The sequence below is a fragment of the Rhodococcus opacus genome, assembly GCF_012396235.1.
GTDB classification, from domain to species: Bacteria; Actinomycetota; Actinomycetes; order Mycobacteriales; family Mycobacteriaceae; genus Rhodococcus_F; species Rhodococcus_F opacus.
Window position 1 is genome coordinate 340,250 of record NZ_JAAXPA010000003.1, and the last position, 57,513, is coordinate 397,762.

The 57,513-nt window shown below is 67.4% G+C and carries 54 protein-coding genes and 1 tRNA gene (1 of these 55 running past the window's edge); 33 read left to right on the top strand and 22 right to left on the bottom strand.

The window, feature by feature from the left end; translation table 11 throughout:
• Positions 1–414: the beginning of an ABC transporter ATP-binding protein gene (locus HGB39_RS05640; RefSeq protein WP_064080909.1), read on the bottom strand. 669 nt of this gene lie to the left of the window's left edge; the window shows 414 of its 1,083 coding nt (coding positions 1–414); the start codon lies at positions 412–414; its stop codon lies off the left edge, out of view.
• A gap of 229 nt (positions 415–643) precedes the next feature.
• Here HGB39_RS05640 and HGB39_RS05645 point away from each other — a divergent pair, with 229 nt between their 5' ends.
• Both HGB39_RS05645 and HGB39_RS05650 read left to right on the top strand, forming a co-directional pair.
• Entirely contained in the window at positions 644–1,648 is a 1,005-nt protein-coding gene (locus HGB39_RS05645) for an ROK family glucokinase (RefSeq protein ID WP_005562100.1), read from the top strand.
• Positions 1,633–1,968 (top strand): WhiB family transcriptional regulator, encoded by a 336-nt coding sequence (locus tag HGB39_RS05650; protein WP_005562098.1) that lies wholly within the window; start codon positions 1,633–1,635, stop codon positions 1,966–1,968. Before HGB39_RS05645 ends, HGB39_RS05650 begins: the two co-directional genes overlap by 16 nt.
• 10 nt (positions 1,969–1,978) lie before the next feature.
• On the opposite strand, the gene HGB39_RS05655 is transcribed toward HGB39_RS05650, so the two are convergent.
• The 3 genes from HGB39_RS05655 to HGB39_RS05665 all read right to left on the bottom strand — a co-directional run bounded on the left by HGB39_RS05655 (position 1,979) and on the right by HGB39_RS05665 (position 6,728).
• Positions 1,979–3,784: a serine/threonine-protein kinase PknD gene (locus HGB39_RS05655; protein ID WP_005562096.1), complete on the bottom strand. Its 1,806-nt coding sequence runs from the start codon at positions 3,782–3,784 to the stop codon at positions 1,979–1,981.
• 52 nt (positions 3,785–3,836) lie between these two features.
• A complete protein-coding gene (locus tag HGB39_RS05660; RefSeq protein WP_005253439.1) occupies positions 3,837–4,085 on the bottom strand; it encodes a DUF8691 family protein in 249 nt (82 codons plus the stop codon).
• Between the two features lie 90 nt (positions 4,086–4,175).
• Positions 4,176–6,728, bottom strand: coding sequence for a winged helix-turn-helix domain-containing protein (locus tag HGB39_RS05665; RefSeq protein ID WP_005562094.1), 2,553 nt, complete (start codon positions 6,726–6,728; stop codon positions 4,176–4,178).
• A gap of 399 nt (positions 6,729–7,127) precedes the next feature.
• Between HGB39_RS05665 and HGB39_RS05670 the strand changes: the two genes are divergently transcribed.
• The 3 genes from HGB39_RS05670 (at position 7,128) to HGB39_RS38455 (ending at position 8,928) form a co-directional block, all read left to right on the top strand.
• Positions 7,128–8,144 (top strand): acyl-CoA dehydrogenase family protein, encoded by a 1,017-nt coding sequence (locus HGB39_RS05670; protein WP_043787523.1) that lies wholly within the window; start codon positions 7,128–7,130, stop codon positions 8,142–8,144.
• A gap of 311 nt (positions 8,145–8,455) precedes the next feature.
• Positions 8,456–8,692, top strand: a complete 237-nt coding sequence (locus HGB39_RS38450) for a hypothetical protein (protein WP_052023910.1) — start codon at positions 8,456–8,458, stop codon at positions 8,690–8,692.
• Between the two features lie 41 nt (positions 8,693–8,733).
• Positions 8,734–8,928 (top strand): hypothetical protein, encoded by a 195-nt coding sequence (locus HGB39_RS38455; RefSeq protein WP_247607372.1) that lies wholly within the window; start codon positions 8,734–8,736, stop codon positions 8,926–8,928.
• Here the strand turns inward: HGB39_RS38455 and HGB39_RS05680 are convergent.
• Positions 8,918–10,726 (bottom strand): alkyl/aryl-sulfatase, encoded by a 1,809-nt coding sequence (locus tag HGB39_RS05680; RefSeq protein ID WP_005562091.1) that lies wholly within the window; start codon positions 10,724–10,726, stop codon positions 8,918–8,920. The genes HGB39_RS38455 and HGB39_RS05680 overlap by 11 nt on opposite strands.
• Positions 10,723–11,853 (bottom strand): AI-2E family transporter, encoded by a 1,131-nt coding sequence (locus HGB39_RS05685; RefSeq protein ID WP_005562089.1) that lies wholly within the window; start codon positions 11,851–11,853, stop codon positions 10,723–10,725. The genes HGB39_RS05680 and HGB39_RS05685 overlap by 4 nt, the downstream gene beginning before the upstream one ends.
• A 176-nt stretch (positions 11,854–12,029) precedes the next feature.
• Here HGB39_RS05685 and HGB39_RS05690 point away from each other — a divergent pair, with 176 nt between their 5' ends.
• The 8 genes from HGB39_RS05690 to HGB39_RS05725 all read left to right on the top strand — a co-directional run bounded on the left by HGB39_RS05690 (position 12,030) and on the right by HGB39_RS05725 (position 20,898).
• Positions 12,030–12,452: a DUF7144 family membrane protein gene (locus tag HGB39_RS05690; protein ID WP_005253445.1), complete on the top strand. Its 423-nt coding sequence runs from the start codon at positions 12,030–12,032 to the stop codon at positions 12,450–12,452.
• Between the two features lie 12 nt (positions 12,453–12,464).
• Positions 12,465–14,159 (top strand): SulP family inorganic anion transporter, encoded by a 1,695-nt coding sequence (locus HGB39_RS05695; RefSeq protein ID WP_005562087.1) that lies wholly within the window; start codon positions 12,465–12,467, stop codon positions 14,157–14,159.
• An 86-nt stretch (positions 14,160–14,245) separates the two neighbouring features.
• Entirely contained in the window at positions 14,246–15,583 is a 1,338-nt protein-coding gene (locus tag HGB39_RS05700; protein ID WP_043787519.1) for a DUF1254 domain-containing protein, read from the top strand.
• Positions 15,584–15,716: 133 nt separating this feature from the next.
• Complete coding sequence (locus HGB39_RS05705) at positions 15,717–16,682, top strand: hypothetical protein (RefSeq protein WP_064080934.1); 966 nt, start codon at positions 15,717–15,719, stop codon at positions 16,680–16,682.
• 95 nt (positions 16,683–16,777) lie between these two features.
• Complete coding sequence (locus HGB39_RS05710) at positions 16,778–18,043, top strand: aspartate kinase (RefSeq protein ID WP_005248517.1); 1,266 nt, start codon at positions 16,778–16,780, stop codon at positions 18,041–18,043.
• 3 nt (positions 18,044–18,046) lie between these two features.
• Positions 18,047–19,078: an aspartate-semialdehyde dehydrogenase gene (locus HGB39_RS05715; protein WP_005564633.1), complete on the top strand. Its 1,032-nt coding sequence runs from the start codon at positions 18,047–18,049 to the stop codon at positions 19,076–19,078.
• A gap of 81 nt (positions 19,079–19,159) precedes the next feature.
• On the top strand, positions 19,160–20,272 hold the full coding sequence (locus HGB39_RS05720) for an alpha/beta hydrolase (protein WP_005564631.1): 1,113 nt from the start codon (positions 19,160–19,162) through the stop codon (positions 20,270–20,272).
• Positions 20,233–20,898, top strand: a complete 666-nt coding sequence (locus HGB39_RS05725) for a GAP family protein (protein ID WP_007298496.1) — start codon at positions 20,233–20,235, stop codon at positions 20,896–20,898. Before HGB39_RS05720 ends, HGB39_RS05725 begins: the two co-directional genes overlap by 40 nt.
• Here the strand turns inward: HGB39_RS05725 and HGB39_RS05730 are convergent.
• Together HGB39_RS05730 and HGB39_RS05735 are read right to left on the bottom strand one after the other, a co-directional pair.
• A complete protein-coding gene (locus HGB39_RS05730) occupies positions 20,845–21,771 on the bottom strand; it encodes a hypothetical protein (protein WP_005564627.1) in 927 nt (308 codons plus the stop codon). The two genes, HGB39_RS05725 and HGB39_RS05730, sit on opposite strands and share 54 nt — an antisense overlap.
• A 60-nt stretch (positions 21,772–21,831) precedes the next feature.
• Positions 21,832–22,770 (bottom strand): formylglycine-generating enzyme family protein, encoded by a 939-nt coding sequence (locus HGB39_RS05735; protein ID WP_043788739.1) that lies wholly within the window; start codon positions 22,768–22,770, stop codon positions 21,832–21,834.
• A gap of 100 nt (positions 22,771–22,870) precedes the next feature.
• Here HGB39_RS05735 and HGB39_RS05740 point away from each other — a divergent pair, with 100 nt between their 5' ends.
• The 5 genes from HGB39_RS05740 to HGB39_RS05760 all read left to right on the top strand — a co-directional run bounded on the left by HGB39_RS05740 (position 22,871) and on the right by HGB39_RS05760 (position 29,215).
• On the top strand, positions 22,871–24,697 hold the full coding sequence (locus tag HGB39_RS05740) for a multicopper oxidase family protein (protein WP_005564625.1): 1,827 nt from the start codon (positions 22,871–22,873) through the stop codon (positions 24,695–24,697).
• A 100-nt stretch (positions 24,698–24,797) separates the two neighbouring features.
• Positions 24,798–25,391, top strand: coding sequence for a TetR/AcrR family transcriptional regulator (locus HGB39_RS05745; RefSeq protein WP_005564624.1), 594 nt, complete (start codon positions 24,798–24,800; stop codon positions 25,389–25,391).
• Positions 25,388–26,878: a flavin-containing monooxygenase gene (locus HGB39_RS05750; RefSeq protein ID WP_005564623.1), complete on the top strand. Its 1,491-nt coding sequence runs from the start codon at positions 25,388–25,390 to the stop codon at positions 26,876–26,878. The genes HGB39_RS05745 and HGB39_RS05750 overlap by 4 nt, the downstream gene beginning before the upstream one ends.
• Complete coding sequence (locus HGB39_RS05755; RefSeq protein ID WP_005564622.1) at positions 26,875–28,587, top strand: FAD-dependent oxidoreductase; 1,713 nt, start codon at positions 26,875–26,877, stop codon at positions 28,585–28,587. Before HGB39_RS05750 ends, HGB39_RS05755 begins: the two co-directional genes overlap by 4 nt.
• Entirely contained in the window at positions 28,571–29,215 is a 645-nt protein-coding gene (locus tag HGB39_RS05760; protein WP_043788737.1) for an acetoacetate decarboxylase family protein, read from the top strand. Before HGB39_RS05755 ends, HGB39_RS05760 begins: the two co-directional genes overlap by 17 nt.
• A 5-nt stretch (positions 29,216–29,220) precedes the next feature.
• On the opposite strand, the gene HGB39_RS05765 is transcribed toward HGB39_RS05760, so the two are convergent.
• Positions 29,221–29,643: an SRPBCC family protein gene (locus HGB39_RS05765; RefSeq protein ID WP_005564620.1), complete on the bottom strand. Its 423-nt coding sequence runs from the start codon at positions 29,641–29,643 to the stop codon at positions 29,221–29,223.
• Positions 29,640–29,951: an ArsR/SmtB family transcription factor gene (locus tag HGB39_RS05770; RefSeq protein ID WP_005256073.1), complete on the bottom strand. Its 312-nt coding sequence runs from the start codon at positions 29,949–29,951 to the stop codon at positions 29,640–29,642. The genes HGB39_RS05765 and HGB39_RS05770 overlap by 4 nt, the downstream gene beginning before the upstream one ends.
• Positions 29,952–30,044: 93 nt before the next feature.
• Between HGB39_RS05770 and HGB39_RS05775 the strand changes: the two genes are divergently transcribed.
• The 3 genes from HGB39_RS05775 (at position 30,045) to HGB39_RS05785 (ending at position 33,137) form a co-directional block, all read left to right on the top strand.
• Positions 30,045–30,503, top strand: coding sequence for a Fur family transcriptional regulator (locus HGB39_RS05775; RefSeq protein WP_005256074.1), 459 nt, complete (start codon positions 30,045–30,047; stop codon positions 30,501–30,503).
• 53 nt (positions 30,504–30,556) lie between these two features.
• Complete coding sequence (locus HGB39_RS05780) at positions 30,557–32,026, top strand: catalase (RefSeq protein ID WP_005570572.1); 1,470 nt, start codon at positions 30,557–30,559, stop codon at positions 32,024–32,026.
• Positions 32,027–32,333: 307 nt separating this feature from the next.
• Entirely contained in the window at positions 32,334–33,137 is an 804-nt protein-coding gene (locus HGB39_RS05785) for a metal-dependent hydrolase (protein ID WP_005256076.1), read from the top strand.
• Between the two features lies 1 nt (position 33,138).
• On the opposite strand, the gene HGB39_RS05790 is transcribed toward HGB39_RS05785, so the two are convergent.
• The 3 genes from HGB39_RS05790 to HGB39_RS05800 all read right to left on the bottom strand — a co-directional run bounded on the left by HGB39_RS05790 (position 33,139) and on the right by HGB39_RS05800 (position 35,373).
• The gene (locus HGB39_RS05790) at positions 33,139–34,146 is read right to left on the bottom strand and encodes an ABC transporter substrate-binding protein (RefSeq protein WP_005570574.1); all 1,008 of its coding nucleotides are present in this window, start codon (positions 34,144–34,146) and stop codon (positions 33,139–33,141) included.
• 127 nt (positions 34,147–34,273) lie between these two features.
• A tRNA-Pro gene (locus HGB39_RS05795) sits at positions 34,274–34,347 on the bottom strand.
• 54 nt (positions 34,348–34,401) lie between these two features.
• Positions 34,402–35,373 (bottom strand): metallophosphoesterase, encoded by a 972-nt coding sequence (locus HGB39_RS05800; protein ID WP_005256078.1) that lies wholly within the window; start codon positions 35,371–35,373, stop codon positions 34,402–34,404.
• 67 nt (positions 35,374–35,440) lie between these two features.
• Between HGB39_RS05800 and HGB39_RS05805 the strand changes: the two genes are divergently transcribed.
• A complete protein-coding gene (locus HGB39_RS05805; RefSeq protein WP_043791948.1) occupies positions 35,441–35,908 on the top strand; it encodes a GatB/YqeY domain-containing protein in 468 nt (155 codons plus the stop codon).
• Positions 35,909–35,963: 55 nt separating this feature from the next.
• Here the strand turns inward: HGB39_RS05805 and HGB39_RS05810 are convergent, their stop codons facing one another.
• Positions 35,964–38,309, bottom strand: a complete 2,346-nt coding sequence (locus tag HGB39_RS05810) for a penicillin-binding protein (protein ID WP_005570579.1) — start codon at positions 38,307–38,309, stop codon at positions 35,964–35,966.
• A gap of 258 nt (positions 38,310–38,567) precedes the next feature.
• Between HGB39_RS05810 and HGB39_RS05815 the strand changes: the two genes are divergently transcribed.
• On the top strand, positions 38,568–38,891 hold the full coding sequence (locus HGB39_RS05815; protein ID WP_005248496.1) for a WhiB family transcriptional regulator: 324 nt from the start codon (positions 38,568–38,570) through the stop codon (positions 38,889–38,891).
• Between the two features lie 63 nt (positions 38,892–38,954).
• On the opposite strand, the gene bagB is transcribed toward HGB39_RS05815, so the two are convergent.
• Together bagB and bagA are read right to left on the bottom strand one after the other, a co-directional pair.
• Positions 38,955–40,094: an ATPase BagB gene (gene bagB, locus HGB39_RS05820; protein WP_005570581.1), complete on the bottom strand. Its 1,140-nt coding sequence runs from the start codon at positions 40,092–40,094 to the stop codon at positions 38,955–38,957.
• The gene (gene bagA / locus HGB39_RS05825) at positions 40,091–41,107 is read right to left on the bottom strand and encodes an ATPase BagA (protein ID WP_054245902.1); all 1,017 of its coding nucleotides are present in this window, start codon (positions 41,105–41,107) and stop codon (positions 40,091–40,093) included. The genes bagB and bagA overlap by 4 nt, the downstream gene beginning before the upstream one ends.
• 54 nt (positions 41,108–41,161) lie before the next feature.
• Between bagA and sp36 the strand changes: the two genes are divergently transcribed.
• Genes sp36 through HGB39_RS05840 form a run of 3 tightly spaced genes read left to right on the top strand, consistent with a single transcriptional unit; the run spans position 41,162 to position 42,604 of the window.
• Positions 41,162–41,326, top strand: a complete 165-nt coding sequence (gene sp36, locus HGB39_RS05830) for a Sp36 family protein (protein WP_005248493.1) — start codon at positions 41,162–41,164, stop codon at positions 41,324–41,326.
• Positions 41,327–41,331: 5 nt separating this feature from the next.
• Positions 41,332–41,808 carry a RidA family protein gene (locus HGB39_RS05835; RefSeq protein ID WP_005256087.1) on the top strand — a complete coding sequence of 159 codons (477 nt, stop codon included), beginning with the start codon at positions 41,332–41,334 and terminating at the stop codon, positions 41,806–41,808.
• Positions 41,809–41,812: 4 nt separating this feature from the next.
• Entirely contained in the window at positions 41,813–42,604 is a 792-nt protein-coding gene (locus HGB39_RS05840) for an MBL fold metallo-hydrolase (RefSeq protein ID WP_005256088.1), read from the top strand.
• A gap of 64 nt (positions 42,605–42,668) precedes the next feature.
• On the opposite strand, the gene HGB39_RS05845 is transcribed toward HGB39_RS05840, so the two are convergent.
• Both HGB39_RS05845 and HGB39_RS05850 read right to left on the bottom strand, forming a co-directional pair.
• Complete coding sequence (locus tag HGB39_RS05845; protein ID WP_005256089.1) at positions 42,669–43,343, bottom strand: Crp/Fnr family transcriptional regulator; 675 nt, start codon at positions 43,341–43,343, stop codon at positions 42,669–42,671.
• Between the two features lie 219 nt (positions 43,344–43,562).
• Positions 43,563–43,835: a hypothetical protein gene (locus HGB39_RS05850; RefSeq protein WP_005248489.1), complete on the bottom strand. Its 273-nt coding sequence runs from the start codon at positions 43,833–43,835 to the stop codon at positions 43,563–43,565.
• Between the two features lie 21 nt (positions 43,836–43,856).
• Between HGB39_RS05850 and nth the strand changes: the two genes are divergently transcribed.
• From nth to marP, 4 genes are read left to right on the top strand one after another with little or no spacing between them, the layout of a single operon-like run.
• The gene (gene nth / locus HGB39_RS05855) at positions 43,857–44,702 is read left to right on the top strand and encodes an endonuclease III (RefSeq protein ID WP_051055261.1); all 846 of its coding nucleotides are present in this window, start codon (positions 43,857–43,859) and stop codon (positions 44,700–44,702) included.
• Positions 44,703–44,714: 12 nt separating this feature from the next.
• Positions 44,715–45,377 carry a TlpA family protein disulfide reductase gene (locus HGB39_RS05860; RefSeq protein ID WP_043787391.1) on the top strand — a complete coding sequence of 221 codons (663 nt, stop codon included), beginning with the start codon at positions 44,715–44,717 and terminating at the stop codon, positions 45,375–45,377.
• Positions 45,374–46,135 (top strand): NUDIX hydrolase, encoded by a 762-nt coding sequence (locus HGB39_RS05865; protein WP_005561770.1) that lies wholly within the window; start codon positions 45,374–45,376, stop codon positions 46,133–46,135. Before HGB39_RS05860 ends, HGB39_RS05865 begins: the two co-directional genes overlap by 4 nt.
• A complete protein-coding gene (gene marP / locus HGB39_RS05870; RefSeq protein WP_005256096.1) occupies positions 46,132–47,322 on the top strand; it encodes an acid resistance serine protease MarP in 1,191 nt (396 codons plus the stop codon). The genes HGB39_RS05865 and marP overlap by 4 nt, the downstream gene beginning before the upstream one ends.
• Before the next feature lie 7 nt (positions 47,323–47,329).
• Here the strand turns inward: marP and HGB39_RS05875 are convergent, their stop codons facing one another.
• Genes HGB39_RS05875 through nhaA form a run of 3 tightly spaced genes read right to left on the bottom strand, consistent with a single transcriptional unit; the run spans position 47,330 to position 50,034 of the window.
• Positions 47,330–48,268: an alpha/beta fold hydrolase gene (locus HGB39_RS05875; protein ID WP_005256097.1), complete on the bottom strand. Its 939-nt coding sequence runs from the start codon at positions 48,266–48,268 to the stop codon at positions 47,330–47,332.
• 9 nt (positions 48,269–48,277) lie between these two features.
• A complete protein-coding gene (locus HGB39_RS05880; protein WP_005256099.1) occupies positions 48,278–48,802 on the bottom strand; it encodes a phage holin family protein in 525 nt (174 codons plus the stop codon).
• Entirely contained in the window at positions 48,799–50,034 is a 1,236-nt protein-coding gene (gene nhaA, locus HGB39_RS05885) for a Na+/H+ antiporter NhaA (protein WP_005561768.1), read from the bottom strand. Before nhaA ends, HGB39_RS05880 begins: the two co-directional genes overlap by 4 nt.
• 176 nt (positions 50,035–50,210) lie before the next feature.
• On the opposite strand from nhaA, the gene HGB39_RS05890 reads away from it, so the two are divergent.
• Together HGB39_RS05890 and HGB39_RS05895 are read left to right on the top strand one after the other, a co-directional pair.
• Entirely contained in the window at positions 50,211–51,596 is a 1,386-nt protein-coding gene (locus HGB39_RS05890) for an MFS transporter (RefSeq protein WP_005256102.1), read from the top strand.
• Positions 51,597–51,663: 67 nt separating this feature from the next.
• Positions 51,664–53,481 (top strand): adenylate/guanylate cyclase domain-containing protein, encoded by a 1,818-nt coding sequence (locus tag HGB39_RS05895; RefSeq protein ID WP_005561767.1) that lies wholly within the window; start codon positions 51,664–51,666, stop codon positions 53,479–53,481.
• Between the two features lie 51 nt (positions 53,482–53,532).
• On the opposite strand, the gene acs is transcribed toward HGB39_RS05895, so the two are convergent.
• A complete protein-coding gene (gene acs / locus HGB39_RS05900) occupies positions 53,533–55,497 on the bottom strand; it encodes an acetate--CoA ligase (RefSeq protein ID WP_005561765.1) in 1,965 nt (654 codons plus the stop codon).
• 316 nt (positions 55,498–55,813) lie between these two features.
• Between acs and HGB39_RS05905 the strand changes: the two genes are divergently transcribed.
• Positions 55,814–57,430 (top strand): peptide ABC transporter substrate-binding protein, encoded by a 1,617-nt coding sequence (locus tag HGB39_RS05905; RefSeq protein ID WP_043787390.1) that lies wholly within the window; start codon positions 55,814–55,816, stop codon positions 57,428–57,430.
• Positions 57,431–57,513: the final 83 nt, after the last annotated feature.

Here is a 57,513-nt window from a genome sequence, read left to right on the forward strand (position 1 = left end):
GCCGGAGAGGGCCTTGGGTTTGCGGTCCAGGTAGTCACGGAGGTCGAGCATGTCGGCGGCTTCCCCCACGCGCCTGCGGATTTCGGACTTGTCCGTACCCGCGAGTTTGAGGGCGAAGCCCATGTTCTCCGCGACGGTCATGTGGGGATACAGCGCGTAATTCTGGAAGACCATCGCGATGTCGCGGTCCTTGGGTTCGGAATGCGTGACGTCGCGGCCGCCGATCAGGATCTGCCCGCCGTCGACGTCCTCGAGTCCGGCGAGCATGCGCAGCGAGGTGGATTTGCCGCAGCCGGACGGGCCGACGAGGACGAGGAACTCGCCGTCCTCGATGTGCAGGTCGAGTTGATCGACCGCCGGGACGTCCGAGCCGGGAAAGAGCCTGGTCGCGCCGTCATAGGTGATTGTTGCCATGAGAAATGAATCCCTCCACCGGCAGGAACGTGCCGGACGATCCGAGTGTTAGGGGTGTGTCGGCAGACGCCGACGAGGAAGAACTATGGCCTAGATCACAGTGCTTGTCCACTTGGGGATGACCGGGCTTTGTTCTCGAAAAGACGGAAGTGTGTATTGATGAAAATCCAAAGGTCCTCTACTGTCAGCGTGACACCCCTCACTCGCAGATTTGAAGAGGACACGAGACATGGCTCTGACAATTGGCATCGACGTGGGTGGCACGAAGATCGCAGCCGGCGTGGTCGACACCGACGGAGTCATCCACCGGATGGTGCGTCGTGACACCCCGTCCCACGATGCGCGGGGGGTCGAGAACGCGATCGCCGAACTCGTTCGCGAACTGGCGGACACGCACCCCGTGCAAGCGGTCGGTATCGGCGCGGCCGGCTTCGTGGCCGCCGATCTCAGCACCGTGCTCTTCGCCCCGAACCTGGCCTGGCGCAACGAGCCCCTGGGCGAGGTCGTCCAGGCCTCCTGCGGACTGCCGACGGTGGTCGAGAACGACGCCAACGCCGCGGCATGGGGCGAGGCGCGCTTCGGGGCCGGACGGACGGGGCAGACCGTCGTCGTGCTCACGGTCGGAACCGGCATCGGCGGCGGCATCGTCGTCGACGGCGTTCTCCATCGCGGCAAGTTCGGTGTGGCAGCGGAATTCGGGCATCTCAACGTCGAACCGCACGGTCGCCGCTGCGGTTGCGGTAACCACGGCTGCTGGGAGCGTTACGCCAGTGGGCGGGCACTGGTCCGCGAAGCGCAGGATCTCGCGAACGTCTCGCCCGGTTTCGCCGCCGATCTCCTCGCCCGCGCCGGCGGAAGGGCGGACGCCATCACCGGCCTGCACATCACCGCGGCCGCGCAGGAGGGCGACCCCGCCGCACTCGAGTGTTTTCGGGTGATCGGTTCCTGGCTGGGGCACGGCATGGCGGACATCGCCGCGTTCTTCGACCCCGACCTGTTCATCATCGGCGGGGGCGTGTGCGAGGCGGGCGAACTGCTGCGCGGTCCCGCCGCCGCCGCGTTCGAGAACCGTCTCACCGGACGCGCACACCGACCGGTCGCCGAGGTGCGACTGGCTGAACTCGGCGCGAACGTCGGCATCGTCGGCGCCGCCGATCTGGCCCGGGAACGAGTTCTCGGGCTCGCACACAACGGCTCACGAGTATCTGGAGGAGTGCAATGTCCAATCGGTTGAGTCTTCCCATTCCGGTCGCCGAGGTGTGGGACTGGCAGAGGGACGCCGCATGCCGCGGCTACGAGTCGTCCACATTCTTCCACCCCGACCGCGAACGTGGCCGGGCACGCGAGATGCGGGACTTCCGCGCCAAGATGATCTGCCGCGGATGCCCCGTGCTGGTGCAGTGCCGCGAGCACGCGCTCAGTGTCGGTGAACCGTACGGCATCTGGGGTGGACTCTCCGCGAACGAGCGCGAAGAACTCCTCGCCAATCACCAGGGCCGGGTGGACGAGGCCGTGGCGGAATCCTTCGGCTTCGATCTGGCGCGCCAGGCCTGAGCACTTGCGGTCAGCTGCCCGCCGGCAGCATGACCACTCTGCTGTTGTCGGTGTCCGCGACGTACACGTCGCCTCGGCTCGACACGGCGATCCCCTCCGGCTGATCCAGCCCGGAGAACGGGAGAACCTCCTGCTCGTCCGAACCGGCGGCCAGCCGCAGAATGCGATTGTGGTTCTGATCGATGGCGTACACGGTTCCCTCGTCGTCGACCGCGACACCCCCGACGCTCTGGAGGTCGGTGAAGGGCAGAAAGCTCTGGGCATGGGTGGCGGCGTTCCACGTGAGAACCTTGTTGGGCGTGCCGACGTAGAGATCCCCGTGTTCATTGACGGCGACGGCGAACGGGCCGATCACCGTCAGCGGCACCGCGACGGGAGCCGCGGTGACGTCGCGCAGGGCCATCACCCGATTGTTCAGCGTATCGGCGACATACAGCGTGGCGTCCGGTCCGAGTGCGATTCCGAACGGCTGGTTCAGGCCGCCGAACGGCATCGGTACCTGGGTGCTGCCGTGCAGCATCGTCACGGTATTGGTCACGAGGTCGGAGACGTACACAACGCCGGACGTACTGACCGCCACTCCCTGCGGAACCTCGAGTCCGGTGAAGGGAAGAGCTGTCTGCGCATACGTCCCGGCGCTCACTTTCAGGACCTGTTTGGCCGCGCTGTCCGCGATGTACAGGTCCCCGGTGCCCGAGACCGCGAGCCCGGCGGGTCCCTGCAGATCGGTCAGCGGGAGCACGACCTGCGCGCTCGTCGACTCCTCGCCCGGCCAGGCGACGTAGGCGACAGCGGCGACGACGAGGACGCCCAGAAGCGCGGCGAGCAGCCAGCGTTTCCGTCGGCGCGAGCCCCCGACCGTTGTCGGTTTCGTGGGCGCCGCACCCCGTTCGGTGTCGGGGCGGGTCACGTCCGGACCGCTCGCGCGGGTGGTCGCGGCGGGGTCGACCAGGGCAGCAGGCCGGGTCACGTGGCCGGGCCCGGCCCACTCGATCGCCCGGATGGCATCGCTGAACTCACGACAGGTCGAGTAGCGCGCTTCGCGGTTCTTGGCCATGGCGCGCGCGACGACCGCATCGACACCGGCGGGCAGCCCGGGGCGAACCACGCTCGGCTGGGGAATCGGTCCGTTCAGATGGCCGTGCATCACCGAGGACGCGGTGTTGCCGGGGTACGGCGGTTCGTTGGTGAGCAGGTGGAAGAAGGTGCAGCCCAACGCGTAGATGTCGACGCGGTGGTCGAGTTTCTCACCCTCGATCTGCTCGGGCGCGGCGTAGTGCAGGGTCGCCACCAACACCCCGGTGCGGGTCAGCTGATGTGTTTCGTCGAGGGCCTTGGCGGTGCCGAAGTCGGTGAGCAGTACACGTTCGGGATCACCCGGCGCGAGCAGGATGTTCGCCGGCTTCACGTCGCGGTGCAGAATCCCGGCCTCGTGGGCGTGGTCGAGTGCTCTCCCCGTCTCGCTGACGATGTGCACGGCGCGCTCGACGTCCAGGGCGCCGGAACCGAGGGCTTTCCTGGCGTCGGTGCCGGGAACGTACTGCATCGCGATCCACAACCTGCCGCCTTCACGGCCACGGTCGTGGACGGTGACGATGTTGGGATGGTCGAGATGCGCGGCGTGGTCTGCTTCCGACTCGAAACGTGACCGGACGTAGTCGTCGTTCGTCCACGACGTGTCGAGCAGCTTGAGCGCGATCTTGCGCGGCAGGTTGGGATGCTGGGCGAGGTAGACGGTGCCCATGCCGCCTCGTCCCAGAACCCGTTCGATCACGTAGCCGGCAAACACCGTGCCCGGTTCGAACTCGCCGCTCACATCGGCTTCACCGCCTCCCGGGACCCTCCAATCATTGAACCCCGACGCCGGGTCAGTCCGGTAGCCGCCGCATCTCGATGACGGTCAGTCCCAGCGCGTCGAAGCGCGCCAGCATGCCACGGAGATCTGTCGGGCTGTCGACCGGACCGTAGAGCGTGGTGTCGCCGGTCGTGACGTCCGAGACGTCCAACTCGGGGAACGCGGCCAGCACCCGATCGGACAGGGCGCCGCTGATCAGGAAGGCGTACCTGACCTTGCCGGGCCAGTTCGATTCAGGACGCACCACGGCGGGCTCCTTCATTCGCATCGTCGTTCCAGAACTCGGTCAGCCGTAGATTTCAGGGTGACCGACAGAACGGCAACGCGCCTCACCCGCAAGTGGTGAACCGGCTCAGAGAAGGCCGTTGTGTTGCGCGGCCGCGATGGCGTCGCGGCGGGAGGTGACGCCGAGTTTGCGGTAGATCCCGCGCAGATGGGTCTTCACGGTGTTCACCGACACGCACAGATCTGCCGCGATCTGCTCGGCGGTCCGCCACGACGGAAGCTCCACGAGGAGTTCCAGTTCGCGGGGAGTCAACATGTCGGACGCAGCGCTCTCCGACCGCGGGAACGACGCCCGGAGCCTCTCGGCGAAGGGTTCGAGGACACCGAACCGGCCGGTGCTCCGCACCAGAAGTTCTCGGATCTGCGGTCCGCAGTCGTGGAACGGGCGCAACGCCGACTGCGGCTCCGCGAGACGCAACGCCTCGGTGAGTGCGCTGTGGGCTCGTGAATCATGTTTGCGGGCAAGCGCGATCGATGCGTCCACGAGCCACGCCGCAATCAGATTGGTTCCCGCCGCGCACTCCAGTTCACCGTCCACGACGGGTTGGAGCGTCTTGCGGGCCAGGTCGAGTCGGTGGAGATGCAGATGGATGATCGCCTCGACGAGGGCTGTGTCGCCGGTGGGCCCGAGGAGAGCGTGCGTCTCGGTCGCCAGTTCGTGCGCCCACCCGGTCTCGCCGGCGGACAGATACGCGTACTGAATGGCAGGCAGCAACACCGCCCGGACCCCCGGCGGAACCGGCAACGAGGACGACACGGGGCTCTCCGCGTGCAGCGTTGTCACCGAATTGTGCCGGTATCCGGAATCGTCGAGACCGAACAGGGTGGCGGCACCGTCGGCGAAGCCCGCGATCCCGGTGTTCGCCCGACGCAGCGCCTCGGCGGATTCGGCGGCAAGGCGGGCGGCATCGGGATCCATCCGGAGGTAGCGGCACCAGGAGTCGATGAGCTTGGTCAAGTGGAATGTCGGATCGCTCGTTGCCGAATGCGTCCGACCGATCGCGAGTGCCTCGTCCGCCAGTGCGGACGCTCGCACGACGTCCCCCCGCGACATCGCGACAGCGCCGAGAGACCCCAGGCAGTACATGACGCCCAGCGACGCACCGCCGAGGCGAGCGTGAGCCAACGACTTCTCGAGGACGACCTCCGACTCGTCGTTCCGCCCGAGGAACAGCAGCGCACGCCCTTCCTGGAGCAGGACGAACGCGTCGAGATCGGGATCGCCGCTCGATCCGACACCCACGCTGCGCAGCCGGTTCAGGGCGGTCTCGATGTCGCCGGTGCCGATCGCGGTCTGCACCCGGAGCGATTCGCGGAGCAGCAGATGTAACCGGGACTCGGCGGCACCGTCCACCAGCAACCCCGACCGTCTGCGGTCGAGAAGTTCGAGGGTGGACGTGGCCACCGGGATGTTGCCCGACGCGAGCGCCGCGGCGGCGCGGATGAGCCGCGCAGACGGGTGGTCCTGCGAAGATCGGGGTGCCCGCGTGAGAAGCCGGCCGACGGCCTCACCATGACCTCCGACGATCAGGGACAGTGAAGTCCGGGCGAGCAGCGCCACGATCTCGTCGTGATCACCGGAGTTCACCGCGTGTTCGAGCGCGAGCAACGCGTCCCCGAATTCATCGTGCCAGTGGGCGGCCGTCAATTCGAGGTGCTCGACTTCGACGTGGCCGATCCGGCTGATCTCCGCCCGCAGATAACTCCGCAGCAGCGGGTGGTAGCGGTAGTGCGTGGGACTGTCGGTGATGCGGCTGATCAGAAAATTGTGGTGCTCGAGCCAGTCGATGTTGCCGTGCGCATCCGTGCAGCCCGTGAGCTTCTCCGCGAGTTCGACGGTGAACGAGGCCGGGACGGACGTGCGCAGGAGGAACTCGCGCATTTCGTCGGTCTGGCCGGCGAGGACCTCCTCGATGAGATAGTCGGCAACGGCCCGGCGGTCGCCCGTGAACTCGGCGATCAGTCGGCTCGGATCCGGGTGTCCTTCCAAAGACATGCCCGCCAAGCGGATTCCGGCCGCCCAACCCTCCGTGCGATCCATCAGCGCGTCGAGATCGGCCGGACTCAGCACGACGTCGTGCTCGTCGAGCATCTCGGCCGCCTCGGCGGACGTGAACGCGAGAGCCTTCGCCGTGAGTGTGAACAGCTTGCCGTCCAGGCGAAGTCGCTGCAGAGCGAGCGGCGGCTCGAATCGCCCGATGATGACCGTCCGCAACATCGGAGGTTGCCAGCGCATGAACGACTCGAGGTCGGTGAGTACGTCGGTGTCGCGGAGGAGGTGGGCGTCGTCGATGACCATCCAGATGTTCTCGCCGAGTTCGTGCAACGCGGCCGACAAGTGCGCGCCGACGTCCGGCGCCTCGGAATCGAGCCCGGCGCAAGCCTTCTGCAGGCGAGGATTTCCGGTGTCGCTGAGTGAGCGGAGGATGGCACGGTGGACTACGTCGAGGTCGTTGTGCCGCTCCTCGATCGTGAGCCAGGCAATGGTCGGAGCGTCGGCGGCGGCGAGCACCTCCCGTGCCCAGTCGGCCACGGCCCGCGTCTTGCCCGACCCGGCCGGTGCACAGACGAGCGCAACCGGGCAGGGGTGGGCGTCGTCGGTGAGCGCTTCGGTGAGCATGGTGTGCAGGCGGGTCCGGGTAACCGTCCGACCCCCTGCACTCGAAGGTATTCGAGTACTCAGATGAAATTCCCCGAGAGGTGCTGCCGTCACGCCGACCCCCAATTCTCGCTGCACCGAGAAACGATCTTCGACAAACGCCAATCCCCGACGCCGTAGGCCGGTGCGACGATTTTAGCGAGAATGCGTTGTTTTGTGTGGGTGAACGTGTTTTACCGAACGGCAACGCCACGCTTTCGTGATGTCGTTCGGACTACTTCGTCATCGCGATCGTGCACCCGATTCGGAGTCCGTCACTTCGCGGTGACCTGAGAAAATTGGCCAAAGCCGCGTTGCAGGCGTGAGCCTGCGGAAGCATCCGCCACACGTCAACGAAAGTGGACAGCATGCACACAGGTGGTGCCGGCCGCGGACCCACCCGATCACCACCTCGACACGTTGCGGGCCGAGGTGCGAGCGTTCCTGCGCGAGCAGATCGACGCAAGCGTGTTCACACCCGGTGTGGACACGTGGCTCACCCGGTGGAACCCGGACTTCACGAAGGCCCTCGCGGCCCGCGGCTGGCTGGGCATGACGATCCCGGCGGAGTACGGCGGGCAGGGCCGCACGTTCATGGAGCGGTTCGTCGTCACCGAAGAATTGCTGGCCGTCGGCGCGCCCGTTGCCGCACAGTGGGTCGCGGACCGGCAGGCCGCACCGTCGCTGCTCGCCTACGGCACCGAGGAACAGAAGCAGCGTTTCCTCCCCGGAATCGCCACCGGCGAGATCAGCTGGGCGATCGGAATGAACGAACCGGAATCGGGCTCCGACCTCGCGAGTGTCCGCACGAAAGCGGTCCGGGTGGACGGCGGCTGGCGGATCACCGGGACCAAATTGTGGACGTCCGGCGCCCACCGGGCCGACGCCTTTTTCGCGCTCGCGCGGTCGGCTCCGCTCGACCAGGCGCAGCGCCACGCCGGGCTCAGCCAATTCATCGTTCTGCTCGACTCCCCGGGGGTGCAGATCAGGCCGATCCTCTCGATGTCGGGCGACCACCATTTCAACGAGGTGATCCTCGACGAGGTGTTCGTGCCCGACGAGTTGGTGCTCGGCCGCATCGGCGAAGGCTGGAAGCAGGTTACGTCCGAGCTCGGGTTCGAACGCAGTGGTCCGGAACGTTTCATGTCCACGTTCTCGATCCTCGCCGCAATGGCCGAGGAAATCCGGGAGGGACGGCAACCGGCCGATGCCCGCATCGGAGCGCTCGTCGCCCGGACCTTCGGCCTCCATCACATGTCCCGCGCGGTGTCGGTGGCACTGGGGCGTGGTGACGACGCCGAGCTCGGCGCCTCGGTGGTGAAGGTCCTCGGCACCCTGCGAGGCGGTACGAGTGAGATTCTGCGCGGCGTCATCGCGCGGGGATTGGGGATGCGCTGATGACCGGACCGGCAACCGACACCGAGATGCGGGAGTTCGCACGCATGCTCGGCCAGGTCTTCGCCACAGATCGGCGGGCCCCGGGCGAGGCTCGGGAATTCGATCGAGAGTTGTGATCGACGCTCGCCGAACTCGGCCTCACGAGGCTCACCGGCCCCGAATCCGAGGGAGGCAGCGACGCCGGGTGGACGGAGTCGGCGTACCTGCTCGCGGCCGCCGGCGCCGTTGATCTCCCGATCGCCGAGAACGATCTGCTCGCGGGTTGGCTGCTCGGCAGGTCCGGTTGCCCGACCGCGACTTCCGGCCCCGCCGTGGTCCGCACCGCAGCCGTGCTGGATGCCGACGGCACCGCGCGGCACGTCCCGTGGGCGCGTTCGGTGGATGCGCTGGTGGCCGTGTGGGAGGCGGACGTCACGTGGCGGGTCGCCGAATTCGCCCGCGCGGATGTCGAGGTGACGGAGGCGGCCAACCTCGCGTCGATGCCCCGGGACCACGTCCGGGTCGACGTTCCGCGCAGCAGGGCACGCCGGTGCCCGCCGACGTCGTGACGGAGTTCCTCCGGCGCGGCGCACTGGCTCGGGCGCTCGCGATGGCCGGGACCATGGAACGCGTCCTGGCCCTCGTCGTCGAGCACACCTCGGCGCGCACGCAGTTCGGTCGCGCGGTGGGCAAATTCCAGGCGGTGCAGCCGGGGAACGTGGTTAGGCGGCTCCGCCGCCCGTGCGCCTTTCTGGTTGTCCCAGCTACCAAAAAGGTGCACGGGCGCGGAGCGCCTACGGAGTGACGATCGGGAACGCGCTGTCGGGTGGGTCGACGAGTTCCGTGAGGACCAAGAGCTTCGACGGGTCACCCGTCACCTCTACGCCCTCGAGTCCCTTGCCGGCGAACAGTCCGACCAACTGCATTTTCGTCAGGGTCAGCGAGACGTCCGGTTGCGTCGCGGTCCTCGGCGACAGCGTCTGGATGAGTGCACCGTTGGACAGGGTCGTCCGGTAGTGCGCTTCGGGTTCGGTGAAGTGCCACTCCGCGACGAGGGTCTTGTCCCAGGCTCGTGGGCCGTTGATGCGGAGGGCGACGGAGTCGAAGATCTGCTCGATCGTCAGGGCGCTCAGCATGTCCGCGCCGAGTTCGGCAATTGGAGGCGGAACGATGCCGCCGCGCAATTCGAGTGCGCCGGTGAGGTAGAAGTTGCGCCACGTCGCGTTCTCCGAGCCGAACCCGAGTTGCTCGTAGGTGCGAGCGAGTAGTTCTTTCGCGTCGCTGTCCGACGAGTCGGCGAACACCGCATGCTTGAGGAGTTCGGCGGCGAACCGGAAGTCGCCGTCGTCGAAATACCGTTGCGCCTTTGCCCGGACCTCGTCCTGACCGCCCATGCATTCGACGTACCGTGTCGCGACGTTCTCCGGCGTGTGCTGCCACAGCGACGTCGGGTTGCCGTCGAACCAGCCCATGTAGCGCTGGTAGATCGCTTTGACGTTGTGGCTGACGGAGCCGTAGTAACCACGTGTGTGCCAGGCTGATTCGAGGGCGGGAGGCATCGGGAAATTCTCCGCGATCTCGAGCCCCGTCAGCCCGGAGTTGAGCATCCGCAGGGTCTGATCGTGCAGATACTGGTACAGGTCGCGCTGCTCCGACAGGTATTTCACCACCCGGTCGCGACCCCACGTCGGCCAGTGGTGGGAGGCGAACGCGACGTCGTAGCCGCCGTCGAACATCTCGATCGCCTGATCGAGGTACCGTGACCAGGCGCGGGGGTCCCGGACCAGCGCGCCCCGCAGCGTGAGGAGATTGTGCAGATTGTGGGTGGCGTTCTCCGCCATGCACAGTGCCCGGTGGTCCGGGAACAGGAAGTTCATCTCGGCGGGCGCCTCCGTTCCCGGCGTCACCTGGAAGATGATCCGGATGCCGTCGACGGTCTCCTCCTGACCGGTGTGGGTGATGTCGACGGTCGGTGGGATCAGTCCGGGGACACCCGACGACACGTTGGTGCCGAGGCCGGCGCCGACGTGACCGCGCGGCCCCTTGGGGAGCAACGCGCCATACATGTAGGTGGCGCGGCGTCCCATAGCGGTTCCGGCGTAGACGTTTTCGGCCACCGCGTGTTCGAGGAACCCTTCGGGGGCGAGGATCGGGACGTCGCCGCGACCGTCCGGGAGAACGCCGACGACGCCGCCGAAGTGATCGATGTGGGAGTGCGTGTAGATCACTCCGGTGACGGGCCGATCGCCACGGTTCTTCCGGTACAGCGCGAGCGCGGCGGCCGCGGTTTCCTGCGAGATCAGCGGGTCGATCACCAGGATGCCCGTCTCGCCCTCGACGATCGTCATGTTGGACAGATCGATACCGCGAAGCTGGTAGATGCCCTCGGTGACCTCGTACAGGCCGTCCTTCGCGCACAGTTGCGACTGACGCCAGAGGCTCGGGTCGGCGGTGTCCGGGCAGTCGCCGTTCAGGAACGAATACTCCTGCATGTCCCACACCACGCGACCGTCCCCATCCGTGACGGTGCGGGGGTCGAGACGGTCGACGAAGCCGCGGTCGGCGTCCTCGAAATCGGTGGTGTCCGAGAAATCGGGTGTCATGATTCTTCCTTCTCGTGTCGCGGTCGGGCGGGGGCAGGGGCAGGGACCGGGGCAGGGGGAGCGGGAGCACTGCTGAGGATCGTGTTGACCCACCGCGTGGACGGGTCGATGTCGATCAGCAGCGCCTTCGCCATCAGTGTCAGCGGGATGGCCAGAATCGCGCCGAGAGGCCCGAGGATCCACGTCCAGAGCACCAGTGACAGGAACGTGAACGTCACGGACAGGCCCACCGCGTCGCCGACGAACTTCGGCTGGATCACGGACTGGATGATGACGTTGATGACGCTGTACAGGACGATGACGACGAGCATCAGTTCCGGACCACCCTGCAGCAGCGCCAGCAGTGCCGGTGGAACGAGCCCGAGGACGAAACCGACGTTCGGGATGTAGTTGGTGATGAACGACAGCAGTCCCCACAGGATCGGCAACGGAATCCCCAGCGCCCACAGTGCCCCGGTGTCGATGACGGCGACGATCAGCCCGAAGACGGTGGACACGATCAGGTACTTGCGGGTGCCGACCGAGAACGCGGAGAGGGCGGTGGCGATGTCGGGGCGCATCCGCGTCACGATGCGCATCCGCGAACCGTAGGTGCTTCCGTCGACCGCCATGAACAGCAGGAGGGCGAGGATGAACAGCAGATTCGAGAAGATGCCCAGCATGGCCTGCAGGATCCCCTCCACGAGACCGAACACCTTGCTGTAATCCACCTGGGAGAGCAAGGTCTGGGCGTCGGCGGAGTTCACGCCGTTACTGTTCAGAAAGCTCTGGGCGCTGTCGATGAGGGCCGTGAAGTCGTCCGCGTACTCCGGTAGAAGCGTGGCGAGCTGGGCGACCGACAGGGCCAGCGACAGCACGAGGACGAGGATGATGCCGTTGACGACCAGGATCGCCGCGATCGTCGCGAGCCATCCCGGGACACGCTTCCGGTGAAGCCATTCGGGCAGCGGGTGAACCGCGACGGTCAGCATGAGAGCAAGGAAGATCGGCCCGACGATCGACGCAGCCACCTGGATTCCCGCCACGGTGACGACGAGCGCGGCCAGCCCGAGAATCACGATCAGCCCCCGCGGCATCGACCACTGAGAAGCCGGCGCCGTGCCGGATACGTCCTGCGGATCGGTCATCGCGTGTCCCTTCGCAACAATCGGCCGGCCAACCGGGATGCCCCGAATCGACTCTTGCACCCGGCCGACGACGACACATCATCCGTTGCAGATGAGGATCACCCGGTGCGGATGATGCCGATGCCATCGCGAAGTCGCACGATTCCACTGTTCGAGCACATCCTTTCGAGAAGGGCATGGACATGACGACACATCCGGAGTCCAGGACCAACAGCCCTGTCAAACAGGGTTTTGCCGCGGGAACGTCGCTGGCAGCGGCGATATTGCTGCTGACCGTCGGCGTGATCTCCTTCTTCCAGGGCATCGCCGCAGTCGCCTCCGACGACCTGCTGGTCATCGGCGTCGAGTACACCTACCAGTTCGACACCACCGCGTGGGGATGGATCCACATCGTTCTCGGCGTCGTTCTGGTCATCAGCGCGATCGGCCTCATGACGGGCGCCACCTGGGCCCGTGTCGTGGCCGTCTGCATCGCCGCGCTGTCGATCCTCGCGAACTTCCTCTGGCTGCCCTACTACCCGCTGTGGTCGATTCTGATCATCGCGCTCGACGTCGTCGTGATCTGGGCGGTCACCACCTGGGACACCGCCAGGGACTAGGACGATGACGACGTGGTGAGCTCCGCGACCGGCACCTGGCCGGTATTCGGCTCGCTGCAGGAGTATCGGAAAGGATGGGTCAGGCCCGACGTGATCGCGGGCCTGACCGTGTGGGCCGTGCTGGTCCCGGAGGCCCTGGCCTACGCGACCATCGCGGGAGTTCCCCCTGTCGTCGGTCTGTACGCGGCGATACCCGCCCTAATTCTTTACGCGGCGGCCGGCAGTTCCCGGCATCTGGTGGTCGGGCCGATGTCGGCGACGGCCGCCCTGTCGGCTGCCATCGTCGCGCCGCTCGCCGGGGCGGACGGCGGCAAGTACGCCGCCCTGACAGCAGTGCTGGCGATTGCCACCGGCATCGCCGGGCTGCTGGCGGGGCTCCTCCGTCTGGGCTTCATCGCGTCGTTCATCTCGGAGCCGGTGCTGAAGGGCTTCATCGTCGGGCTGGCTCTGACCATCATCATCGGGCAGGTTCCTGCCCTCTTCGGCGTGGAGAAGGAGCACGGCAACTTCTTCGAACAGGCCTGGGGAGTCGTCACCCACCTGGGCGACATCGACTGGGGCACACTCGCCGTCGGTGTCCTCAGTCTCGTCGTGGTTCTCGGATTCAAGCGGTGGCTGCCGCTCGTCCCCGGTTCGCTGCTGGCCGTCCTCCTCGGGATCGCCGCGGTCGCCGTGTTCGGTTTGGACGGTCGAGGTGTCGACATCGTCGGTCACATCGACTCCGGTCTGCCGTCGGTGGGACTGCCGGACGGTGTCGGATTCGACGACTACATCGACCTTCTCGGCCCCGCAGTGGGCGTGCTGCTCATCGGGTTCGCGGAAGGGCTCGGTGCCGCGAAGACGTACGCCGCGAAAGAGGGCTACGAGGTGGACGCCAACCGGGAACTCCTCGGCCTCGGCACAGCCAATCTCGGCTCCGGGCTGTGCTCGGGAATGGTGGTGAACGGGAGCCTCTCCAAGACGGCGGTCAACGGTGGGGCCGGTGCCAAATCGCAGGTCAGCGGTCTCGTCGTCGCGGTCCTCACCGTGGTGACCCTGCTGTTCCTCACCGGACTGTTCGAGAAACTCCCCGAGGCGACGCTCGCCGCGGTGGTCATCGCCGCCGTCATCGAACTCGTGGACATCTCCGCGCTGCGCCGTCTCTACGGGGTGTGGACCGAAAGGCTCGGCAGCATCTACGGATACGCCGCGCGTGCCGATTTCGCGGCCGCCCTCGCCGCGATGGTTGGCGTGCTCCTGTTCGACACCCTGCCCGGACTCGTCATCGGCATCGGCGTGTCGATGCTGTTGCTGCTCTACCGGGCGTCGCGTCCCCACGTCGCGGCGCTCGCGAAGGAAGGGTCGCTGTGGGTGGACGCCGAGCGTCACCCCGACCTCCCGACCACACCGCACGTGGTCGTGGTGCGCGTCGAGGCGGGACTGTTCTTCGCGAACGCCGATCACGTCAAGGACCGCATCGAGGACCTGTGCACCGACGACACGCGAGTGGTGGTCCTCGACGCCGAGACGTCGCCGTTCATCGACGTCAGTGCCGCGCAGATGCTCGTGCAGTTGCGGGATGTGCTCGCGCGCCGGGGAATCGAGCTACGCGTGGCGCGGGACATCGGGCAGTTCCGGGACGCGATTCGACACTCGGGTTCGGACTCGACCCCCGTCGACCTCTATCCGACCGTGCGTGAGGCACTCGCGGAACCGGACCGACAGTAGGCGCTGCGCGCCCGTGAGTGGTTGACGAGTCTCTGGACTCGCAGACCACGCACGGGCGGCGGAGCCGCCCATGACAGGAGACAGTAGTGAGTGGAGAATTGCAGGAACTCGCCGCGAAGGCGTGGGTGTACGGATTTCCGCTGGTGTTCGACCTCGACCAGGTGAACCGCTTCGTGTCGGAGGGGATGGGGAGCCTCGACGCGGGACCCTTCAACACCTTCAGCCACGCCCGCACACTCGCGGGGCCGCAGGACACGTTCGTCTCGGTCAACAACGACACCATCTACTCGATCGCCCAGATCGATCTCGGCCACGGACCGCAATTGCTGCGAGTGCCGGACGCCGGTGGCGCGTACTACGTGCTGCAATTCGTCGATGCGTGGACCGACAACTTCGCGTACGTCGGCAAACGCGCGACGGGTACCGCGGCCGGCCGTTTCCTGCTGACCGGACCCGGGTGGTCCGGTGAGGTCCCCGACGGCGCGACGCAGATCGCGTTCCCGACCGCGGTGGGCACCATTATCGGCCGCTGGGCCTGCGACGGTGAGGCAGACCTGGAGCGGGTGAAGCGACTGCAGTCGGCCCTGACCTTGGAACCCGTCGGCGACCAGGAACCGGCGGAGGGCCTGCCGATACCCGACCCGAACGTCCCCGAGGAACTTCAGTTCTGGGAGAAGCTGCGGGTGTACTCGCAGGCGTACCCTCCTTCCGCGCAGGACCTCGTCGCGCAGCAGGCGTTCGCCCCGCTCGGGTTGCTCGAGACCGGGCTGTCGCCGTACCTCGAGGCGCCGCCGGACCTCGCGTCCGTGCTCACGGCCGGAGCCGAGGCCGGGCGCCAATCGCTGACGACCGCGCTGAAATCGGGCGCAGGTAGCGAGGTGGTCAACGGCTGGCAGTTGATGTACCACGCCTTCGACTACAACGACGACTACTTCGAGATCGGCACCCTCGACTCACCCGAGTGGCGCATCGAGGACCGCTCGAAGGCGCTGGGACTGCGGGCCGGCGCCGCGATGGCGGGACTGTGGGGAAACCACGGCTACGAGGCCGCGTACGCGCCGATCTACCACGACAGCGAAGGCAACGAACTGTCGGGCGAACACACCTACACACTCACGTTCGCGCCGACCCCGCCGGTCGACGCGTTCTGGTCGATCACCATGTACGACCTTCCGGAGTTCTACCTCGTCGACAATCCGATCGACCGCTATTCGATCGGTGACCGCACGCCGGGACTGGTGTTCGCGGACGACGGTTCGCTGACCATCACGCTCAGCGCCGTCGCCCCGACCGATCCGGTGGCCCGCGCCAACTGGTTGCCGACACCGGCAGTCGGGTTCCGGCCGCTGCTCCGGATGTACAGCCCGAAGCCGGAGGTGTTCGACGGAACGTTCGAGATCCCGCCGTTCGTGAGGACCAGGTGATCAGGGGGCGCTGGTGAGCGATCCGATCTGGCTGCTCGTTCCCGACATGATCGGTCTGGTTCACAGCGTCCCGTCCTCTCTCCGATGATCCCGAGTCGGCGGTAGTGTTCGTGCCGATTCGAGGGGGGATCGAGTGAAGAAAGTTGCCGCGGCGCTCCTGTGCGCCGTGTTCACGTCCGGATGTGCGCACAGCGTGTCGGGGACTGCGGGGGCGTCGCCGCTGCAGGAACTGACGCCGGAGCAGCAACGGCAGGTCCACGTCGAGGACGCACTCCGCGACGCCGATCCGTGCGGACTGCTCGACGAGGCGGTCGTGCGGGGCGCCGGGACAGTCCAGCAGTACGGGTCCGCCGTCCAACTGCCGGTGTGTTCGGCGCTGATGGTCCGGCCCGGCGGCGCGACCACGTACGTGGAGTTGTCCCTGCTGCCGTCGATGCTGTCGGATGCGGCGCTGACCGGGCCTGAGACGGTCGACGGCGTGACCGTCTATCGAGGTGCGGGCGCCGACCTGGCCCGCGGGACGTGCGAGCGCGTCTTCCAGTTGAACGTCCTCCAGGAACAGTTGAAACCGCCGCTCGCGTCCGTCCGCGCCGGAACCGTCGCCGGCCAGGACGCCTGCCCGCTCGCCGACGCGGTGCTCGGCTCGGCGATCGACAGGATGCGGTCGGAACTGCCCGCTCGCGACCCAACGTCCCCGCGTCAGGTGGCGCTCGCGGTCCACGACCCGTGCGAAGTGCTCGACGTGCTGGGGACCACAGCGGGCGGACGCGTCGTCGATCCTGAATCACCGCCCACCCCGTTCGACTGCGTCCTGTTTCCGAACCCGAATCGGGTGCCCGGGAGCGAGGTGACCGTGTCGTTCACGATGTCGCCGGTCAAGGAAAACCGACCACCCGTTCCCGCCGAGCCGGAGACAGTCGGCGACCGATGCCGGTGGACGAGCCCGATGGGTGAGCCGATCGACGTCACACGGCCCGGAGCGGTGGTCGACGAGTTCACCCGAAGGCTCGGTCACGCGGGTGCAGTCGTCACTGTTCACGGGCCGAACTGCGCGGCCGTGGCGAGGGTCGCGGACGCCGCGAACACGGCGTTCGGATAGGCGGCCGAACGGACTCACCCGGGATCAGATTGGACTCCGCCGGTAAGCTCGACAGCTGGACCAGTACAGATTCATCGACCTGGAGGTAGAAACGCGTGGCTCTCGTCGTCCAGAAGTACGGCGGATCCTCGGTGGCAACCGCCGAGAGAATCCGACGAGTGGCTGAACGGATCGTCGAGACCAAGAAGGCCGGCAACGATGTCGTCGTCGTGGTTTCAGCGATGGGGGACACCACTGATGAGCTGCTCGATCTGGCTCAGCAGGTGTGCCCAGCCCCACCCGCCCGCGAAATGGACATGCTGCTGACCTCCGGTGAGCGCATTTCCAATTCTCTCGTCGCAATGGCAATCCATTCGCTCGGTGCGGAGGCCCGTTCGTTCACGGGCTCGCAGGCGGGCGTCATCACCACCGGTGCTCACGGCAACGCCAAGATCATCGACGTCACACCGGGCCGCGTCCGGGATGCGCTCGACGAGGGCTCGATCGTCCTCGTCGCCGGATTCCAGGGCGTCAGCCAGGACAGCAAGGACGTGACGACCCTCGGGCGCGGCGGTTCGGACACCACCGCGGTGGCCCTCGCAGCGGCCCTCGAGGCCGACGTCTGCGAGATCTACACCGACGTCGACGGCATCTTCACCGCCGACCCGCGCATCGTTCCCGACGCGCAGCGTCTCGAGACGGTGTCGTTCGAAGAGATGCTCGAGCTCGCGGCGTGCGGCGCGAAGGTGCTCATGCTCCGCTGCGTCGAGTACGCCCGCCGATACAACGTGCCTGTGCACGTCCGTTCGTCATACACGACCAAGCCGGGCACCATCGTGTCCGGATCGATGGAGGACATCCCCGTGGAAGAGGCAATCATCACCGGAGTCGCGCACGATCGCGGCGAGTCCAAGATCACCGTCGTCGGCCTGCCCGACACCCCGGGCTACGCCGCGCAGGTCTTCCGCGCGGTGGCCGAGGCGGAGATCAACATCGACATGGTGTTGCAGAACATCTCGAAGGTCGAAACCGGCAAGACCGACATCACGTTCACGCTGCCCACCGCCGACGGCCCGCGCGCCGTCGAGAAGCTGACCAAGCTGCAGGGCGAGATCGGCTTCACGCAGGTGCTGTTCGACGACCACATCGGCAAGGTGTCGCTGGTCGGCGCCGGCATGAAGAGCCACCCGGGCGTCACCGCAACGTTCTGTGAGGCTCTCGCGAAGGCCGGTGTCAACATCGACCTCATCTCCACGTCGGAGATCCGCATCTCGGTGCTCGTCAAGGACGTGGAGCTGGACAAGGCCGTGAAGGCTATCCACGATGCATTCGAGCTCGGCGGCGACGAAGAAGCCGTCGTGCACGCAGGAACGGGACGGTAGATCATGACCACCATCGCTGTCGTCGGTGCGACCGGACAGGTCGGCATCGTCATGCGCACCCTCCTCGAGGAACGCAACTTCCCCGCGGACAAGGTGCGGTTCTTCGCCTCCGCGCGGTCGGCGGGCAAGAAGCTGCCGTTCCGCGGCGAGGAGATCGTCGTCGAGGACGCATCCGCGACGTCCGACGAGGACCTGAAGGGCATCGACATCGCCCTGTTCTCGGCCGGTGCGACGCTCTCTCGTGAGCAGGCCCCGCGGTTCGCCGCGGCAGGCGCCACGGTCGTCGACAACTCGTCGGCGTTCCGCAAGGACCCCGACGTCCCGCTGGTCGTCAGCGAGGTCAACCCGGAGCAGGCGAAGAACCCGCCGAAGGGCATCATCGCCAACCCCAACTGCACCACGATGGCCGCGATGCCGGTGCTGAAGGTTCTGCACGACGAGGCCGGTCTGCAGCGTCTCATCGTGTCGAGCTACCAGGCCGTGTCCGGCAGCGGCATCGCCGGTGTCGAGGAGCTCGTGGGCCAGGCCCGCGCCGTCATCGACGACGCGGAGAAGCTGGTGCACGACGGTAGCGCCGTCGACTTCCCGGCCCCGAACAAGTACGTCGCACCCATCGCGTTCAACGTCCTGCCGCTGGCCGGCTCGATCGTCGACGACGGCAGCGGTGAGACGGACGAGGACCAGAAGCTCCGCAACGAGAGCCGCAAGATCCTCGGCCTGCCCGACCTGCTGGTGTCGGGCACGTGTGTCCGCGTCCCCGTGATCACGGGCCACTCGCTGTCGATCAACGCCGAATTCGAGCGTCCGCTGTCGGTGGAGCGTGCGCAGGAGCTCCTGTCGACGGCTCCCGGTGTGCAGCTCGTGGACGTCCCCACCCCGCTCCAGGCCGCGGGCAGCGACCCGTCGCTGGTCGGGCGTATCCGTCAGGATCCGGGTGTCCCCGAGGGTCGCGGTCTGGCACTGTTCGTGTCCGGCGACAACCTGCGTAAGGGTGCCGCCCTCAACACCATTCAGATCGCCGAACTGCTGGTCTGATCTCCCCCCCACGTGAGTGGCAAGGTGTGCTTCCGCACGCTTTGCCACTCACGTCTGTTTGTGCGGGTGGACACTGGGCCGATGAGAGTCGTCGGTGCTGCGGTGGCGGCGGTTCTGTTGCTGCTCACCGGTGCGGGCGAGGCGTCCGCGCAGCCGGGAATCCTGCTGTCGCAGGAAGAACTTCCACCCGCCGCGGTCCCCGCCCAGGCAGGCGACAGCGTCCGGGTCCGCTACTCGACGCTGCGCACCGCGACCGCGGCCGGTGAGTCGACCGGATCGATCTTCCTGCCCCGTGGTGATCCACCCGACGGCGGCTGGCCGGTGGTCTCCTACGCACACGGCACGGTCGGGATCGCCGACCAGTGCGCACCGTCGGTCGCCGGGTTCAACTACGTCGAACTGCCCGCGATCGAACAGTGGCTCGCCGCCGGGTACGCCGTCGTGGCAACGGATTACGCGGGAATCGGCACGGCCGGTGTGAATGCCTACCTCGACGGTCCTGCGGCTGCCGCGAACGCCGTCGACATCGTCCTGGCCGCACACGACGTCTACGGCGACGTGCTCAGCGACCGGTGGATCGTCACGGGACTGTCGCAGGGCGGGCACGCGACCTACTTCGCCGCCCGCGGGGCCACCACCCGGGCACCCGCACTCGACTATCGGGGTGCCGTCGCCGTGGCGGCGCCGACACACCTCGAACAGCTCTTCCCGGCCGCGGGACCCGCGATTCCGGCACTGCCGACGACCGGAATCGTGAACTACGCGTTGCTGACCCTCGCCGGCATCGACGACCAGCGGCCCGAGGTCGACATCCGGCGGTATCTGTCGCCGAAGGGAATCGAATTGATGGAGCTGGCGAAGGTGACGTGCAGCCGGGAACTCGGCCGGTACCTGCTCGCCCATCCCACTGCGGTCGGCGACCTGTTCGCGGCGCCCTTGTGGAACGAGCAGTTCCGGGAGCTGTTCCGGGAGATGCAGCAGGTGCCCGTCGACGGCTTCGACCGCCCTCTGCGGGTGGTGCACAGTCTGTCCGACACGTCGGTGCCGATTCCGTTGACGTGGGCGCAGCTCGCCGAGATGCAGCAGCACGGCGTGAAATGGGTTCACCCGACACGTGCGAGGCGGAGACGACGCCCCCACCCTACGGTTCGGACATGGGCTCAGTCATCGGAGAACTGTTACCGCTCGCGGTAGGTGTCGCGATCTCGCCGATCCCGATCATCGCCGTCATCCTGATGCTGCTGTCGAAGCGTGCGGGCGGTGCGAGCGCGGGCTTCGGTGTCGGCTGGATACTGGGCATCCTCGTCGCGACGGGCATCTTCATGCTCCTCGCCGGCAGCATCGACACGTCCGACTCCGAAGGTCCCTCCGCGACAGCGTCCTGGGTGAAGGTAATTCTCGGTGTGCTGCTGCTCCTGCTCGCGGGACGGCAGTGGAGAAGCCGCAATGCCCACGCGGAGCCACCGAAGTGGATGCAGGCCATCGACGACCTGAACTTCGTGAAATCCACCGGACTCGGATTTGCGCTGGCGGCAATCAATCCCAAGAACCTGCTGCTCTGCGTGTCCGCGGGCGTCGGGATCGGCACGGCCGGCGTGAACGGCAGCGAGCAGGTGGTGGCCCTGATCGTGTACACCGTGCTGGCCGGATCGACCGTCCTCGTCCCGGTGATCGCCTACGCCGTCGCCGCAGACAAGATGCGGGGGACCCTCGACAATCTCAAGGTTTGGCTCCAGGCCAACAACGCCGCGGTGATGAGCGTGCTGCTACTCGTGATGGGCGCCGTCGTCCTGGGCAAGGGTTTCGGCGGCTTGTTCTGACGCGACGGCGTCCGGTCCGCGCAGGTAATGACCGACGTAGCCCTCGTCGAGCGCGATGGCCTTGACGATCACCGCGGAACCCACGATGACGACGGAGAGGACGAACAGCCAGCTGATCGCGGTGAACACCAGGCCGAGCGGCCCGAATTGGTGTTGCGCGGCGGCGGTGATCCGGGGCAGGACGAGACGTCCGCCGACGTGGAGAGCGGTGAGCGCGGCGGCGGTCAGCGCGCCCGTCGCCCAGAGCACGCGACCCTTGAGGGTGCCTATCGTCAACAGGTACGGGCTGAGGGTCCACACGGCCATCCACACCGCGAACTCCCCGGCGACGGCGAGAGGTGGCCCGATGAATCGGATGCTCGTAAGCTCGCTGGCCACGCCGATCGCCGTCCCCGACAGCGCAACGGCGAACAGGACGACGAGCCACCGCCAGGCGTCTCGGAGATTGATCGACGGGACGTTCCAGATCTTTCCGTAGATCCGGGCGAGGGCCCTCGCGAAGGACGTACCGCTGATCGCGATCATCAGCAGACCGACGACCCCGAACGCGGCGAAGGAGGCGTCGGTGGTGTCGACGGTGCCGGACGTGGACGTCAGTTCCGTGGGGTCGAAGCCGAACTGGGTCTTGATGGTGCGTGCGGTCACGTTCCAACTGCTCAGCGTCGACGCCGCAATCATCACGGGCAGCACCGACGTGAAGATCCTGGCGGCGAGCGTCATCGACCGGTCGACGAGTTCGATCTCGATCAGCCCGTCGATGACGCGCCGAACGGTACGGCCGGGAGGTGTGCCCTGCAACCAGCCGTTGGCCGTTTCGGTGCGCGCGGCCAGAGCTTCCCTGGCCAGCGCCACAGACAGTTTCGTCGACCGCACACCTCGAGCGAACACCGTTCGGGCCCGCTTGTCATCATCCGCGTCAGGTGAGAACGCCCGTCACGGGCGGATGATGCACCGGAACCCGATGTGGCACGTCGACGTCTCCTCGGTGTCACCCTGCCGGGCCGAGGGTCGGTAGCGCAGGCAGTAGTTGGGCGCGCAGAGATGCGAGCCGCCCTTGATCACGCGGCGCGCGTAGGGCTCGTCCGAGTTCTCGGCGCGTGCCGTGTCGACTCTCGGGTTGGTCGGAATGCAGCAGGAACTGGTGGGTGCGACGTTCTTCCCGCTCTCGGAGTGATCCACCGTGAAGTAGTCGGTGGTCCATTCCCACACGTTGCCGGCCATGTCACTGAGGTCGTAACCGTTGGGCCGGAAATGGCCGACCGGCGACGTCCCGGCGTAGCCGTCCTCGAGGAGGTTCTCCCACGGGAACCGTCCCTGCCAGACGTTCCCGCCGGGCCTGCCGCCCGGTTCGTGCTCCTCGCCCCACACGAACGGCTTCCGGTCCAGGCCGCCGCGGGCCGCGAACTCCCATTCGGCCTCGGTCGGCAGGTCCTTGCCCGCCCACTCCGCGTAGGCGCGGGCGTCGAACCACGACACGTGCGTGACGGGATGGCGTTCGCGTCCGCCGACGTTGCTGCCCGGACCCTCGGGGTGCCGCCAGTCCGCGCCCGCGGTGAACGACCACCAGCGGGTGTAGTCGTCGAGCGGGACGGGTCCCGGTGTCGGGGTGAACACCAGCGAACCGGGCACGAGCAGAGCCGGATCCGCGCCCGGGTACTGCGCGGGGTCGGGGGCGATCTCGGCGGTCGTGACGTGACCGGTGTCCTTCACGAATCGCCGGAACTCGGCGACGGTGACCTGGTGCGTGTCCATCCAGAACCCGTCGACGGTCACCTGGTGGACGGGCCGTTCCTCGGGGTAGAAGTCCTCCGAACCCATCCAGAAGGTGCCCCCGGGGATCCACGCCATGTTCTTCGGAGCTGCACCAGTCATGGGGTCAGACTGGCACGACGACGGCCGCCGTGCGAAGGGACGTCCCGTAAACCCGGTGAGAGGGGCAACGGTTGCGGTACCGTCGGCTACTCGATTCGCAATGCTGTTCTCACCGTGCAGGGGGCTCCTCCGAATGGATGGACGGATTCCGCGTAGGTCGTTCGTTCGTGGACTGGCGCTGACGGCCGGGCTGGGGGCGGTCGGGGTGGGATCGGCGAGCGCGTACCCGTTCGGGATCGATCCGCTGCGGCCGTTCGTCTTCTCCTCGCCGCCGCTCCAGCCGTTCCGGGAACAGTTGCCGCCGTTGCCGATGATGGGTGGGAGCTCCGTCGAGGTGCACGCGAACAGCACGACGCACGTGTTCCATCCCGACCTGCCGGCGTCCCCGGCGCTCGGCTACGGCGGCATGGACTACCTGGGCCCGACGATCGAAGCCCACGTCGGTGAACGGACCTCACTGACCTACCGCAACGACATCGCGAGCAACCCCCTCGCCGCCGACGTCGACACGCGGATCCACGGCGTGAGCGAGCAGGACCGCACCCAGGTGCCGACGTCGCTGCACCTGCACGGCGGACGGACGCCCCCCGAGTTCGACGGACACCCCGAGGACACGCTGCGGCCCGGGCAGGGGATGGTGCACGAGTTCCCGAACCGGCAGGAGGCCTGCGCGCTCTGGTATCACGACCACGCGATGGGCGTCACCCGGCTCAACATCTACGCCGGGCTGGCAGGCATGTACCTGCTGCGCGACGAGTACGACACCGGGGGGACCGGCAACCCGCTCGGTCTGCCCTCGGGGGAGTTCGAACTTCCGCTGGTGTTGCAGGACAAGAACTTCACCGACGACGGACGGCAGAGTGTCCGGTCCAACCCGCTGAATCCGCAGGGCAGCTGGGAGGCCGCCACACCTGGTGACGTGGGGGTGGTGAACGGCAAGGTGTGGCCGGAAATGTCGGTGGCACGGGGCCTGTACCGCCTGCGGATGGTGAACGCCGCATCGTTCAGCGTGTGGAATCTGTTCTTCGAGAACCGGATGAGGTTCTGGGTGATCGGCGCCGAGGGCGGGTTGCTCGACGCGCCGGTCGCCACCGACCACGTCCGGCTCGGACCCGGCGAGCGGGTGGACCTCCTCGTCGACTTCGGGACCCTCGCACCCGGCACGACGGTGGAACTGCGTAACGACGAGCCGATTCCGGCGCAGGTCGCGCAGCGCGGGGTGCAGATCATGCCGCGGTTCTGCCGGTTCCGGGTGGGGACCGCCGCCGGGTTCACCGGTGGCGTGCCGGAGACTTTGCGGGGCGCAAGCCGTGGTCTCGCCGTCCTCCCGCCCGTCGCGCGGCCGTCGGTGGTGCGCAACGTGTCGGTGATGCAGCTCGCGCAGGGTCTCGGTCAGCCGTCGCCGCTGATGTCGCTGAACAACCTGCGTTACACGACCGACGACATCGAGATGCCCCGGCAGGGGACGGTCGAGCAGTGGAACATCGTCAACGTCACGCCCGAACCGCATCCGATCCACCTGCATCTGGTGACGTTCCGGGTGATCGGACGGCAGGCGATCGACACGAACGCCCTGATGCAGGCGGTCCCGGTGCCCGCGGTCGGGATGCGGTGGACGCCGTCGGCGGACCCGTTCGTGCTCGGGCCGAACCTGGCGCCCCAGGTGTGGGAGTCGGGGTTCAAGGACACGGTGATCGCGGACGCGAACTCGATCACCCGGATCGTCGTCCGGTTCCCGACCGCCGACGAACTCGGCTTCGACCCGGACGCCACGTTCGGGATGTCGGCGCACACGATGGACCACTCCGAAGGCGGACACGGCCACATGGAGCAGTCGTCGCATCCCCTTCAGGGCTACGTGTGGCACTGCCACATGCTCGACCACGAGGACCACGACATGATGCTGCGGTACCGCCTGGTGCCCTAGGCCCGTGAGTACTTATTAACCGCCGGACGTTAATAAGTACTCACGGGCGCGTAGCGCAAACTTAAAAGCAGTCTGGACTGTTTTCTTTTTTCCGCCTACAGTGCTGGGTGTGACACCTGACACAGAAGTAGTCAAGCCGGCCCGCACGCAGGCCGAGCGGACCGCGGCGATGCGCACGAAGCTGCTCGACGCGGCCGTAGACTCCCTGGTCGAGCTCGGGTACGCCCGCACCACCACGCAGGGCATCGCCCGTCGGGCGGGGGTGTCGCGCGGCGCGCAGCTGCACCATTTCCCGACCAAGGAGTCGCTGGTGGTGGCCGCCGTGGAACATCTCGTGGACAAGCGGCTGCAGGAGATCCTCGCCGCCGAAGTGGATGCAGGTCGGGGCGTCGAAGTGCTCGCCGACGCCTTCTCCGGCCCGCTGTTCTATGCGGCCCTCGAGCTGTGGGTGGCCGCCCGTACCGACCCGGCGCTGTACGAGGCGACGGTTCCGCTCGAGCGGAAGGTCAACGACGCTCTGCGCCGCGGGTCGGCGGCGGTGTTCGGCGATCGGTTCGACGCCGACGCCATCGAGCTCACTATCGAATTGGTTCGCGGTCTGGCGGTGTCGGCACTGTTCCGCACCCCCGAGGCCGAACAGTCACTACGCGCGCGGTTGTTGCCCGTGTGGGAATCGAAGGTGGAGAAGTCGTGAATCTTCCGCAGCACGTACACACCCTCATCGTGGGGGCAGGTTTCGCCGGTATGGGACTGGCGGCGCGCATCCTGCAGACGCAGCCGCAGGCCGACGTCCTGATCATCGAGCGCGGCGACGACGTCGGCGGCACGTGGCGAGACAACACCTATCCGGGGTGTGCGTGCGACGTTCCGACGTCGCTGTACTCGTATTCGTTCGCGCCGAGCGCCGACTGGAGTCACACGTTCGCCCGCCAACCCGAGATCCACCGTTACCTGAAGAAGGTCGCGGCCGACACCGGTGTCCGGTCCCGGGTGGTGACCGATTGTGAACTGCAGGAAGCGCACTGGGACGATGGCGAGACCATCTGGACCGTCCGGACGAGCCGCGGAACGCTGACCGCCGATGTCGTGGTGGCCGCGACCGGTGCGCTGTCGACGCCCAGCGTCCCGGACATGCCGGGGCTGGAGACGTTCGGCGGCACCACGTTCCATTCGGCGACGTGGAACCACGACCACGACCTCACCGGTGAGCGCGTGGCCGTGATCGGCACCGGTGCGTCTGCGGTGCAGTTCGTCCCGGAGATCGCGCCGGCGGCCGAGCATCTCACCGTGTTCCAGCGCACGCCCGCCTGGGTGATCCCGCGCCTCGACCGCGAACTGTCCGGCTCAGAGAAGGGCCTCTACCGGCGACTGCCGTTGGTGCAGAAGGCTGTCCGTGGGTCCGTGTACAGCTTCCGCGAGGCCCTGGGTGGTGTGCTCGCGCACGCGACCGGGCTGCTGCCGGTGTTCGAAATGGTAGCCAAGGTGCACCTGCGCAGGCAGGTGCGCGATCCCGAACTGCGCCGCAAGCTCACGCCGAACTTCACGATCGGCTGCAAGCGGATGCTGCTGTCGAATGACTGGCTCCGGACCCTCGACCGTCCCGACGTCACGCTCGTAGACGCGGGACTCGCCGGGGTCACGCCGGACGGCGTGGTCGACGCGGTGGGGGGCGTGCACAAGGTCGACACCATCATCTTCGCGACCGGCTTCACGCCGACGGAACCTCCTGTGGCGCAGGCGTTGCGCGGTGCGAACGGCCGCACGCTCGCCGAGCACTGGGACGGGAGCCCGAGCGCGTACAAGGGGACCACCGTCGCCGGGTTCCCCAACCTGTTCCTGATGTACGGTCCCAACACCAACCTCGGGCACAGCTCCATCGTCTACATGCTCGAATCGCAGTCCGCGTACATCGCCGACGCATTGAACACGATGCACCACAGCGGCATCACCGCCTTCGAGGTCACCGAGGAGGCGCAGCGCCGGTACAACACCCGCATCCAGTCCGACCTGCAGTCCACCGTCTGGAACAAGGGCGGCTGCTCGAGCTGGTACTACGACTCCGAGGGACGGAACTCCGTCCAGTGGCCGACCTTCACCTGGAAGTTCCGCTCCCAGCTGCAGCGCTTCGACCAGGAAAACTACGTCTCACGACGCAGGGTCGCGAAGGAGACCGTCGCGTGACGCACTACGACGTGATCGTGGTCGGCTCCGGTTTCGGTGGCAGCGTCGCGGCGCTCCGGCTCACCGAGAAGGGCTACCGGGTCGGTGTTCTCGAAGCGGGCAGACGTTTCGCCGACGACGAGCTGCCCGAGACGAGCTGGCGGCTGCGGCGCTACCTGTGGGCGCCGTGGCTGGGTTGCTACGGCGTGCAACGGATCCACCTCCTCCCCGACGTCCTGGTCATGGCCGGGGCGGGCGTCGGGGGCGGATCGCTGAACTACGCGAACACCCTCTACCAGCCGCCGCGCCGCTTCTTCGAGGACAAGCAGTGGGCGCACATCACCGACTGGCAGTCGGAGCTGGCCCCGTATTACGAGCAGGCGAAACGGATGCTGGGCGTGACGACCAATCCGTCGTTCACCCCCGCCGACGCCGTCATGCGCGAGGTGGCCGAGGAGATGGGCGCCGGTGAGACGTTCACGTCCACACCGGTGGGCGTCTTCTTCGGCGAACCGGGGTCGCGGGTGGCCGATCCGTTCTTCGGCGGAGTGGGACCCGAGCGCACGGGGTGCACCGAGTGCGGCAGTTGCATGACGGGTTGCCGGGTGGGCGCGAAGAACACGCTCGTCAAGAATTACCTCCACCTCGCCGAGAAGGCGGGCGCCCTGGTACATCCGCTGACGACGGTGAAGGCGTTGCACCCCCGGGCGGGCGGCGGCTACGAGCTGCGGACCCGCCGCACCGACGGAATCCGCAAGCGGGAGCACACGTTCACCGCCGACCAAGTGGTGGTCGCCGCGGGCACGTACGGCACCGCCCGGCTGCTGCTGGCGATGAAGGAATCCGGTGCGCTGCCGCGGTTGTCGCCGCGGCTGGGATCGGTGGTGCGCACCAACTCCGAAGCGGTCCTCGCGGCCACGGCGAAGAACCGCGCCACCGACTTCACGAAGGGTGTGGCCATCACGTCCTCGTTCCACCCGGACGATCACACCCACATCGAACCCGTCCGGTACGGCAAGGGCAGCAACGCGATCGGACTGTTGCAGACGGTCCTCAGCGACGGCGGCGGCAGAACGCCGCGGCTGCTGAAAACGGTGGGCGTCGCGTTGCGTCGCCCCGGGGCGTTCGTGCGCAGCCTCTCGGTACGGCACTGGTCGGAGCGCACCGTGATCGCGCTCGTCATGCAGACCGACGACAATTCGCTCGAACTGGCCAAGGGGAAAGGCCGCCTCGGCCGCGCGGTGACCAGCCGGCCCGGACCCGGAGATCCACCACCTGAATGGATCCCGCAGGGTCACACGGCCATCCGCAAGGTGGCCGAGCGGATCGGGGGAGACCCCGGCGGTTCGTTCGCCGACGTCGTGAACATTCCGATGACCGCGCATTTCCTCGGGGGTTGCACCATCGGGGACTCCCCGGACACCGGTGTCGTCGACCCCTACCTGCGGGCGTACGGACACGACGGCCTGCACGTGGCGGACGGTTCCGTGGTGAGCGCGAATCTCGGGGTCAACCCGTCGCTGACCATCACCGCCCAGGCCGAGCGTGCATTCGCGTTGTGGCCCAACAAGGGTGAGGTCGATGCCCGGCCCGAACCGGGCAAGCCATACGTACGTATCGAACCGTCGCCGCCCCGGAGTCCGGTGGTGCCCGCCGATGCGCCGGGTGCGCTGCGGCTCCCGCTGACGGTCGCAACCCGAAAGGAGACAGTCGATGTGGAGCGTGCCTGAATCGGCCACCCAGCGCACCGACTGGCCCGAGAGCGCGCCGCCCCCGTGGCCGGCGGGAGTCCGCGCGACGCTGTGGTGGCATCGCAGCACTGCGGCCGCCCGCGCGCTCGGACCCGACGGCGCCACCGTGCCGTTGACCCTGGCGATGATGGTCGACTACCTGGACTCGCCGGTCGGCCCCTACCGGGAAATCCTCGCGAGTCCGGTGCTCCGCGCGCCCGGTCGTCGCATCGGCGTCCTGCCCCGCATGGCGGTCCCGTTCATCGCCGTGGATTCGGAACCCTCCGTACACGGCGGACGGGTGCACTGGAGCCTGCCGAAGGTGCCGGCCGAGTTCGACGGCGACGTGCACGGCGACTTCGAGGCGTCGTCCGACGCGTGGCGCGTCACCACGAACACTCGGCCGCGCGGCCCGCGACTACCGATCGCCGGAGCGCTGGGGTTCGCGCAACCCGGCGACCGGGGCCTCGTGACGGCATCCGCACGACTGCGGGGCCATTTCCGATATGCCCGCGTGGACGTGGCGGCCGAAGGTCCCACCCTCGGTGACTGGCTGACGCCCGGCACACACCACGGCATCGTGATCACGGACGGCCGGATGACCACAGGACCCGCGCAACTCCGCTGACCCGATCAAGCGGGTAGTGGTCCGATGTCCGCGACCACGCCGGCGAGACGGGGCAGCACGGTGTCGCGCCAGCCCGGACCCATCCGCTCGAACGCGTCGCGGCTGCGCTTGTCGTCGAGGTCGAAGCCGGAGTGGTCGAGGAACAGGCGGGTGCCCGCACCCTCGGGAACGAGGCGCCAGACCAGCGTCCAGTTCTCGGTGAACGTGTAGACGAAGCGCCGCTCGGGTTCGACCTCGACCACCTCGCAGGGAACGGCGCCCCAGCCGGGCATCTCGAGGTGGAACCGATGCCCGACCGTGGCGGCGATGTCGCCCGCGGCCCACCAGCGGGCGAGCAGTTCCGGCTCGGTGAGGGCGCGCCACACCTTGGCGGGCGGCGCGGCGATGAACTGGTCGACGGAGATCTTGGTGGTGGTGCGGTCGGTCACGAGTCCTCCTCGAGGAAGTCGGCGAGTGTGCGCAAGCGGCCACGCCAGAACCGCTCGAACGGGTGCAGCCAGTCGCCGACGTCGGCGAGCGGCTCGGCGGTCAGGTGGTAGTGCCGTTGCCGTCCGGACGGTTCGTCGCGGACGAGTCCGGCCCGGCGCAGGACCTGTAGGTGCTCTGCCACCGCGGGCCGGCTGAGGTCGAACCGGCCGGCGAGGTCTCCGGCGGTGAGGGGGCCGTCCACCAGGATTTCCAGCAGGCGCCGTCGCACGGGGTTGGCGAGGGCGATGAAGACGTCGTCGTCGGGCACGCCGCGACTTTATGTCGGAAATTTCCGACATGTCAAGAATTTTCGACACATCCTTTTCTTGACTAATTCCAAAAAGGCGCGATACTGGAACACATGCGACACGACACGGATCCCAAAGCGCAGCTGCGCGAGGTGGGCCTGCGTGTCACTGCGCCACGTGTTGCAGTGTTGAATGCGGTTGCCGTACGGCCGCATTCCGACGTCGACGACATTGCGGCCGTAGTTCGTGAAGAGCTGGGATCGGTCTCCACCCAGGCGGTATACGACGTCCTCAAGGCGTGCACCGCCGCCGGCCTGCTCAGACGTATCGAGCCCGCGGGATCGCCCGCGAGGTTCGAAACCCGTACCGGAGACAACCACCACCACCTCGTGTGCCGCAGCTGCGGGACCGTCGTGGACGTGGACTGCGCCGTCGGTGAGGCTCCGTGCCTCGACCCTTCGCAGGCCCACGGTTTCGAGATCGACGAGGCCGAGGTCGTCTTCTGGGGGCTCTGCTCGCAGTGCCAGACCGGCGCGCAGAGCGGCACCGGGTCGGCAGCAGCCCTGTCCTGACCCGTCCGTCCCCACCGCTACACCCTCACCCGATGCAACCTGGAGGCTTTGCCATGCCTGAAACACAGCGCGCCACCACCAACAACTTCGGAATTCCCGTCGCCAGCGACAACGAATCCCTCACGGCGGGCACGCAGGGCCCCATCCTGCTGCACGACCACTACCTGATCGAGAAGCTCGCCCAGTTCAATCGTGAGCGTGTCCCGGAGCGCGTCGTCCACGCCAAGGGCGGCGGTGCGTTCGGCGAACTGGTCGTCACCCACGACGTGAGCCGCTACACGAAGGCCGCGCTGTTCCAGCCCGGCGCCAGGACCGAGTCGCTGGTGCGCTTCTCCACCGTCGCCGGCGAGCAGGGCAGCCCCGACACCTGGCGTGACCCGCGCGGATTCGCCGTCAAGTTCTACACCGAGGACGGCAACTACGACCTCGTCGGCAACAACACGCCCGTCTTCTTCATCAAGGACCCGATCAAGTTTCCCGACTTCATCCACTCGCAGAAGCGACTGCCGGGATCCGGTCTGCGCGACCACAACATGCAGTGGGACTTCTGGACGCTGCGGCCCGAGTCCGCGCACCAGGTGACCTGGCTGATGGGTGACCGCGGAATCCCGAAGACGTGGCGTCACATGGACGGTTTCGGCTCGCACACGTACCAGTGGGTCAACGCCGACGGCGAGCGGTTCTGGGTCAAGTACCACTTCAAGACCGATCAGGGCATCGAGTTCCTCACGCAGGACGAGGCCGACACCCTCGCCGGCAACGACCCCGATCATCACCGCGCCGACCTGTACGACTCGATCGCCCGCGGCGAGTTCCCCAGCTGGACGCTGAAGGTTCAGGTCATGCCCGTCGACGAGGCCGAGGGGTACCGGTTCAACCCGTTCGACCTCACCAAGGTGTGGTCGCAGAAGGACTACCCGCTGATCGAGGTCGGCAAGTGGACCCTCAACCGTAACCCCGACAACTTCTTCGCTCAGATCGAGCAGGCCTCGTTCGAGCCGTCGAATGTCGTTCCGGGAATCGGCTTCTCGCCCGACAAGATGCTGCTGGGGCGGGTCTTCTCCTACGCGGACGCGCACCGGTACCGCATCGGCGCCAACTACGCGCAGCTGCCGGTCAACGCGCCGAAGAACCAGGTGAACTCGTACTCGCAGGACGGTGCGATGCGGTACGCCACCAATTCGCCCGAGACCCCGGTGTACGCGCCGAACTCGTATGGCGGCCCGCACGCCGACGCGTCGCTCGCCGGCGACGAGGGCCTGTGGGCGTTCGACGGCGAGTCCGTGCGAGCCGGCTACATCGAGCACGCCGAAGACAGCGATTTCACGCAGGCGGGCACGCTCGTCCGCGAGGTCCTGAGCGACGACGAACGCGACCGCCTGGTGAACAACATCGTCGGCCACGCGCTCGGCGGTGTCAGCGAACCGGTTCTGCTGCGGGTCTTCGACTACTGGAAGAGCGTCGACCCCGACCTGGGCAAGCGAGTGGAAATCGGTGTCCGGGAAGGGCAGAGCCAGAACTGATGTCGTTGGTGGGGCAGGCTCAGAGCAGGCCCCACCAATAGATCAGTACGGCGAGAACGAACACGATCACAGTTTCCACGACGACCCTCCTCCGCCCGACTGCACGCAGTGCACTTCCATCATCCACCTCGAGCGGGGACGGACGCTACTGCGCTTCGCGCCCGTGAGTACTTCTCAACCGCCCGTGGTTGAGAAGTACCCACAGGGGTGTGACGGGTGTGTCGGATGTTGTTGCTAGGTTGGGCGGTGTCAGGACACCGGCTCGGATGACCGTGTCCCGAGTCGGGGTCGAAAGGTGCTGTCTTCCATGGTGATGGGTCCCACCCATGCAATGTCCGGTGCGGCTGTCGGTCTGGCGGTGGCAGATCTGCTGCCTCTCGACTGGGGTGGGCCCACCTCGACCGCCGAGACCTTCACGTTCGCGGCGGTGTGCGCCGGAGCGGCGCTTCTCCCGGACCTGGACACGAGCCAGTCCACGGTCTCGCGCTCGTTCGGTCCGGTCAGCAACGTCGTCGCGAAGGGCGTCGATGCGGTGTCGCTGGGGTTCTACACCGTCACCAAAGGCAAACGCGACGGCAAGCGGCGGGGCGGGCACCGCACGCTCACCCACACGGCCCTGTTTGCCGTGGGTATCGGGGCCGGGGTGTCCGCGCTGGTCGTCCAGTTCGGCAAGCCCGCCATCATCGCGACGCTGTTCGTCTGCCTCGGGCTCGCGCTCCGCGGGCTGGCCGGAGAGCTGGCCAAAGAAAAAGGCTGGCTGGCGGTTTCGGCGGTCGCGGCGGTGCTGTCCGCGCTCACCTGGCAGTCGTATCCCACCGAGGCCGGTTCCACCGGACTCGGAGTCGCGGTGGCCCTCGGCTGCGCCACCCACTGCCTCGGGGACGCCATCACCAAGGAGGGCGTCCCCTTCCTCGCGCCGTTCCTCACGCTCGGGAAGGAACGGTGGTGGGAGTTCCGGCTCCCGTCGTTCCTGTCCATCCGGGCAGGCGGGCCCTTCGAGAAGGTCGTGCTCGGGCCCGCCCTCACGGTGGCCGTCGGACTCATGGTCATCTGGGCCATCGACGGTGCGCCGCAGGCAATCTACGACGCGTTCATGCCCGCCCCGCAGTGACTCAGGCCGCGAGCACGTTCTCGAGATCGTCGAGGACGATCATCGCCCCGGTGGGCCCCAGCGCGAGGAACCAGGTCTCGTCGCTCACGGGCACGGCCTTGCCGTCCTTCACCGCCTGCATCTGATTCCACAGCGGACCGCCGACCACGGTCGACTCGTCGGTGGTCTCGGGCGCGCCGTAGCTGGAGTAGAAGATCCGGTCGGCGTTCGCCTCACCGATCGTCTCCTGGCTCACCTCGACGGCAAGTTCGTCGACGTTCTGCACCGTCGGACGCGGAAGTCCGACGTCCCTCAGGATGACGCCGATGAACGACAGGTTGCCGTACAGGCGGATCTTGCCGGACATGAACCGGACCAGCGAGATCGTCGGCTCGCCCGTGATGGACTCCCGGACCTCGTCGGCGCGGGTCTGATAGGCGTTGAGCACCTCCTCCGCCTTGGTCTCCTCACCGAGGGCGTCGGCGACCAGCAGGAAGTTCTCCTTCCACGGGAAACCGGGGCGGATGCCGAACACGGTCGGCGCGATGGACGACAGCTGCGGGTACAGCTTGTCGGCCCGCAGCTTGCTGCCCAGGATCAGATCGGGCTGCAGAGCGGAGATCGCCTCGAGGTTCAGGTTGTTGGTGGTCCCGACGTCCGGCACCCCGGCCAGCTTGTCGGCGAGGTAGGACGGCTGACCGGCGGCGCTCTCCGGGCTGGCCAGTCCGACGGGTGTGATTCCCAGGGAGAGCACGTCGTCCAGCTCACCGCCGTCGAGGACGATCACCCGTTCGGGCTTCTTCTCGATGACGGTCTCGCCGAGGGCGTGGGTGATGGTCCGAGGAAAGACGCCCGGGTCGGCGTCGGTGCCGAGCTTGGCGGTCTCGGCGTCCGCCGTGGCGAACTGGCGGCCGCCGGTTGCGACGTCGGCGTTGCCGGCGGACGACCCGGTGTCGGTGGTGCCGCAGGCGGCGAGAAAGACGGTGGCCAGGGCGACCAGCCCGGCGCGTACGTAGAGCCTCGAAGACATGAGGTGAGGCTAGCCTGAGGTTTCGGACCGATGGTCGCGGGGTCGCCGCAAACTGAAACACCCTCACCACGCAGAAGAGGCCCTGGCCGGCGAACCGGTCAGGGCCTCTTCTCGGTGTCTCACACTGTCGGGGTGGCGGGATTTGAACCCACGACCTCTTCGTCCCGAACGAAGCGCGCTACCAAGCTGCGCCACACCCCGTGTTGAACCTCGGCTAGCTTACATTACCCAACCAGTCACCATTAAATCCCCTGGTCAGTTGCGTATAACGGTGCTCTCCGACGACTCGGCGCGACCCCGCGCGGCGTCGGCGTCCGAGCCGCCGCGCTGAGCCGGAACCAACGTCAGGAGCGTCGCCTCGGGGCGGCAGCAGAAGCGGGCGGGCGCCCACGGCGACGTCCCGATTCCCGCGGACACGTGCAGCTGGGTGTGTGCACCCCACTTGGACGGACCCTTCACCCGTGAACGGTCGATGTCGCAGTTGGTGACCAGCGCGCCGTAGAACGGCAGGCACAGCTGACCGCCGTGCGTGTGGCCCGCCAGCACGAGGTCGTAGCCGTCGTCCGCGAACCGGTCGAGCACCCGCGGTTCGGGCGAGTGGGTGATGCCCAGCCGGAGATCGGCCAGCGGATTGGGCGGACCGGCGATCGTGTCGTACCGGTCGCGCTTGAGGTGCGGATCGTCGACTCCGGCCGACGCGATCCGGACACCCGACACCTCGAGGTCGCGGCGGACGTGCGTGACGTCGAACCAGCCGCGCTCGGTGAACGCGGCCCGCAGGTCGCCCCACGGCAGCGGCTCGCCGAGGACGCGCTTGTGTTCCTTGCGGAAGTACTCGAGCGGGTTCTTCGGCTTGGGCGCGAAGTAGTCGTTGCTGCCGAAGACGAACAGTCCGGGGCGGGCGAGCAGATTCCCCAGCGCCTGGACCACTGCGGGCACCGCCCGCTGGTGCGACAGGTTGTCGCCGGTGTTCACGACGAGGTCGGGGTCGAGGTTGTCCAGCTCCCGCAGCCAGTTCTGTTTCAGCCGCTGTCCGGGCATCATGTGCAGGTCGCTGATGTGCAGCACACGGAGCGTCGACGACCCGGGTTCGAGTACCGGCATAGTGACCTCGCGCAGCGCGAACGCATTGCGCTCGATGAGCGAGGCGTAGCCGATGCCGAGGGCGGCGGCACCCGCCGTACCCAGGGCGGCGCGGGTCAGGTTGGCACGGAACTCGTCAGACACTCTTCCAGGATACTGATGAGCGCAATCGAGATGCAGTGGACGAATCGGGGCGCGTAGCGTTTCGCCCATGCCAGATTCACTGAAAGCAAGACTGCGCTCCGACATGACGGCCGCCATGAAGGCCAAGGATTCGCTGCGCACCGCCACCATCCGCATGCTGATGGCCGCCGTGCAGACCGAAGAGGTCTCCGGCAAGGAAGCCCGCGAGCTCACCGACGACGAGGTGCTGAAGGTCCTCGCGAAGGAGTCGAAGAAGCGCGGCGAGTCCGCCGAGATCTACACCGAGAACGGTCGAGGTGAGCTGGCAGCGCAGGAGCGGGCCGAGGCGCAGATCATCGACGAGTACCTCCCGACGCCGCTGACCGACGCGGAACTGGTCGACGTCGTGGACACCGCGATCGCCCAGGTGGCCGAGGAGATCGGTGAGCGTCCCGGCATACGTCAGATGGGGCAGGTCATGAAGGCCGCCGGCGCACTCGCGGGCGGCAAGGCCGACGGTTCGCGGCTCTCGCACGCGGTGAAGTCCCGCCTCTGACTTCCCGAGGTGAGTGGGAAAGCGTGCGTCGCCACACCTTCCCACTCACCGATGGTTAGCGGGGTATGGGCGGCAGCTGGATCGGCGGCAGGCCGGGCAGCTGGATGGGCGGAACGGGGATCCCCTGAGCCGGCGCCTGCGGAGGAGCGGCCTTCACCGATCCGTCGCTGACGTAGATCGTGATGGTCGACCCCGGAATGGCCGAACCGGACGGCGATGCGCTCGTGACCGTCCCCTTGGCCGCCTGCGACTCGGTGGTGACCGCGTTCACGGTGAACCCCGCACCCTGCAGACGGGACGTCGCGGCCGACTGGCTCAGTCCGGTGACGTCCGGAACCTGACCGTTCTGCGAACCGCGCGCGTATTTCTGGTCGACCGGCGGCAGCGTCGTCGGCCCGAAGTTGTTGGCGATGGGGTTCATCGCCGCGTACCAGGTCCGCGCCGGTTCGTTTCCACCGAACAGGTTGCCGTCGCCACACGGCCGCAGCGGGGCCGAACAGATCTCACCCGGCGTCGGCGAGTCGCCGAACACGTACACGGCGGCGGCGAAGTTGTTGGTGAATCCGAGGAAGCCCGAGGACATGTGGGATTCCGTGGTACCCGTCTTGCCTGCCATCGGCAGCGTCCAGCCGACGCTGCCCGCCGCCCCGGCGGACGTGCCACCGGGCTTGTCGTCCTTGCTCATGGCGTTGGTGAGCGTGTCCGCGAGGCCGGGTTCGACCACCTGCTCGCAGGCTTGCTGGGTGACCGAGACGGGCTTGCCTTCACGGTCGAACACCGAATCGATGGGGGTGGGCGGGCACCACTTGCCGTGCGAGGCGAGCGTCGCCGCGACATTCGACAGTTCCAGCGGATTGATCCACGTGGGACCGAGGGTGAACGAACCCAGGTTCTGATCCTTCTGGAAGTCGGCCATGCTGCGGTCGTCGAATCCCGACGTGCCGGGCTGGGCGTACGAGCGCAGACCCAGCCGCACCGCCATGTCGACGGTGGGGGCGACTCCGGTCGCCTGGATCAGCTTGACGAACGCGGTGTTGGGGGACTGCGCCAGGGCGTCCGTCACCGACAGTGCCGCCGGGTACTTGCCTGCGTTCTCGACGCAGTACGTGGACGCGGGGCAGCCTCGTGCACCACCGCTACCCATGCCCCGGGCCTCGAACCGCCCGGGCACGTCCAGGATGGCGTTCGTGCCGAGGCCCTTCTCCATCGCGGCGGCCGTCGTGAAGATCTTGAAGATCGACCCGGCGCCGTGACCGGCCAGTGAGTACGGCTGCGCCTGCACGGTCTCGTTGGCGTTCGCGTCGAGGCCGTAGGTGCGGCTGCTGCCCATCGCGAGGATCCGGTGCGAATCCTGGCCGGGCTGGACCACGTTCATGACGTTCGCGATGCCGTCGAGCCCCGGGCTGGCGTTCGCGCTGAGTGCCGCCTTCGTCGACGCCTGGACCGCGGGGTCGAGCGTCGTCTTGATCAGGTAGCCGCCCTTGTCGATCTGCTCGCGGCTGATGCCGGCGTTGGCCAGGTACTGCAGGGCGTAGTCGCAGAAGAAGCCGCGGTCGCCGGCCGCGATGCACCCGCGGGGCAGCCGGTTGGGCTCGGGCAGCACGCCGAGGGGCGTCTCCTTGAGCTGCCGGAGTTCGGCGGCGCGCTCGGGAATGTTCGAGATCATCGTGTCGAGAACCACGTTGCGTCGTTCGAGGACGCCATCGGGATTCGTGTACGGGTTCAGAGCCGAACTCGACTGCACCATGCCCGCGAGCATCGCGGACTGCTGCGTGTTCAGTTCGGACGCGTCGATGCCGAAGTAGGTCTGTGCGGCGTCCTGGATGCCGAACGAGGCGTTGCCGAACGGAACCAGGTTGAGGTAGCGGGTGAGGATCTCGTCCTTGGTGAGTTCCTTGTCGAGGGTCAGCGCCATCCGGATCTCGCGGATCTTGCGGGCGGGCGTCGTCTCGATCGCCGCCCGGCGTTCGGCGTCGGTCTTGGCCACGACGAGCAGCTGGTAGTTCTTCACATACTGCTGGTCGAGGGTGGACGCGCCCTGCTGCACCTCACCGCTCGTGGTGTTGGTCAGGAAGGCGCGCATCGTGCCCTGCCAGTCGACGCCCTTGTGCTCGGGGAACCGGCGGTCCTCGACGGAGACGATGGCGAGCTTCATCTCGTTGGAGATCTTTTCGCTGGGCACTTCGAAGCGCCGCTGGTCGTACAGCCACGCGATGGGATTGCCCGCCGAGTCCACCATCGTCGAGACCGCGGGAACCGTTCCTTCGACCAGTTCCGCGGAGACGTTGTCGACGGTGTCAGCCGCCCTGTTGGAGGCGTAACCGAACCCGCCGGCGAGCGGAAACATCACGCCGGCGAGGAGCACTCCTGCCAAGGCGGAGGATCCCGCGAGCTTCCCCACTGTTTTTGCAATCGACACGATCTACAGAGTACGTGGGGTCTGCGGGTGCGCTGGTTGGGCGCGGAATTCGGCCAGGAAAATGCCCTGAGCACGGGGTATGGACGGGCGTACCAAAAAAGCGTGTTCTTCGTCTTGCGCGTTGCGGTTTCTTTACCTAAATTGTTGGAACAGTGTGATGGAGATAACACCCCATCGCTTATGTGGTGCAGCCTCGGCGTGCTAGGTGCCGGGGGGTGCAGACTCGAAGAGGGGAAACGAATGCACATGACCACCCCAACCAGCCGTCTGGACGTCGAGCAAGCAGAAGCGCGAATCGCCTGGGTCACCCAGGCTCGTTGCCGGGAAGTCGATCCCGACCAACTTTTTGTACGCGGCGCAGCACAGCGCAAGGCCGCAACCATTTGCCGGCATTGCCCGGTATTGATGCAGTGCGGAGCCGATGCTCTCGACAATCGTGTCGAGTTCGGCGTGTGGGGTGGCATGACGGAACGTCAGCGCCGGGCGTTGCTCAAGCAGCACCCCGAGGTGGAATCATGGTCCGACTTCTTCGAAGCTCAGCGGCAGCACCAATCCGCTGTCTGAAATTCGAGGATCGGAATCGCAGACAGGCACAGGCGGGTGACCGGTTCTCCGGCAGCGAGCTGATCAGCTCGTGCGGGTGAGCTGGTCACCTACCGCTCTCAACGCCTCGAGGTCCGACACCTCGAACGGCAGCGAGGGCACGCCGACGATCGGCACCCGAGGGTGGGCGGCCGTGAACCGGCTCAGCAGTTGGACCTCACGCTTGGCGATCACCGCCCGATGGGCGTGGATTCGCAGCACAGCGGCGGTGAGGGGGTCTTGGTCCCCGAGTTGATCGGCGGCAGTGACCGCATGATCGGCCGACAGGGAACTGAGAGTGGGGTGCGTCCGATTCAGGACGAGGCCCGCGAGCGGCATCTCGTCGCCTGCGAGCCGGTCGACGAAGAACGCCGCCTCCCGCAGTGCGTCCGGCTCCGCGGCCGCGATCACCAGAAATTTCGTGCCCGGCTGCCGGAGCAATTCGTAAGTGCGCGTGGCTCTTTCCCGGAAGCCGCCGAACATCGAGTCCAGTGACTGCACGAAACTCGAGGCGTCCGACAGCATCTGACTACCCACGATGGTGGAGACGCCGCGCAGCGCCAGGCCCATCGCACCGGTGACGAGCCGGGTGAGACCGCGACCCGGCGCGGTGAGCAACCGGATCATGCGACCGTCGAGGAATGCGCCCAGGCGCTGGGGTGCGTCGAGGAAGTCCAGGGCGTTGCGGGACGGCGGGGTGTCGACGATCACCAGGTCCCATTTGTCGCTGGAGGCGAGTTGCCCCAGCTTCTCCATCGCCATGTACTCCTGCGTTCCCGAAAACGAGGTGGCGACGGTCTGATAGAACGGGTTCGCGAGAATCTGCTCCGCCTTCTCCGACGTGGAGTGCTCGATGACCATCTCGTCGAACGTGCGGCGCATGTTGAGCATCATGGCGTGCAGTTCGCCCGTCGCGTCCGGTCCGAGCTCCACGGGTTGCGGCGTGTTGTCGAGTTCCGCGACGCCGAGCGCCTGCGCGAGCCGGCGCGCCGGGTCGATGGTCAGCACGACCACCTTTCGCCCCTGCTCCGCCGCGCGCAGTGCCAGCGATGCGGCTGTGGTGGTCTTGCCGACGCCACCGGCGCCGCAACACACGACGATCCGCGTCGCCTTGTTCTGCAGAATCCCCGCGACATCGAGAGCGGAGGCGGTGCGGCGACGCTCGTGTTCAGTTGTCTGGGTCATCGGACACCCTGTTCCGTCAGATATTCGGCGAGTTCGTACAGTCCGCCCAGGTCGACACCGTCGGCGAGGGACGGCAGATGCAGTCGCGCGCCATCCACTTCGCTGAGCTGACCGGCGCTCTCCTCCTGTGCCTCGAGGACGGACGCGTGCTCGATCGTCTCGGTGAGCAACCCGGCGAAATCCTCTTCGTCGAGGGTGATCCCGCTCTTCTGCAGTCCGGCCCGGATCGATTCGGCGTCGATGCGCCCCTTCGCGGCGTCGGCCAGCGTCTCGGCGGGCAGGAACTGCGGGCTGGTGCGGTTGACGACGATGGCGCCCAGCCGCAGATCGGCGCGGACCAGTTCCTCTGCGGCGTCGGTGGTCTCCTGCACCGGAAGCGCCTCGAGCAGTGTCACGAGGTGGACGACGGTCTCGTCGGAATGCAGCAGGCGCACCACGCCCTCACTCTGCGAACGCACCGGCCCGCCCTTCGCGAGGTCGGCCATCGCCTTCGTCACGTCGAGGAAGTTGCCGATCCGCCCGGTCGGCGGGGCGTCGACGACGACGGCGTCGTACACCCGCTTGCCGGACTTGTCGGTGCGCACCACACATTCCTTGATCTTGCCGGTCAGCAGCACGTCCCGAAGCCCCGGTGCGATGGTGGTGGCGAACTCGATGGCGCCGAACTTGCGCATCGCGCGGCCGGCGAAGCCGAGGTTGTAGAACATCTCGAGGTATTCGAGGAACGCGGTCTCGATGTCGATGGCCAGCGCCATGACCTCCCCGCCGCCCTCGGCGGCCGCGACTTTCGTCTCCTGCGGCGGCAGCGGGGGCACGTCGAAGAGCTGGGCGATCCCCTGCCGGCCCTCGACTTCCACCAGCAGCACGCGACGCCCACCCTCGGCCAGCGCGAGAGCCAACGCGGCGGCCACCGTGGACTTTCCGGTGCCGCCCTTTCCGGAGACGAAGTGCAGCCGGGCCTGCGCGGCCTTCTCGGGCCACGTCGGGGTGAGCTGGTCTGGGGATGCAACCACGGGTCGAGCCTATAAGTCTGGGAGCCGGGATGTGCGGGGGATAGGCTCACCGGCATGAGTGAATTGACTTCCTGGGAGTACGCCACCGTTCCGCTGCTCACACATGCGACCAAGCAGATCCTCGACCAGTGGGGCACCGACGGCTGGGAACTGGTGACGGTTCTGCCCGGGCCTACCGGTGAGCAGCACGTCGCGTACCTGAAGCGTCCGAAGGGCTGACGGCCGTGGCAGAGACACAGAACTGGTCTGCTCGCCTCGCCGAGCTCGGCATCACGCTGCCGTCCGTCGTTCCGCCGGTGGCCGCCTACGTGCCCGCCGTGCGCACCGGCAACTACGTCTACACGTCGGGGCAGCTGCCGATCGTCGAGGGCAAGCTGACGGTCGCGGGGAAGCTCGGCGCCGGCGTGTCGGACGAAGACGCCAAGGCCGCGGCCCGGGCCTGCGCACTCAACGCGCTGGCGGCGGTCGACGCGCTCGTCGGCATCGACTCGGTGGTGCGGATCGTGAAGGTCGTCGGATTCGTCGCGTCCGCCGAGGGTTTCACCGGTCAGCCCGGTGTTGTGAACGGCGCTTCCGAATTCCTCGGTGAGGTGTTCGGGGACGCGGGCGCCCACGCGCGTTCGGCCGTCGGCGTCGCGGAATTGCCGCTCGGCGCACCCGTCGAGGTGGAACTGATCGCCGAAGTGCGGCCGGAGTCGTAGTGCCATGACGCTTGCCCATCCGGCCTACGCCCAGGTGCGGGAGGTCACCCCGATCGTCTCGGTCATGCTCGAGAACAATCCCGGCATGATGACGCTCGACGGAACCAACACGTGGATTCTTCGTGCGCCGGGCCGGGACGAGTGTGTGGTGGTCGATCCGGGTGACGCCGACGAGGAGCATCTCGCCCGCGTCGCGGCACTCGGACCGGTCGCGCTGACGCTGATCACGCACCGTCATTTCGACCACACCGGGGGAGTGCAGCGGTTCTTCGAACTGACCGGTGCGCCCGTGCGTTCGGTGGATCCCGAATTCCTTCGGGGCGGCGGCGAAACCCTCGTGGACGGCGAGACCATCGACGTCGCGGGGCTCACCCTCACGGTGATCGCCACGCCCGGGCACACGAAGGATTCGGTGTCCTTCACCGTGGAAGGTGAGGGCACTGTCCTCACCGGCGACACGATCCTCGGCCGCGGCACCACTGTGCTCGACGACACGGACGGCGACCTCGGCGACTACCTGTCGTCGCTGCGCCGCCTGCTGGACCTCGGAACCGGACACCGGGTGATGCCCGGCCACGGACCCGAACTGCCCGAACTGAACGTCGTCGCGCAGCAGTACCTCGATCATCGCGAGGAGCGACTCGATCAGGTGCGGGCCGCGCTCGGCGAACTCGGCGGCACCCCCACCGTCCGCGAGGTGGTCGAGCACGTCTACTCCGACGTCGACCCGAAGTTGTGGCCGGTGGCGGAGAAGTCCGTCAACGTGCAGCTCGCCCACCTGCGCAGCCTCGACTAGTCACTGAAACGACTGCGGCCACCCCCTCGCTGTGAGGGGGTGGCCGCAGTCGTAGGTGCCGGGACTACCGCGCGCGACGTGCCAGGCGCTCGGAGTCGGAGATCAGCACGCTCTTGCCTTCGAGGCGCAGCCATCCGCGGTGCGCGAAGTCGGCGAGCGCCTTGTTGACGGTCTCACGGGAAGCGCCGACGAGCTGGGCGATCTCTTCCTGCGTGAGGTCGTGGGTGACGCGCAGCGAGCCCGCCTCCTGGGTGCCGAACCGCTGCGCGAGCTGCAGCAGCGCCTTGGCGACACGACCGGGGACGTCCGTGAAGATGAGGTCGGCCAGGTTGTTGTTGGTGCGACGCAGACGGCGCGCGAGCACCCGCAGGAGCTGTTCGGCGATCTCCGGGCGGTGGTCGATCCACGCCTTGAGCGCTTCGCGGTCCATGCTGACCGCGCGGACCTCGGTGACCGTCGTGGCGGTGGACGTACGCGGACCCGGGTCGAAGATGGACAGCTCACCGAACATGTCGGACGGGCCCATGATCGTCAGCAGGTTTTCACGGCCGTCCGGCGAGCGGCGGCCGATCTTCACCTTGCCCGAAACGATGATGTACAGGCGGTCACCGGGCTCACCTTCGTTGAAGATGACATGTCCGCGGGGGAAGTCGACAGGCTGCAGCTGCTTGGTCAGCGCCGCTACCGCTGAGGGCTCGACTCCTTGGAAGATGCCGGCTCTTGCCAGGACGTCGTCCACGTGCGCTCCTTGGGAATATTGTTCGTCTGTATGCATATTGTGCGCGATTTGCTGCATGTCGACGATGCCCCGGTGATCCGCGGCGTGTCGCTGTGCAACAGGTACGGCTCTGAAGTCTACGTTGAGACGGCTCGGTCTGAGTGACCGATACCACGGAAGTCGCAAAAGTTAACCGGGGGATGCGTCCTTCGGTGTGCTGATACGGGGGCTGCCCAGCGCTCAGCTGGCGCGCCGCGAGCCCACTTCGGTGACGGCGGCGTCGTCGGATTCGAAGCCCGACCGACCCTTGCGACGTCGATGGAAGCGTGCCAATGCGTGGGGGAAACCTTCGTGGGCCAGGGTGGCCACTTCGTCGTGACTTGCCTGGTCGAGGAACTCTTCCACCTCTTGCTGACGAACCGTGAGCCGGCGGAGTCTGAACTCCACCCGCTCCATTGCCAGCGCAAACAGCATCAGCAGCACTGGGAAGAGGACCACAGCGAGACCTTGCATACCGGGAAGTAAACACTGGAAATGTCTCAGAAGCGACACAGCGGCGATTCGGATCGGTCGGGTATCCGTAGAGTTGTTCCCGTGCATGCGACCCCCAGCGACGGCTCCGAAGTGCGTGGACGCACCCGTTCGCGGGCCGCGAAACAGGACGAAACCCGGATCGGACTCGTCCGGCGCGCCCGGAGAATGAACCGGCGGCTCGCCGAGGCCTTCCCGCACGTCTACTGCGAGCTCGACTTCACCACCCCACTCGACCTCGCCGTCGCGACCATCCTCTCCGCGCAGTGCACTGACGTGCGGGTGAACATGGTGACGCCGGCGCTGTTCGCCCGCTATCCCGACGCCAAGGCGTACGCGGAGGCCGAACGCACCGAACTCGAGGAATACATCCGGTCCACGGGCTTCTACCGCAACAAGACGAACTCACTGATCGGGCTGGGGCAGGCTCTGCTCGAACGCTTCGACGGCGAGGTCCCCGGCAATCTGAAGGACCTCGTGACGCTGCCCGGGATCGGCCGGAAGACGGCCAACGTGATCCTCGGCAACGCGTTCGATGTGCCGGGAATCACCGTCGACACCCACTTCGGCAGGCTCGTCCGACGCTGGAAGTGGACCGAGGAGGAAGACCCGGTCAAGGTCGAGCACGCGATCGGCGCCCTGATCGAGCGCAAGGAGTGGACGCTGCTCTCGCACCGCGTGATCTTCCACGGCAGGCGCGTCTGCCACGCCCGCAAGCCCGCCTGCGGGGTGTGTGTGCTCGCCAAGGACTGTCCGTCGTACGGGCTGGGCCCGATCGACCCCGACGTCGCCGCCGAACTGGTTCGTGGACCGGAGACGGAGCATCTGCTGCGTCTGGCCGGCAGGTGAGGGTAGATACGGGTGTCTAGCGCAGCGCGGTGGAGTCTGGCCGCCCTCGTCGTCGTGGTGGCTCTCGTCGTCGCGATCTGGCCGCGGGGTGACGACGCGGAGGTGCCGTCGTACCAGGACCGGTTCGGTTCGGGTGGCCGTACCCCGACGGCGGTGAGCGCCGATCCCGACGCGCTCGCGGCACTGAGGACGCAGGCGGGTCTGGAATCGTGCCCGGCCTCGACGGCCACGTCCGAGCCTTCGCCGGGTTCGGTGCTGTCCGGCATCACGCTGGAATGCGTGGCCGACGGCAGCCAGGTGGATCTGGCCGCCGCGCTCGGTGGTAAACCGGCGTTGCTGAATCTGTGGGCCTACTGGTGCGGCCCCTGCGCCGAGGAGCTGCCCTATATGCAGCAGTTTTCGGATCGTGCGGGTGACGCGGTTACCGTGCTTACGGTGCACACCGATCCCAACGAGTCCAGCGCGCTGTCCCGGCTCGTCGACTACTCCGTCACGCTGCCCGGTGTGCAGGACGGCGACGGGCGCGTCCGCGTCGCGGTCGGAGCCCCGCCTGTCCTGCCCGTCTCGGTGCTGATCCGGCCCGACGGCACGGTGGCGAAGGTTCTGCCGCAGCCGTTCCGCAGCGTCGACGAGATCGCGGACGCCGTCGAACAGAACCTGGGGGTGGCGGCATGACGAACTCCGTGGAGGGTTCCGCCGTTCCGCCGTGGCTGCGCCGGGTCGTGCACCGGACCCCGGCCGACCCGCACAAGATCAACCCCGTCCTCGATCGGCGCGCACCCCGCGGCGCGACCACCCGTGAGGCGGCGGTGCTCGTGTTGTTCGGCGGCCCCGTCGAGGCGGACCCGCTGATGTCGGGAGGTCTGCCCGCCGACGCGGACATCCTGCTCACCCAGCGTGCGTCCACGATGCGTCAGCACAGTGGTCAGGTGGCGTTCCCCGGGGGCGCCAGCGATCCCGGCGACGAGGGGCCCATCGCTACCGCGCTGCGGGAGGCCCAGGAGGAGACGGGACTCGACCCGTCCGGTGTCCGCCCGCTCGCCGTGCTCGAGGAAATCTTCATCCCGCCGTCCGGCTTCGACGTCACTCCCGTCCTCGCGTACTGGGAGAAGCCCAGCGAGGTCGGCGTGGTCGATCCCGCAGAGGCGGAACGTGTCGCCCGGGTCCCCGTGCACACCCTGATCGATCCGCGAAACCGGTTCCAGGTGCGGCACCCGGCCGGATACCAGGGTCCCGCGTTCGCCGTCGACGGCATGCTCGTGTGGGGTTTCACGGCCGGCATCCTGGCCGCCCTGTTCGCGGTCTCCGGCTGGGAACAGGAGTGGGACCGCCACGACATCCGCGACCTCGACACCGTCCTCGCCGAACTCGACAACGATCTCGACGACGACCATCTGACCCACGGTCACGGCCGGCCGGCGGCCGAGCGATGACGGGCTCGCACTGGATCGACCTGGCGATCGTGCTGATCGCCTTCGTCGCCGCGACGTCCGGCTGGCGGCAGGGCGCGGTGGCGTCGGTGCTCGCCTTCATCGGGGTCGTACTCGGTGCGGTGGCGGGCATCCTGATCGCCCCACACGTGCTCGTGCACGTGGACGAGGGTCGCGGCCGCGTGCTGGTCGGTATCGCCCTGATCGTGGTGCTGGTGATCATCGGCGAAGTCGCGGGCATGGTCCTCGGCCGCGCCGCGCGGGGAAGTATGCACAGTCCGGTCGCGCGGTCCGTCGACAGCGTGATCGGCGCCTGCGTGCAGGCCGTCGCGGTGTTCGTCGCGGCGTGGCTGCTGGCGATCCCGCTCACGTCCTCGTCCCAGCCTCAGCTGGCGGCGGCGGTGCGCGGGTCGAGCGTCCTCGAAACTGTCGACAACATCGCGCCCGCCTGGATGCGGCAACTGCCCACCGAGTTCACTGCCCTGCTCGACACGTCCGGGCTTCCCGACGTCATCGGCCCGTTCGGGCGTACCCCCATCACGACCGTCGACCCGCCGGACGCCAGCGTCCTGGAGAGCCCCGTCGCGTCCTCGCTGCAGTCGAGCGTGCTGCGGATCCGGGGTGTGGCCCCGAGTTGTCAGCGGGCGCTCGAGGGATCCGGATTCGTCGTGGCGCCCGACCGGGTGATGACCAACGCCCACGTGGTCGCGGGAACGGCGGGCATCGTCGTCGACACGGCGAACGGGCCGATGGACGCCGAGGTCGTGCTGTTCGACCCGTCCGCCGACGTCGCGGTGCTCGAGGTGCCCGGACTGGACGCCCCCGTCCTGAACTTCGCGCCCGAGCCGGCCCGGACCGGCGACAACGCCCTGGTGCTCGGATACCCGGGCGGCGGGCCGTACACCGCCAGCGCCGCGCGGATCCGGGAGATCCTGGACCTCAGTGGTCCCGACATCTACCGGGCGGGAACGGTCCAGCGTGAGGTGTACACGGTCCGCGGTTCCATCCGGCAGGGGAACTCGGGCGGACCGCTCGTCGACAGCGACGGCCGGGTGCTCGGGGTGGTCTTCGGCGCCGCCGTCGACAACAGCGACACCGGGTTCGTGCTCACCGCCGCCGAGGTATCGCGTCAGCTGCAGGCGGCGTCCGGGGCGTCCGTCGCCGTGGACACCGGGGCGTGCATCCTCTGACCGTCGGTCAGACGGTGCGGGGTGCGACGAGGTCCAGCAGGGCGGCGTTGACCCGCTCCGGGGCTTCCCAGTGCGCGTAGTGGCCGACACCGGGGACCGTATGCATCTGCTGGGTGGGTGCGAAGCGGTGACTGCGGCGCACGGTGTCCGCGAGGACGTACGGGTCGAGGTCGCCGTGGAGGTGCAGGACCGGGATCCGCAGCGTCTGATCCATCGACGCCATGAACCGGCTGCCGTCCGGGCGGAACTGGCTGCGGAACGCCCACCGCTGATACTCCAGGGTGCAGTGCGCGGTCCCGGGAATCTGAATCGCCGAGCGCATCCGTGACATCACGACGTCGAACTCCGGGTTCTCCGTCCAGGCGGGTCCGGAGCGTTCGCGGATCAACCGTTCGACCTCCGACCCGTTGTCGCGGGTGAGGCGACGTTCGGGACGCCACGGCACCTGGCAGGAGACGAACGAGGGCAGCAGGGCCTTGCGCTGGTAGCGGTCGTGGAGGACGGCCTGCTTGAGCGCGACCGGATGCGGCGAGCTGACCAGTGCGATCGACCGGACGAGGCGAGCGTGGAGGACGGCCGTCGCCCAGCAGACGAGGCCGCCGTCGGCGTGCCCGACGAGGGTGGCCTCGCCGTAGCCCATCGCCCGGATGAGGCCGGCGATGTCGCCGGCCAGCGTCCACCCGTCGTAGCCGCGCGGCGGTTTGTCGGAATCGCCGTAGCCGCGCAGGTCCACGGCGACGGCCCGGTACCCCTCCGCGGACATCGCGGTCAGCTGATGGCGCCACGACCACCAGAAGTCCGCGAATCCGTGCAGCAGGACGACGAGCGGCGCATCCGGGGCGGATGCGCCGACCTCGACGGTGTGGAAGCGGATTCCGTTGGCATGGATGTCGCGATGAATCCAGGGGCCGTCGAAACGGACGGTAGACGGATCGGGTGGTGCCACAGGAGCGAGTTACCGCGCGTGACGTCCGCTGGACGACGCGAGATGGGCTTCCGCGTCCGAGTACGACGTCGGGAGCACCGTCTTGGCCTGCCTCAGCGAGTCGATGGTCTTCTCCGGTGCGCGGAGTTTGCGTACCCGCAGATAACCGAGCAGCGCGAGGACCGCCGTCACCACGACCATGATCAGGAAGACGATCAGGAACGCCAGCCAGCGCGCGATCCACACGTCGAGGAGTTCGGCGAGGAAGAAGAAGAAGAAAAACGAGCTGAACAGCAGCACGGTGAACGCGAGGATGAAGAACAGGCTGCCCTGCAGGCCCTTCTTGACCTCACCGGTGACCTCGGCCTTCGCGAGCTCGACCTCGGCGCGGACCAGGGTGGACACCTGCGCGGTCGCATGCTTGACCAGCGTGCCGAGGCTCGCCTCGCCGGGTGTCTGAGCGTCCACGTCCGTGAGCGGGATCGACGACACCGTGTTCGGCACCCCGTCTCCCGTGTATCGCGGGCTGTCTCCCTTGCCGTGAGTGATGCTCACTTGTCGACCCCTCCAGGTAGCTCTTGCACTTCCGAGTCATCCTTCCGGGCCGCATGGACCCGACCGCGTCGCCACAGTAACGCTGATCCGATCAGCGACGCTGTCAACGATGTCACGAGCACCGCGACCTTAGCTATTTCGGCCTCGCTGCCGTCACCGATTCCCGCAAGCGCGAGATCCGCTACGAGAAGGCTAACGGTGAACCCGATCGCACCGAGCACTGAGAGGGCAAACATGTCCCGGAATCCCAGTGCTCGCGGCTTCTTCGCGATACCCAGGCGGATCGCGAGCCAGGAGATGCCGAAGATGCCGACGGTCTTGCCGACGAGGAGCCCCGCGATCACGGACTGCGAGATCGGGTTGGTGAACAACTGCCCGAGGAGCTCGCTGCTCAGGGCCACGCCGGACGCGAACAGGGCGAACAGCGGGACACAGACGCCCGCCGACAGCGGCTGGATGCGGTGCTCGAGGCGGGCGCCCGGGGATTCTCTCTCGCCGGGGTCGCGCCGGACCCGGGTGAGGAGGCCGAGCGCGACACCGGCGAGTGTGGCGTGGATTCCGGCGTCGTGCATGCAGAACCAGGTGAGCAGTGCGAGTGGAACGTAGAGCAGTGGGGTGGTGATGCGCCGGTGCTGGGCGAACGCGTAGACGGCCAGGCACACGGCGGCGCCCAGCAGCCACAGCAGGGCGATCGAGCTGGTGAACAGGACCGCGATGAGCACGATCGCGAGCAGGTCGTCGACGACGGCCAGGCTGAGCAGGAACACCCGGGCGCTGGCCGGGATGCGAGACCCGGTCAGCGCCAGCACACCCAGTGCGAACGCGATGTCGGTGGCGACCGGGATCGCCCAGCCCCGTTCCATGCCGGGCGTGCCGGCGCCGATCGTCGCGGCGATGATCGCGGGCACGACCACACCGCCGCAGGCCGCGATGATCGGGAGCAGGGCACGTTTGCGGTCGGCGAGTTCGCCCACCACCATTTCCCGCTTCAATTCGAGGCCGGCGACGAAGAAGAAGACCGCCAGGAGCCCGTCCTGCGCCCACGTCCCGACCGTCAGGTTCAGGTGGAGTGCCTCCGGGCCGATCTGCCAGTCGCGCAGTGCGAAGTACGAATCCGAGACGGGGGAGTTCGCCCACACGAGGGCGACCGCCGCGGCGACGAGCAGGATCGAACCGCCGACCGTCTCGGTGCGGAGGTAGCGGGAGAGTTCGGAGCGGAGGGGCTGGGTCACCGGGGGCGCTCGCTTTCGATGTGGTCCGGGTACGGCAAATGCTCTGCCGACCAGACTTCCCGGCGCACCGAGAAGAGCTTATCCAATTTGCCAAGCGAAAGACACGAGGTGTTCAATTCCTAAGGAATGGACGCTCGTCCCAATAGTTGAAATAGCATCGTGCAGGAGTAAGTCGAGTGAGCAGTGCCGTCGATACGTCGAAGCCAGAACCGGACGGCGGGGCCACCGTCGCCGGCGTACCCAGAAGCCGGATCGTCGTCGCGAGCATGGTGGGAACATCCATCGAGTTCTACGACTTCTACATCTATGCCACCGCGGCCGTGTCGGTGTTCCCGCACCTGTTCTTCCCCAAGGGAAACGGCACCACCGCCCTGCTGGCGTCCCTCGCCACGTTCGGTCTGGCCTTCGTCGCCCGGCCGCTCGGCTCGATCCTGTTCGGCCACTTCGGCGACCGCATCGGACGCAAGACGACGCTCGTCGGCTCACTGCTCACCATGGGTATCGCCACGTTCGTGATCGGCCTGCTGCCGACGTACCACCAGATCGGCCTCGTCGCGCCCGCACTGCTGGCGTTGATGCGGTTCTGTCAGGGTCTGGGACTAGGCGGTGAGTGGAGTGGCGCGGCGTTGCTCGCGACCGAGACCGCGCAGAAGGGCAAGCGGGCCTGGGCCGCCATGTGGCCGCAGCTCGGCGCACCCATCGGGTTCTTCCTCGCCAACGGTCTGTTCCTGATCATCACGCTGTTCCTGGCCCACGACAACAGCAGCCCCGACCTGGACGGCGCGTTCCTCACCTGGGGCTGGCGTATCCCGTTCCTGCTCAGCGCGATCATGGTGATGATCGGCCTGTACGTGCGGCTGAAGCTCGAGGAGACGCCCGTGTTCGCCCGCGCCGTCGCGCGGGGCGAGAAGGTGAAGACCCCGCTGGCCGAGGTGTTCAAGACCAGCTGGCGTCAGCTGATCATCGGCACGTTCGTCATGCTCGCCACGTACACGCTCTTCTACATCATGACCACCTGGGTGCTCAGTTACGGCACCGGCAAGACTCCCGCCCAGGGCGGCACCGGAGCCGGCTTCCACTACACCGACTTCCTCGTCCTCCAGCTGATCGCGGTCCTGTTCTTCGCGGCCGCCGTCCCCGTGTCGGGGTGGCTGGCCGACCGCTTCGGTCGCCGCATCACGCTGCTCACCATCACCGGGTTCATCATGGTCTTCGGGCTCACGTTCGGCGTGATGCTGAACCAGGAGGGCATGGGCAACGCCCGCATGCTCGTGTTCCTGGCCATCGGAATGTTGTTGATGGGCATGACCTTCGGTCCGATGAGCGCCGTTCTGCCCGAGTTGTTCCCGACCAACGTGCGCTACACGGGTTCGGGGATCGCCTACAACACCGCCAGCATCCTCGGTGCCGCCGTCGCGCCGTTCATCGCCACCTGGCTCGCCACGTCGTACGGCGTCGGCTGGGTGGGCATCTACCTGCTGATCGCCGCCGCGCTCACGTTCGTGGCGCTGCTCGTCATGCGCGAGACCCGTGACCAGTCCCTCGACGACGTAGGGGCATAGCCCCCGTGCGCCTTTCTGGTAGTTCCAACTACCAGAAAGGCGCACGGGCTACGCCTATAGTTCTTGCATGGCGAAAGCCGTGCTGCTGTCCAGGACGGCCCGGATCCGGCTGCCGAAGCAGGATCTGTGGTCGTTCCTCGCCGATACCGATCGGCTCAACCGCAACATCGACTTGTCCCCGGTGCGCTTCGCTCCGATGCTGGACCGGCGGCGCAAGGGACACTATTCGGCGGAGACCCGTTCGTACGGGCGGCGGGTGCGGTACGAGGAGTTCCCGTTCGAGTGGATCGAGGGCCGCTTCTACCAGGTCCTTCGTCGGTTCTCTCGCGGTCCGCTCGCGGAGGTCTCCACGGGTGTCCGGCTTCGCCCGGTCGCCGACGAGACCGACGTCGAGGTGTTCGCCCGGATCGTCCCGCGGACCTGGTTCGGGTCGATCGTGGCGCGAACCCTGCTGGCGCGCACGGGAATACGGAAAACGGTGGCGCTCGCACGCGCGTTGGAACTCCACTTTCGCGACCCGCAGACGCACGCCGTGCCCGCGCTGCCGCCGTCGGAGCAACTCGACGCCGGCCGGCTGGAACTCCGCACAGCACAGCTGTCCCGATCGCACGATGCCCCGAATCTCATCGGGCGCTTGGCATCCCACCTGCGGACCGCCTCCGACCTGGAGGTGACGGGCATGCGGCCGTTCGAGCTGGCGGACCGCTGGGGTGTCGATCGGATGCAGCTGCTGTACGTCTTCCTCCACGCCGCGGACTGTGGACTGCTGGACCTGAGCTGGAGCGTGCTGTGCCCCGTCTGCCGGACCGTCCGTGAGGACGCCGGCCGGATGTCACAGTTGGCGAGCCGCGTCCACTGCGACACGTGCGACATCGCCTTCGACACCGACCTGGCGCGGTCGGTGGAGATCCGCTTCGACGTCAACCCGGCCGTGCGCCGGGCGGAACGGGCCCGGTACTGCATCGGTGGTCCGGCGAATTCACCGTCGGCGGTGGCTCAGCTGCGGCTCGAGCCGGGTGAGCAGCGTTCCGAGCACCTCGAACTCGACCCGGGGTGGCTGCGGCTCCGGTGCTATCAGGTGGGCTCCCCCGTGGCCTGCGAGGTCGGCCAGGCCGGTGGAACGCTGCGGGTCGAGTGCGGGCCCGGCGAACTCCGGGTGCGGAGTTCACCCGCCACCGACGGAGCGATCCGGCTGGAGGTCGCCAACCGGCTCCCCGGCGAAGCGCTGGTGGTGGTCGAGCGGGAGCGGTGGAAGGACGCCGCGGCGACCGGCGCGCTCGTCACGTCGCTCGACGGTTTCCAGGACCTGTTCCCGGACCAGGGGGTAGCGCCCGGCGACGAGATCGGGATCGCGAACCTGGCGGTGCTGTTCACGGATCTGAGCGGCTCGACTGCCCTGTACGAGCGCATCGGGGACGTCCGGGCGTTCGCGTTCGTGCAGAGCCATTTCCGCTACCTGCGTGACGCCGTGGTGCGCGAGAACGGCGGCGTCGTGAAGCAGATGGGCGACGCGGTCATGGCGACGTTCGCGGATGCGCGGGACGCCTGGTCGGCGGCGGCGTCGATGCAGTCCGGCTGGGACGACTTCCGTCGCGGGCACCTCGGCGGCGACGACTCGGTGGCGTTGAAAGTCGGGCTGCACCAGGGGCCCGCGGTGATGATCGACAACGATGGTCGGATCGACTACTTCGGCGCGACCGTCAACCTGGCGGCGCGGGTGCAGGGTTGTGCGGCGGGCGGCGACATCGTCCTGTCCCGGGCCGTTCACGACGACCCCGAGGTGGCACCGCTGCTGGCGGAATCGGACTACCGGTGCGACGTTTTCACGACCGGTCTGAAGGGAATCGGCGAGGAGCAGACGCTGTGGCGGCTTCGCCGCCCGTGAGTGGTTGAGGAGTGCAGGGACTCGTCAACCACTCACGGGGCGCGGAGCGCCCTACTTGCCGCGGATGGCGTCGAAGACCTTGGGGTCGACGAGCGTGGAGGTGTCGCCGAGGTCGCGGCCTTCGGCGATGTCCTTGAGCAGGCGTCGCATGATCTTGCCGGACCTGGTCTTGGGGAGTTCGGGGACGATCGTGATCTGGCGGGGCTTGGCGATCGGGCTGATCTCCCGGGACACTTCGGCCTTGAGTTCGGCGATGAGGGTGTCGCCGGTGTTCTCGACGCCTTCCCGGAGGATGACGAACGCGACGATGCCCTGGCCGGTGGTGTCGTCGGCGGCGCCGACGACGGCGGCCTCGGCGACACCGTGGTGCCCGACGAGGGCGGATTCGACCTCGGAGGTGGAGATGCGGTGCCCGGAGACGTTCATGACGTCGTCCACGCGCCCGAGCACCCACAGGGCGCCGTCCTCGTCGTACTTGGCGCCGTCGCCGGCGAAGTACCAGCCCTGCTCGGGGTAGCGGGACCAGTAGGTTTCGCGGTAGCGGTCCATGTCGCCCCAGATGCCGCGGAGCATCGCCGGCCACGGCTTGTCGAGCACGAGGTAGCCGGAGCCGCCGGCGCCGAGTTCGTTGGCGTCGTCGTCGACGATCTTCGCGGAGATGCCGGGCAGGGGTGCCATCGCGGATCCGGGCTTGGTGGCGGTGATCCCGGGAAGCGGGGAGATCATGATCGCGCCGGTCTCGGTCTGCCACCAGGTGTCGACGATCGGGGCCGTGTTTCCGCCGATCACCTCGCGGAACCACTTCCAGGCCTCGGGGTTGATCGGTTCGCCGACCGAGCCGAGGAGCCGGATCGAGGACAGGTCGTGGGCGTCGGGAATGTCCCTGCCCCACTTCATGAAGGTGCGCACCAGGGTGGGTGCGGTGTAGTAGATGCTGACGCGGTACTTCTCGATGATCTGGAAGTGGCGGTGCTCGTCGGGGGAGTTCGGGGTGCCCTCGTAGACCACCTGGGTGACGCCGTTCGAGAGTGGCCCGTAGACGATGTAGCTGTGGCCGGTGACCCAGCCGATGTCGGCGGTGCACCAGTACACGTCCTGCCCGGCCTTGTGGTCGAAGACGTTGTGGTGGGTGTACGACGCCTGGGTGAGGTAGCCGCCGGAGGTGTGGATGATGCCCTTGGGCTTTCCGGTGGTGCCGGAGGTGTACAGGATGAACAGCGGGTGCTCGGAGTCGAACGGCTGCGCCTGATGGGTGTCGGACGCCTTTTCGACGGTCTCGTGCCACCACAGGTCACGACCCTCGGTGGTGTCGACGTCGATCCCGGTGCGCTTGACGACGAGCACGTTCTTGACGGATGCGGCGCCGTCCACCGCTTCGTCGACGGCGGGCTTGAGGGGTGCGGCCTGGCCGCGGCGCCACTGTCCGTCGACGGTGACGACGAGTTTGGCTTCGGCGTCGTCGATGCGGGAGCGCAGGGCGGCGGCGGAGAAGCCGGCGAACACCACCGAGTGGGTCAGGCCGAGGCGGGCGCAGGCGAGCATGGTGATGATGGCCTCGGGGATCATCGGCATGTAGATCGCGACGCGGTCGCCGGCGACGAGTCCGAGGTCTGTGAAGGTGTTGGCGGCCTTGCTGACTTCGGCGAGCAGGTCGTTGTAGGTCAGGTCGCGGGTGTCGCCCGGTTCGCCTTCGAAGTGGATGGCGACGCGGTCGCCGTTGCCGGCGAGGACGTGGCGGTCGACGCAGTTGTAGGCGACGTTGAGCCGTCCGTTCACGAACCACTTCGCGACGGGCGCGTCGGACCAGTCGAGAACCTCGGAGAAGGGGGCGTGCCAGTGCAGGCGCTCGGCCTGCTTCGCCCAGAATGCGAGACGGTCTTCGTCGGCGGCAGCCTGGAGGTCGGGGCCGGCGTTCGCCGTTGCGGTGAACTCGGGGCTCGGCGGATACACCTGCGGGACGGAATCAGAATGTTCCGACTTCTCCGTCGCTCCGCTCGCCTGTGCTGCACTGGTCATTGTGGCCCGGCCTTCTTTCCAGTCTCGAATTCGGCACTTCTAGCACGTGTGAGGGTAGTCACATGGTCTCCCGAGCGCACCGTTGCAGAGGGTTGCATGCCCATATTCTGCGACGATCGGTCGGCTGGACGCGACGGACGGCGATCGGGTGCGACGAGTGGATACCCCTGCGCCGACGATGTTTCGATCAGGTGCCGATTGCACGAGTTTCGCCCGTCGTGGCTACACAGATTGAAACGTTGACTTATCGTCATCCCATCATTCGGGCTGCGCCCGGAACCGCTGCCCGGAACCACGCAGATCTGGGAGGATCGTTTTGCGCATCACACGTGTGGCAACCGCCGTTCTGGCGGTCGGCCTGGCAGCAGGGATGCTGTCCGCCTGCTCGTCCGGTGATTCGACGAGCGGGGGTGGTAGCGGAATCGTCAACGCCTGGGCAAGTGAACCGCAGAATCCGTTGATTCCCACCAATACGAGCGAGAATCAGGGCGGCCGCGTCGTCGACTCACTGTTCGCGGGCCTCGTTTCCTACGACTCCGACGGCGGGGTGAACAACGAGGTCGCCGAGTCGATCGAGACGACGGACGGCAAGAACTTCACCGTGAAGCTGAAGGACGGTTGGACGTTCACGGACGGCACGCCGGTCACGGCAGCCTCGTTCGTCGACGCCTGGAACTACGGCGCACTGTCCACGAATGCGCAGATCCAAGCGTCCTTCTTCGACCCGATCCAGGGCTACGACGAGGTGGCCGCCGAGAACCCGACGGTGCAGACCATGTCGGGACTGAAAGTGGTCGACGATTCCACGTTCACGATCGAACTGAAGCAGCCCGAGTCGGCATTCCCGGACCGCCTCGGATTCGCCGCGTACTACCCGTTGCCTGCGGTGGCGTACCAGGACATGGCGGCGTTCGGTGAGAATCCCGTCGGCAACGGTCCGTACATGATGTCCGGCCCCGGAGCGTGGCAGCACAACGTCCGGATCGACACCGTCGTGAACCCCGACTACAACGGCAACCGTAAGCCGAAGAACGCCGGCGTCGACTTCGTCATGTACAACAGCCTCGACACGGCGTACACGGATCTGCTCGCGGGCAACGTCGACGTTCTCGACCAGGTGCCGCCGAGCGCGGTCACGACGTTCGAGACCGACCTGCCGGGCCGCACCGTGAACCAGCCGTCCGCGACCATCGAGACGTTCACGATCCCGGGCCGGCTGCCGCACTTCAGCGGTGAGGAGGGCACGCTGCGCCGCCAGGCCATCTCCATGGCGATCAACCGCGACCAGATCACCCAGCAGATCTACAACAACACCCGCACCCCCGCGCTCGACTTCACCAGCCCCGCCATCGAGGGCTGGTCGGATTCGCTCGTCGGCAACGGCAACCTGAAGTATGACCCGGAGACGGCGAAGCGGCTGTGGGCCCAGGCCGACGCCATCGCCCCGTGGTCAGGCAGTTTCGAGATCGCGTACAACGGCGACGGCGGCCACAAGGAATGGGTCGACGCCACCGCCAACAACATCCGCAACACCCTCGGTATCGACGCGAAGGGCAAGGAGTACCCCACGTTCGCGCAGATCCGCACCGAGGCCACCAACCGCACCATCCCCAGCGCGTTCCGTTCGGGGTGGCAGGGCGACTACCCGCAGCAGTACGGCTTCCTCGCGCAGAACTACCAGACCGGCGGCAGCTCCAACGACGGCGACTACTCGAACCCCGAGTTCGACCGGCTTCTGCGTGCCTCCGCGGGTGAGGTCGATCCCGACAAGGCCCAGGAACTGCTGAACCAGGCGCAGGAAGTGCTCTTGCGCGACCTGCCTGCCGTCCCGACGTGGTACCGCAACGCCGCCAGCGGCTGGTCGGAGAACGTGTCGAACGTGGTCATCGACTGGAAGGGCATCCCGATGTACTCCGACATCGAGAAGAACTGACGCACCGGAGATTCTTCGACGACGGGTGGGGCCGCGAGCTGTCAGTTCGCGGCCCCGCTCGGAAGTACGAGCCGAGGCTACGG

Coding starts and splice junctions, on each gene's coding strand:
- HGB39_RS05775 (WP_005256074.1), top strand. CDS start 30,045: ATGCGACACGACACGGATCCCAAAGCGCAGCTGCGCGAGGTGGGCCTG.
- HGB39_RS05690 (WP_005253445.1), top strand. CDS start 12,030: ATGGACATGACGACACATCCGGAGTCCAGGACCAACAGCCCTGTCAAA.
- HGB39_RS05895 (WP_005561767.1), top strand. CDS start 51,664: ATGGCGAAAGCCGTGCTGCTGTCCAGGACGGCCCGGATCCGGCTGCCG.
- HGB39_RS05815 (WP_005248496.1), top strand. CDS start 38,568: ATGCACATGACCACCCCAACCAGCCGTCTGGACGTCGAGCAAGCAGAA.
- nth (WP_051055261.1), top strand. CDS start 43,857: ATGTCTCAGAAGCGACACAGCGGCGATTCGGATCGGTCGGGTATCCGT.
- marP (WP_005256096.1), top strand. CDS start 46,132: ATGACGGGCTCGCACTGGATCGACCTGGCGATCGTGCTGATCGCCTTC.
- HGB39_RS38455 (WP_247607372.1), top strand. CDS start 8,734: ATGGCCGGGACCATGGAACGCGTCCTGGCCCTCGTCGTCGAGCACACC.
- HGB39_RS05790 (WP_005570574.1), bottom strand. CDS start 34,146: ATGTCTTCGAGGCTCTACGTACGCGCCGGGCTGGTCGCCCTGGCCACC.
- HGB39_RS05650 (WP_005562098.1), top strand. CDS start 1,633: ATGTCCAATCGGTTGAGTCTTCCCATTCCGGTCGCCGAGGTGTGGGAC.
- HGB39_RS05720 (WP_005564631.1), top strand. CDS start 19,160: ATGAGAGTCGTCGGTGCTGCGGTGGCGGCGGTTCTGTTGCTGCTCACC.
- HGB39_RS05805 (WP_043791948.1), top strand. CDS start 35,441: ATGCCAGATTCACTGAAAGCAAGACTGCGCTCCGACATGACGGCCGCC.
- HGB39_RS05725 (WP_007298496.1), top strand. CDS start 20,233: ATGGGCTCAGTCATCGGAGAACTGTTACCGCTCGCGGTAGGTGTCGCG.
- HGB39_RS05840 (WP_005256088.1), top strand. CDS start 41,813: ATGACGCTTGCCCATCCGGCCTACGCCCAGGTGCGGGAGGTCACCCCG.
- HGB39_RS05685 (WP_005562089.1), bottom strand. CDS start 11,853: ATGACCGATCCGCAGGACGTATCCGGCACGGCGCCGGCTTCTCAGTGG.
- HGB39_RS05645 (WP_005562100.1), top strand. CDS start 644: ATGGCTCTGACAATTGGCATCGACGTGGGTGGCACGAAGATCGCAGCC.
- HGB39_RS05865 (WP_005561770.1), top strand. CDS start 45,374: ATGACGAACTCCGTGGAGGGTTCCGCCGTTCCGCCGTGGCTGCGCCGG.
- HGB39_RS05665 (WP_005562094.1), bottom strand. CDS start 6,728: ATGCTCACCGAAGCGCTCACCGACGACGCCCACCCCTGCCCGGTTGCG.
- HGB39_RS05715 (WP_005564633.1), top strand. CDS start 18,047: ATGACCACCATCGCTGTCGTCGGTGCGACCGGACAGGTCGGCATCGTC.
- bagB (WP_005570581.1), bottom strand. CDS start 40,094: ATGACCCAGACAACTGAACACGAGCGTCGCCGCACCGCCTCCGCTCTC.
- acs (WP_005561765.1), bottom strand. CDS start 55,497: ATGACCAGTGCAGCACAGGCGAGCGGAGCGACGGAGAAGTCGGAACAT.
- HGB39_RS05660 (WP_005253439.1), bottom strand. CDS start 4,085: ATGAAGGAGCCCGCCGTGGTGCGTCCTGAATCGAACTGGCCCGGCAAG.
- HGB39_RS05680 (WP_005562091.1), bottom strand. CDS start 10,726: ATGACACCCGATTTCTCGGACACCACCGATTTCGAGGACGCCGACCGC.
- HGB39_RS05780 (WP_005570572.1), top strand. CDS start 30,557: ATGCCTGAAACACAGCGCGCCACCACCAACAACTTCGGAATTCCCGTC.
- HGB39_RS05785 (WP_005256076.1), top strand. CDS start 32,334: ATGGTGATGGGTCCCACCCATGCAATGTCCGGTGCGGCTGTCGGTCTG.
- HGB39_RS05760 (WP_043788737.1), top strand. CDS start 28,571: ATGTGGAGCGTGCCTGAATCGGCCACCCAGCGCACCGACTGGCCCGAG.
- sp36 (WP_005248493.1), top strand. CDS start 41,162: ATGAGTGAATTGACTTCCTGGGAGTACGCCACCGTTCCGCTGCTCACA.
- HGB39_RS05740 (WP_005564625.1), top strand. CDS start 22,871: ATGCTGTTCTCACCGTGCAGGGGGCTCCTCCGAATGGATGGACGGATT.
- HGB39_RS05735 (WP_043788739.1), bottom strand. CDS start 22,770: ATGACTGGTGCAGCTCCGAAGAACATGGCGTGGATCCCCGGGGGCACC.
- HGB39_RS05850 (WP_005248489.1), bottom strand. CDS start 43,835: ATGCAAGGTCTCGCTGTGGTCCTCTTCCCAGTGCTGCTGATGCTGTTT.